The organism is Streptomyces sp. NPDC055400 (assembly GCF_053644375.1).
This window is the reverse complement of the sequence record NZ_JBSHLM010000020.1, coordinates 111745-167990: the sequence shown is the minus strand read 5'-3', so window position 1 is coordinate 167990 and position 56246 is coordinate 111745. Positions and strand designations below refer to the sequence as shown.

The window sequence follows — 56246 nt, the reverse complement described above, 5'->3', positions numbered from 1 at the left end:
CCGACAGCGACGAACAGCTCAACGCCGCCTGCGCCGCGATCGAGACCGCCGCCGTCGCCGCGCTCATCGATCTGCGCCCGCTGACCTGGCAGCAGGCCGAAGCCTTCACCAACGCCGCCCTGCCACTCGCCCGCCCGTAGCGCACCCCAGCACCACCGACCGCGCTCAACCGAAGGGCACCATCATGCCGACCGAGCCCCTGCCCGAACTGGCGGAGGACTTCGTCCCGTTCGCCACCGCAGCGCTCGACTTCCACCAGGCCATCAACATGCCCGTCGCCCCAGTAGCTGCCAGTCGCACCGAACTGGACGCCTTGCACGCCCACCTTGTCGCCCTGTACGGGCTGCTCGACGCGCACACCGTACGCACCGCCGCGGTGGCCGATGCCGAGGGCGATCACCTCAGGGCCTGTCGGATCCGGCTGTGGCAAGCAGCCGAACACCTCCACGCAGCGTTCCACGCGGCGCCGCATCCAGGCGCCGGCCGCCTCCGCACCCGCGAGGCGTGCCGGGCCCGGCTGCCCGAGGGTGCGCCCGAACTCACCGTGTGCCAGCGCCATCTGGCGGCCTCCGCCCGAGTTCGCCGCGACCACACCCCGGCCGACCTGCGGGACCCCTTCACCGGCCTCACCCGGCACTGACCACCAGGAGCACCACGCCATGCACCCCCGTACTCGCGCCTACGCCAGCCAGCTGTTCGTTCCCCGCAAGAGCGACCGCCGTATGGCCCGCGCCGCCCGTAAACAGTTCGCCGCCGCCAGCGACCAGGCCCGCAATGCCGCCCGGCCCGAGGGTCGCAAAGCTCAGGCCGGCACCGACCCCGACCTGCGTGCCGCCTATCCGCCCGCTGGGCGCCCTGGTCCCGCCTCCGCCCGAGGTGGCCGACTCAAGCTTCCCGCCCATCGAATGACCACCGCGACCGCCTCGGGCGCCTACCCCTTCCTCGCCGAGGGCGGCCTCGGCGCCCAGGGCATCTACGTCGGACGCGACGTGCACGCGGAAGCTGCCTTCACATACGACCCGTTCGCCCTGTACGGACGGCTAGACGGCTTCACCAACCCCAACATCCTGCTCGCCGGGGTCATCGGCATGGGCAAGTCCGCGCTGGCCAAATCTCTTGCCGTACGAGCCGTGGCCTTCGGCTACCGCATCTACGTACCCTGCGATCCAAAGGGTGAATGGACCGTCGTCGCCCAGGAATTGGGCGGGCAGACCATCGCATTGGGACCCGGGCTCCATGGCCGGCTGAACCCGCTTGACGCGCCCGTAAGGCCTCCCGGCGTCAGCGAGACGGACTGGGCCAGCGAGGTCCGCAAACGGCGCCTTCTCCTGCTCGGCTCCCTCGCGAAAACCGTCCTGCGGCGCGACCTGCACCCGATGGAGCACACCGCACTCGATGTCGCGCTCGACCAGGCAGTTACGCACGCCGACGCCACGGGCACCACACCGCTGCTCGGCGAAGTGGCATACGTACTCGGCTCTCCCGAGCGCCTCGACGGTGCGCTCGGGGAGCTGTCAGGGCGTCTCGGGCAAGCCGCCGAGGACCTGGCCCATGCCCTACGGCGCTTGGTTCATGGTGACTTGGCCGGGATGTTCGACGCGCCGTCGACCGTGGACTTCGACCCGGCCGCTCCGATGCTCTCCATCGACTTGTCCCGCCTCGGCGGCGCCGGCGATGACACCGCGCTCGTCCTGGCGATGACTTGCGCCTCGGCCTGGATGGAGTCCGCGCTCGCCGATCCCACGGGAGGGCGACGCTGGGTGGTCTACGACGAAGCATGGCGGGTAATGCGGCACGTAGCCCTGCTGGAGCGCATGCAGTCCCAGTGGAAACTCAGCCGAGGGCTCGGCCTCGCCAACATGATGGTCATCCACCGCCTGTCCGACCTGCTCACCGCGGGCGACGCTGGCTCCCGGGGCCGAGCACTGGCCGAAGGCCTGCTCACCGACTGTTCCACACGGATCATCTACCGCCAGGAAGCCGACCAACTGGGTTCCGCCGCCTCACTACTGGGCCTGACCGGGGTCGAGACACAGGCGGTCTCCGCGCTGACCAAGGGGCGAGGCCTGTGGAAGGTCGCGGGCCGATCCTTCATCACTCAACACCTGCTCCACCCACGGGAACGCGAGCTGTTCGACACAGACGCCCGGATGCACGCCAAGGACCGTGTGAGTTCACAAATGCCGACACTTCGAATATCCCGGCCAAGTCACCATGAACACAAGGACCTCGGGCCGATGACGTCGCTCACTCAAGGGCTGATGCGGCCGCGTCAAGGCGCGATATGAGCCACACGCCCGTGGCCCCGTCCTTCGTCAAGAACAGCGTCATCAGAGAGCCGAAGGCTCCGTTCCTGTTCCGCCCTCTCGTCGGTGGCGTCATAGTGCCGCACTAGCTTCCACCAGCGGTCGCGATCGAACCCATCGCAGTGGTTGAAGAGATGGGCTGTGCTGCGCAGCCGCTGCCACTCACGCACGATCACGGCCCGCTGCCACGGGACGGGCCGCTCCAGCCGGAGGAGAGCATGCAGGAACCCAGCCGAGTCGCTGACCAGGACCAAGGTCACCCAGGCCGACACTGCCTCCGCCGCCCTCGCCACGGTCTTCAAGCTCGTCGAATCCGCCCAGGCCCGCTGGCGAGCGGTCAACGCACCTCGCCTCGTCGCCCTCGTCAGGGCCGGAGCCCGCTTCGAACGCGGCCACCTCATCGAACGCCCCGAAGCCTGCGCGGCATGAACGAGCGAATTCGATGCCAACCATCGGACATGGCCCCAGATCACGGGCATGGGAAGCGGGCGCGCATCTCGGTGATGTATGTGTCCCGGGACGTGGGCCCGCCGAACCGGAGACGGTCGTAGGCGGCGAACCGGGGTTCCAGCGCGTCGAGTTCGTTGATCAAGGCGTGCAGCCGCTGCGCTGAACCGGCATCCGGCTCGTTTGCTGCGGCAATGATCGCAGTCGTCAGGTAATCCTTGCGCTGAATGGCGGCCGGGGTCACGGAGTGCAGGCACACGTACTGTCCGCTGAGATACGCATTCCACTCAGCCTTCCCGGTAATCGGGTCGGCCCAGTGCGCGGTGAACCACGCTTCGAGCTGGTCTAGGCCACCCGCGTCGTCGGCGAGAGCGAACAGGTCGGCTGGCACCATCTCAGCACCGTCGGAGCGCACATATCCCGGAAGCGGCAGACGCTGCCCCAGCATCAGACGGCGGACCGCATCGCTATCGCGGCCATGGACTGCGCACAGTTCCTCCAGGGAAACGAACTGCGTGCTGACATACGCATCATCGGCATCGGTCATCGGATGGTGGCCGTTGACCTCGCGGAACCGCTCGGCGAGCTGTTGCTTCAGGGCTGTCTCCGGCATTGGGTGGTCCTCCAGCATCACCAGCGCGGGGATCTCCCGCAGGGGTTCCGCAAGCTACCGGCCGGACGGTTCGGCACTCACCGAACCATCGACTGAATCAGGGCGCCCGAGACACCCCCGCTCTCAGACCGTGCTCACCAGTCCATAACTCTTGACAATTACTCACCGAATTGTCGGCGGGGGCGTTGGCCAGGTCGGCATGCTCGAGGGTGCTGGCGTAGCGAAGTTCGGCGGTGATCGAGAGCCCGAACAGGTCGCAGATTCGGCGGACGTCCCCGCCGATGGCGTCGCCTCACAAAGAAGGCGGTCCTCCCGCAGATCCCGTGACCTTCCTCAATACCCGGCCGCCGCACTCGCGCTGACTAGCTCAGATTCCCGGCCGCACCAAATCCGACTTCCGGACGCACCCTCGTCCTTCGCACGGCCCCGACTTTTGCGAGGTGCATCTACGTGGCGGTAACACATCCGCACGTCACTATCGGCCATCACAACCGCTACGGCGTCGTGGCAGCGACGTCGCACGACAACCACGTCGCCGAGCACATCCTTCGCCTCGTCGGCTTCGAGCGGCTGCCGGGCAGCGACCTCTACGGCCTTTCCGACCCGACCCGCGAACCGTTGCGGCGCGGAGCGCAAGCTGTGCAGTCCCTGCGGGCCGCGCAGTACAGCGTCACAGCCGACGCCGCGTACGACCTCCAGCCCTACAGCCGGATGGACCCGAACGAAGGTCTCAGCAATCGGCAGGAGAAACCCTCCGCCATGCCGGTCTCCGGCGTCGGGGAGGCTCCCTTCGCCTCGGCCCACGCTCTCGACACCTTCTCCTGCGTCCGCGACATCGGGTGGCCCGACCCGACATCAGCCAAGCAACAGCGCCGAGCTCAGGCCGCCGTCGCCGTCTCCCCGGCCCGTACGGGTGTCTCGCCGCCACGGTGGCCCGCCGCTTCCGTGGAGTCCCGTCCCGCTGCCGCTGCCCCGGATCCAAGCCGCACCCGCTAGCCCGTTCGCACCAAGGAGAGCTCACGATGGATCTGCAGCTCGAGCCTGACGTTGCCTTCGGGGTGCACCCCGACCTCGGGGTGGCCGCCGTCGCCGACGAGCGTCCTTTCCTGGACGGGGTCCTGCGCAAGCATCCTTTCCGCTACAGCGAGTACCTCGACGTCTACCTGCTGCCCAGCGGCACCCGGCACAACCAGGCAGTCCACACCATGGCCCGCGCGTCGCGCGAGTTCCAGGATGCCGGCCTCTCCGTCGCCGCCGACCCCAAGATCGTGATTCCGCGGCCGATCCCGGCGCCGGACGGTGTTCCAGCCCGGTCAATCCAGGCGGCTCAGTCCCTGACCGCGCTGACCGGACAGTTGCACGAGTTGCGCCGCACGGCGGATGTCGCCGATGTCCTGAGCGGGGTCCGCGACAAGCGGGCCCACTGACCGCCTCCTTCCTCCTTCGCGCTACAGCCTCTTGGAGCCCCTCGTGATCACCAGAAGAAGCCGCTGGTCCCATCCCATCGCCCACATCTCAGCACGTAACGGGACCGCGACTTGTCTCCTGCACGCACCAGCACACCCTCGACCACCACCGGCACCGACCTCCTCCTCTACCTCCTGCTCGCGGTCGCCGCGCTCGGCATGGGCGGAGGGACTCTCGCCTGGCTGTTCGGCAACCTTGTCAACGAGGCTGTCGGCTCCGATCCGTGGGCCTCCTTCCGACCAACAGAATCGCTGTTGCACCCCGGTCACGTCTGGCCGCATCTCGCCCACCGTGCCGTAATCAGCGGGTGCTACGCCCTCCCTGGCGTCGTCCTCCTGGCCGCTGCCCTGCTCGGGGTGAAGGTGTGGCTCCGGCTGCGCGGAAGTCCCAAGGGGCTGGCCGACCAGCGGGACCTGGCCGACCTAATGCCCAAGAAGATCGCGGCTAAGGCGGTCGATCTCCGTCCGAGCCTCAAGGGAACCAAGCCCAAGGCCGTTGCGCCCGACGGCCGCGGAGTCCTACTCGGCACGCTCGCCCCCGGCGCGCGGGAGGTCCGCTCATCCTGGGAGGACGTCCTCCTCGCAATCATGGCGCCCCGCTCGGGGAAGACCTCCGGATTGGCGATACCGGCGATCCTCCGAGCGCCGGGCCCTGCACTGCTGACCTCCAATAAGGCGGCGCGCGACGCTTACACCGCCACGCTCGCGGCCCGCGCCGAGGCCGGTACGGTGTGGACGCTCGATCCTCAGCAGATCGCCCACGCCCCGCAGATGATGTGGTGGGACATCCTCGCCGACGCCCATGATCTCGCCGGGGCCCGCCGCTTGGCCGGGCACTTCGTGACCGCCTCCGTGGACGAATCGAGCGCGGGCGACTTCTGGTCGACTGCCGCCGCTAACACACTCACCGCGCTGTTCCTCGCCGCCGCCCGCGGCCGAAGGCCGATCACCGACGTCCTGGCCTGGCTCGCCTCCCCCGCCGACCGCTCCCCCATCGACCTGCTCCAGGACGCCGGGCTCGACGCGGTCGCCGCCCAACTCCGCGGCACCGTGGCCGGAGCAGTAGAGACCCGTGACGGAATCTTCGAAACCGCCCGGCAGTACGCCAGTTGCCTACTCAACCCGGCCATCGCCGCCTGGGTCACCCCACCCGGCGGGATGAACAAGATCCTGGAGTTCAAGCCCGAGGCGTTCGCCACCAGCAAGGACACATTGTTCCTGCTGTCGAAGGACGGCGGCGGCTCGGCGGCGGCGATCATCGCCGCCGCTGCCGACGCCGTGATGCGCTCGGCCGTTATCCAGGCAGAGCGCGACGGTGGTCGGCTCGATGCCCCGTTGCTCGCGATCCTCGACGAGGCCGCCAACGTATGCAAGATCGCGGACCTGCCGGACCTGTACTCCCACCTCGGCAGCCGAGGTGTCATCCCGATCACGATTCTGCAGTCCTACCGCCAGGGCGTCCGAGTGTGGGGCGAGGCCGGCATGGACGCGCTCTGGTCGGCTGCGACGATCAAGCTCGTCGGCTCCGGTATCGACGACGCCGACTTCGCGGACAAGCTCTCCCGCCTGGTGGGCGACCACGACGTCCGTACCGTCTCGGTGTCCACCAGCGAGACGGGCAAGTCCACTTCAGTTTCAGTTTCCATGCGCCAGGAACGCGTGCTGCCCGCCGATGCGATCCGCGCCCTGCCCAAGGGCTCCGCGCTCCTGCTCGCCACAGGCATCCGCCCCGCCCTCCTCAGCCTCAAGCCCTGGTACCGCGAGCCCAACGCCGATCGGCTCGGCGCCGCGTCCGCCAGGGAAACCGCAGCCATCACCGAGCGCGCGCTGGCCAAGACCCTGTGCCGCGACGACTTCGGTCCGGCCAGGTGACCCCGCCGAAAACGAACCCCCCGCAGGGCGAGACGCGACGGCGCACTTCCCCGAACGCCAGTACATCCCGGAGCCTTCGCCCCTTCCTCGTGAGGTACCCACTCCCATGTCCCACCCCACTCCCATGTCCCACCCCACACCGTCCTGGGCCTCCGTTCGCCGCTCCGAACGTCTCGCCGGCACCCCCGTCGTGAAGCGCGGCGCCCATTGGTGGCTCGTGTCCCCGAGCGGCTTCCTGCTCGCATCGGACCCGACGTTCACCGGCGAACTGCACCGATTGACCACCGCCTTGGCCGCCGCTGACCGTGCCGTTGCTGAGATTCGCGCCCAGAACCAGGCCGCATGCAACGCGCAGCGGTGACCCCGCTAGTTCACGCCGAGCAAGCCGTCTTGGGCGCACTATTCCTGGATCCCGACCAGCTCGACCGGCTTGATACCTGGCTCCGCCCGGAGCACTTCTCTCGTCCCGCGCACTCCGCGCTCTACGCCGCGATGCTCAAGCTCCAGGCCGCCGAACACCCAGCGACGACCGCGCCGGTGGGTGGACCCGTAACCCTGGCCTGGATCACCGACACCTTGCAGGAGGCGAGCACTCACGCCCGCGGGCTCACCCCGTCGTACCCGCACCTTCTGATCTCCGCGTGCCCGCGCCCCGACCACGCCCCGGCGTACGGACGGATGGTCCTGGAGGGCGCCATCCACCGCAGCGTCGCCCAGCACGCCACCCGCCTGCACCAGGCCGCGCTCGCCGACGACCGGAACGGGACGGTGGAGGAGACGCTCCACCACACCCAGGTGCTCTCCGATGTGCTGACCGACCTTGCCCGTGCTTGGGGAACCGAGGCCCGGCCCGCGCAGCCGCCCGCCGCGTACGCGCAACAAGTCGCCCCTCCCCAACCCGTCAGCGAACAGGGACTCACTGACGAGGAGTTCCTCCTCGGCTGCCTCGCGTCCCGACCCGAGCAGCTTCTCAACCTGGTGCGCTGGCTCCACCCCGACGACTTCGCCGACCCCGGTCATCAGCAGATCTACCGCGCACTCAGTACACTGCACCATCGCGGCGAACCGATCGACCAGTTGACAGTGCTGTGGGAGACCCAGCGGCGCGGTGCGCTGGCCGACGGGGTTCTCGATTCCGAGCGCGTACGGCGGATCTGTGACCCACTGCTCGGTGGAGCAGCCGAACACTTCGGCGAGCAAGTCGTCCAAGCCTCTCTTGTCCGCACCGCAACTCTGACGGCCTGGCAGATCGGAGCCCTAGCCGACCGCGACGCGCTCGCCCCTGGGCAGCTCATCAGCTACGCCCTGCACGCGCTCGGTCCATTGGACGACCTCCGCCGTCGCCTTCGCGCAGCGCGCGGAGCTGAGCGGGAACCGCATCCATCGCTCGGCCCGCCCGGCGCCCCATCGCCGAGCGCCCGCACGGATGCCGCACGTGCCCGCAGCCGGCTCACGGACACCAAGCTGTCGGCAGCGTCCACCGCAGTCCCCCGGCCCGCCAGCACCGGCCGTCGCACCCATCGGCGTCCGTCATAAACGATCAGGCCAGCCAGGACGGCGTGGACAAGGACGGATGTACGCCATGGCCCACGAGTTCGAGAATCTCCGTACTGAGATCGCTCACTCGTACACCCCGGGCTCCCTGCTCGCGCCCCGTCCCGCCGACGACGCTCGCCCCCTGAACCCGCGGTTCGTGGAGTGGATGTAGGAACCTCGACGAAGGATGAGTAACCGGCACCCGAGGCAGGGCAGGCCTGCCCAACCGACCGCGCTCGGCAACGGCGTCGTTCCCCAACAGGCACCCGCCTTGAGTTACTTGCTCCTCCGAAAAACTGGTGCCTTCGTCGGATCGCGCGGTGAGCGGGGTCTTTTACACGAGACCTCCGGCGGGGCCAAACCGCTGAATCTCCGGACTATCGACGCCCCATGAACTCTTCGGAGGTGTCGAGATGTCCGAGCCCGCACGGGACGACGCCGAGCCGGTACGCATACCGGACCACGACCTGGACGACCTTGTCTCCACCGTTACGCAACTGGTCACGGCGACCCGCAAGCAGAACGAAACGCTCGCCCGCCTCACCGACGAGGAGCCGTCCACCAACGACGGCACCGAGGGCGAGGCCGAGTCCGATGACAGCCAGACGCCGGCCTCCGCTACAGCGGAGGCCGCGCCAGCCGCCTCGGAGAAGGCGCCGACCACCATCTTCATCCTGGCACTCGACGGCACGGCGTACACCGAGGAACTCGCCGCGCTGACCAACTGGCTGGACGACCTGCTGCTGCCGGTGTACGGGCGGGAGGTCACCACCAGCCGCCCGTGGTGCCAACAGTGGCAGGATCACCCCGAAGCGGTGGCACGGTTGCACGCCCTGTGGCTGGCCTGGCAGCAGCTCACCGACGTCGAGGCCGGCCTCACCGGCCCATCGACTTGGCACCGCGATCATCTCGATCCCACGCTGCTTCAACTCCGCGCGCCTGACGGCCCGTTCGGGGCGTGCACCACCAGCGCAACCCGCCCCAACCACCGACTGCTGGACTTCCCCCAGCCTCCGGGAGCCTGACATGGCCAACACGTACGTCTCCCCGGAGCCGGATTACCAGATCGACGGCTCCTCACAGACGAGAACCGCCAACTACGCGAGCGCATCGCGGAACTCGGAGGCCAACCGACGTCAGTGGACGCCACGCACAGCCGCTCCTCGTCCGCCGTTGGCGCTCCCTCATTCTCGCCGCGGCGCTGCTCGTCCTCTCCGGCGCGATCGTGCTGGTGTGGCTTCGTATCGACGCCGAGGCCCGCCGCACAGACGAGCTCGGAGCGGAGGCCGGGCGGCGGGGCGACGCGGTCACGACTCTTGCGGAGGACGTGCGGATTCTGCGGAAACAGGTCAAGGCGGAAGGCGCGACTCCGGCGGCGCCGGATCCGTCCCGGGCGGTCGACGATCTACCGGACCGCGTAGGGGATCCCGTGCTCGTACCGGGTCCGCGCGGGCCGCGAGGCGCGTCGGGGAAACCGGCGCCCACGCTGACGCCGTCGCCGGGGCCACAGGGTGCGCCGGGGCGGACTCGACAGTACCGGGCCCGTCGGGCGCGGACTCGACGGTGCCTGGCCCGTCGGGACCTCCGGGGCCAGCGGGAGGGAACGGTAAGAACGGTCAGACGACGTGCCCGGACGGCTACACGTTCCAGGCACCCGCCGACGATCCCGATGCGCTGTTTTGCCGCCGTACTGGGGCTGCTCCGCCGGAGCAGCCGGACCCGGCGGGCAGCTCTCAGCCGATTGCGGCTGGTCTGGATCCACAGCGACGCCAGTACGCATGACTTGGCCCCCCACCGCCTTCGGGCGGTGGGGGCCGTTTCATCGCGTCTCATCCGGCACGCGTCGACGACACCCACCTCTGGAATGTGGCACGGCCTGCACCGCGGCAACTTTCCTCTCGCCCCGCCCCCAGGGCGTCGAGGCGTGCGCGCGCTGCCGCCCGATGATGCCGAGTAGTCGTTCCTCGGCCGAGGCGCATAGGTCTCCGGTGCTTGCGGCGAGGTCGTCGACCACGGCTGAGTGTTCGGGCACCGAACCCCTCCCGTACCTGGAGCTCGTACGGCAAACTACGGATGTGGACAAGGAATGGATTCCGGTTTTAGCTTCCAGCCTCCCGGCTACGACCGCATTGATTGCTGGGTCCTTAGCCTTCCTGGCCGCTATGCGAAATATTCGACGAGCTGCCGTAGTACAAAAGAGAGCAGGAATTCTGGAAAACGCGCCGTGAAACTTATGTCGCAGTCATGCACTCCTTCAGCAAATTCGATCGAACAACTTCAAAATGCCTGGCGGAGTTTCGAAAAAGGAACTTCTCGGGCGACCATCTGAGTAAGGTCATGGATGCCGCGTACGCCTTCGAGGAGGCGCGCTACTCCATGTCTCTCGATGCCCCGCACGATCCGATCATTGCGGCTGCCCTCAAAGACGTGAACCGAAATCTCCAGGCCCTGTCGGGTGTGTTTGTTATCTGGAATAAAGCATCGGAGGGGAAGGATCGCAAGGCACTAGATCGCGAACACTGGATTCAGGAGCACGACTCCGCAAAGGCACAGTTCGCTAAAGCACGCGAGTTCATTTTTCAGGCAATGCGCGATGACTTGCATCGCGAAGTGGGGGAGGATTTCGCGCACGGCCCCGTTCGATATTCATTTAAAGTCAAGAGGGCAAAGCGGAAGATGCAGCGAGCGCCTTCTCCTTTGTCAGTAAGCGACGACCAAGCCTAAAGCGAAGACGCTCCCACGGGGTCCGGCGCTCCGGCGCCGGTCTCCGCGAGGATTGCGGACTCCTCCGCCTGCGCGGCGATGCCGTCCCTCTCCAGGTGCAGGACCTTGACCTTCATTGCGTTGAGAAGGTCAAGGTGGTCGCGGTCGCCTGATCCGCCTACAGGTGCGAGAGAGAGACCCCCTCGTCAGGGCTGATTGCGCGCAATCACAACGTGCCCTCCCTGATCTGCAATCCGCCGCAATGCCGCCATCCTGGCGTCCTTCTCGGCGCATGCTGTTCCTCCAACACCCTCTGACGGAGGACGACATGACCCTGCGGTTCATCGGCACCACCAGCGATGACGGAGACTGCCCCACCCTGTACGAGATCCCTGAGACCGATGAGTACCTCGTGCAAGGCGACCGCGAGACCGACCCTCAGCACCTCGTCTCCCTCCGCGACGTGAAGCCAAGCGAGACGTTCGTCCGCGTACCCCGCTCGCTCCTCACTCGCTACGCCCCTCGCACCCCTGCGCCCGAACTGGTGCCGTTCGGCGAGATCTCCCACCTCTTCCGCGAGTTCCGCCACACCGCCTGGCGTCTGGAGACCCGCCGCTGCTACGCCTCCGACCGCAACAGTCCCAAGTGGGCGCGGTTCATCGCGGGCGAGGACATCACCCAGGACCCCGACAACTCGTGGCGCGAGAACGTCCGGGCCCAGACCGCGCAGGGCAAGCGCTTCGAGCGCGTCCGTCTCCTCGACGAGCCCGCCACACAGGGCCAGGAGTTCCTCCTCACCAGCGGACTCGGGAACGTCGCCGCGGGCGAGGACATCCGCCACCTCACTCGCACGCAGGCGCAGGACCTGCGGTTGCCGGACTACGACTTCTGGCTCTTCGACTCCCGCGTCGTCGCTCGCTTCGCGTTCGACGAGGACGACACCACCCTTGGTGTGTACGTGACCGAGGATCCTGCCGAAGCCCTCGGCGCCTGCCAGGCCCGCGATGCCGCATGGCACCACGCCGCCCGTACCGAAGACGTCGTCAGGCAGGTACGTTCCACCGTGTGAGCACGGACTTTCAAACGGCACGAGAGGCCCTCGGCGCGCGGCTGCGTGAGCTGCGCGCCGATGCCTGTCTGGAGGGCAAGGACCTCGCCGCGCAACTGGGGTGGCAGCCTTCGAAGGTCTCCCGTCTACAGGGCGGGAAGCAGACCCCCAGCGCCGAGGACCTCACGGCGTGGGCCGAGGGAGTCGGCAGGCCGGATGTCGCCCACGAACTGCACGGCCTGCTCGCCGGGTTGGAGATGAAACACCGCTCGCTGCGGCGTACTCTCTCGGCCGGCCAGCATGCTCGGCAGGAACTCGCGATCGCCGAGACGTCAGCCACGCGGGAGATCCGGGCGTTCGAAGTCGCCCGCATACCCGGTCTGTTGCAGACCCCGGAGTACGCCCGCTCCGTGTTCGAGGCGAACGCCGAGTTCCGGCAGATCCCCCGGTCGATCGATGAGGCGGTCGCATCCCGCATCCGGCGGCAAGAGGCGCTGTACGAGCCAGGGAAGTCGTTCACGTTTCTCGTCTCCGAGGGCGCGCTCTTCATACGGCTGTGCTCGCTGGAGGTGATGGCGGCCCAGCTCGACCGGCTGTACAACGTGGTCGGGATGGCGTCTGTCCAGCTCGGTGTGATTCCTCTGGGAGCGCAGCTCCGGCGCACCCCGGCGCACGGCTTCTGGATCTATGACCGGCGCCTTGTCATTGTCGAGACGATCAGCGAGGAACTGTGGCTCGACGGCGACGCGGACATCGGTCTCTACGAGCGGGCGTGGGACTGGCTCACCGAGGCTGCGGCATACGGCCGCGATGCGCGCCGCCTCATCGGGCGGGCTCGGGCCTCGCTGGAATCTCCGTAAGCAATCCGCTGCAATCGCGGATCGGGCGCACGCAATCACGCGCAATCGATCAACCCGGTCACGAGGTGCTCTCCTACGGTCCTGGTCATGGCCGCAACGACGCGCACCACCACACCCGCGCGCGAGGCAGGTGACACCTGGCTCGCCGACTGTGCTCGCCATCCGGAACTCGCCCACCAAGTGTGGGACATGGACGGCCTCGCGCCGATCCACTGCACCCACTGGCTTGCCGCGGAGGCACAGCTCAGCGTCGCCCTCCAGGTACTCAGACGCATCCCACAACGACACCGCGGGCCGCTCCTCCTCGACCCCGACCTCGACACCGCATGGTGGCTGGTCGCGCCCGACGCCGCCGAGGAGCTGGCCGACGTCCGCCTCCTCACCGTGCACCCGGCCGGTTGGCCCCTGCACTGCCCACCCACGAGGCGCCCCGCTGCCGGCCGGTTCTGGCTCCACGCACCCGACGGCCGCGGTCGGCTAATCGACCCCGTGCATCTCGCCTCCGCGCTCGGTCCCGGCGGGCCCCGCATACTTGCGGAGGCGTTCGGATGACGGTTCTCAGAGGCACTGCGTTGCCGGCGCCCACGGCAGGCGAGGTGATCAGGGCGGCGCTGTCCGCGCCGCGCGACTACCCCGGCCCTGATCGGCTGCGGTACCTGTACGCGGCGGCCCGGCAGATGATCCAGGTACGGCTACCGGTCGTGGCCACTCAGGTCGAGGACGCGCCCGGCGGGCCGGAGCGCGCCTCACGGGAGCGCGCGGTGGACGAGGCGGAAGCGATCCTGTGCGACGGCTTGAGCCCGAGTTGCCTCGCGGCGTCCCTCACGGTGAGCGCACTGGGGCGCGCGCTGCTCGGCCTCGAGCGGTTCGCGGGAGACGACCGATGAACGTGAAGCGCACGGCGCCCCTCGATCACGTCGAGATCCCCGGCATCTGCTTCATCCGCCAACCCGAAAGCACGCGGCGCTGCACGCTCCAGGCCGGGCACTACGGCGAACACCAGAACTTCTACTCCGGCCCGCTGCGCAACGGCTTCCGCGTCGGCACGAGCTGGCCGCGCCGGCCCGGCGAGACGCAGGCCGACTAGAGACTCCCGCCGCCGGGGTGCTTGGAGGTGACCGGCGACGGGACAGGGCGGGCCGCCCGATGGCGAGCAGTGGGGGCGGCCCGCCCAACATGAACCGCCTACCCCATAGTCCCCGCCCCGTCCGGCGGACCTCCTCCCCATCCCGTCCACCCGGCACCGTCCCTCCGCGGAAGGAACGCTCGTGCACCGACTGATCGCCAGCCCGTTCCTCAGTGACTACCTCCTCCTGCACCCCGGTCAGCCCTCCGGCGTCCGCATCCCTGAGGCCCGCTACAACGAGCTCCGCGCCCTCACCGGGCCGGACGCCGCCCCGGTCTGGCTGCACGACGCCGCCCGCCAGGCATGGGGGCTGACCCTGGACCGCCCCCTGACTGCGGACCTCCTCGTCCGCGAGCGCTCCCGGTACGGGTACGGGTACGCGAAAGCATCCTGGGAGATCAACCTCGGCTGCGACTACGACTGCGAGTTCTGCTATCTCGGAGAGAAGCGGTTCGAGGGCCTCGGCTGGCAGGGCAAACAACAACTCCTCCGCACGATGCGCGACGCCGGCGTCCTGTGGCTACAGATCACGGGCGGCGAGGCCCTCATCGACCGAGAGTTCGGCGCGGCCTACGAGTACGCCCACCAGCTGGGCATGATGGTGCAGGTCTCCTCGAACGGCTCGTCCCTACGGAAAGCTCCGATCCGTGAGCTGTTCGCCCGGCACCGCCCGTACCGGCTCACCCTCAGCGTGTACGGGGCGACCGCAGAAACCTACGACAAGGTCACCCGGAACCGCGGTGCGTTCGGCCGGTTCATCAAGGGCCTGGGCGCCGCCCACGAAGACGCACTTCCTGTCCGCCTGAACGTCATCGTCTCGGACGACAACGCCCACGAGGTCGACGACATGATCGCCCTGTGTAAGCGGTACGGATTCCCGCATCAGGTCTTCACGAACATGTCGCCGACGATCGACGGCGAGGCCAACCCCCTCGCCACACAGACCGAGAGCCACATCACTCCGCGCAGCGTCTTCACCGGCTGCAACGCGGGCCACACCTTCTTCCACGTCAACCCGCACGGCATCGCGTCGATCTGCAAGGCCGGCCGCGACCCGAGCGTGAACCTGATCACCGAGGGTCTGGATGCCCTCCCTCGGCTCGGCCAGATCGCCGTGTCCCTACAGCTCCGCACCGGTGGCTGCTCCGGCTGCACAAAGGTCGGCACGTGCCGAACGTGCCGGCCGCTGGCCAAGCTCTACCAGGAGGCGGGGGATCGACGAGAGCTCTACTGCCAACACGGAGGTTACGGATCATGACACCGCCCACCGCCACCATCGCCCCGCCGCGCGAGCCCGTGATGCTCACCATCAGCACCCGGCCGCCCGCACACGCGACCGCTACCCCGCCGCTCCCGCTGACCGCGACGCCGATCCGCGCGGATGAGTTCCAGATCATCGCCGATCTCGACGTGGCCGCCGAGGGCGCCAAGTGCTCCTGCTCGGCCGGCGACGACCAGCCCTACTAGAACCGGGCCCTGCACCACCGTGCCGCCCCGGCCCGTACTCTGGCCGGGGCGGCATCATCCCCCCATTCTCCGAGGATCAGCGCGTGCCCATCCCCCGCATCGCCTTCGAGCAGCTCCCCGTCGACACCCGCCGGGCTGTCGCCGACAAGACCGGCGCCGTGCATCACACCGTGACGGTGTCCGGCGGCATGAACTCCGCCATCGCCTCCGTCCTCGACACGGACTCCGGTCCGGTGTTCGTCAAGGGCATCCCCGTCGACCACCAACAGGTCGACGCGCAGCGCCGCGAGGCCGCCGTCGCCCCGCACCTGCCCGCCTCCTGCCCCCGCCTGTTCTGGCATCTGGAGGCCGCGGGGTGGAGCCTGCTCGGATATGAGGTCGTCGACGGGCGGCAGGCCGACTACGCGCCCGGATCCCTGGACCTCCCACTCGTCCAGGCCGCGCTCGCCGAACTCCAGGCCGTGCGCGCGCCAGCCAACGTCGACATCAAGGACGCCGCGGACCGGTGGAAGAACTATGCGCCGCCCGGAACACTGCACTACTTCGCCGGCGGGGCGCTGCTCCACACCGACTTCGCCCCTGACAACATCCTGATCACCGCCGGCCGGGCCCGCCTCGTCGACTGGGCGTGGCCGACGCGTGGCGCAGCCTGGATCGATCCCGGGGCCCTGGCGCTGCGGCTCATGGACGCCGGCCACTCGATTGAGGATGCGCTCAGGTTCATCGACCGGTTCCCGTCGTGGCACAACGCCGAGCCCAGAGCGCTCGCAGCATTCGGGATGGCCACGGCCGCACTGTGGCGCGAGATCTCCGAGCAGTCGCCAATCGAGTGGAAGCAGAGGATGGCTCGCCACGCTGCCCTGCTCGCTGACCATCTGGCCGAGGGACGGTAGGTCAGACGAGGTCGCGGAGCGGGACGCCGAGCGCGTCGGCAATGCGGATCAGGTTGTCGAGGATCGGGCTCGCGTGGCCCTGTCGGAGGCCTCGGACGAGTAACCGTCAGATGCCTTGCTCACATGGGGATGTGGACGCCATGTGGATTCCGGGAACGACATCGGCCCCCTGGAGAGATCTCCAGAGGGCCGATGCAGGTCACGTGACCTGGGACTTAGTCCCGGTGGGCGCGGACGGTTTCGAACCGCCGACATCTGCCTTGTAAGGGCGGACGTGATCCGAAGCGAATGCGCCCAGGTCACTCTGGCTATAGCGGCAGCCCAGGTGAACGGCGCGTCTCGACTGCGCCGAGCCGTCATTGACCGTGGTTGACCGCACGATGTGGCACGGCTGTGGCACGCGACCTTCTGATCCGCGCGCTGCGGGCGAACGCCCTTTTATTCGCAGCTCGGCGGTTCGTCCTTGGTCGGTACGAATTGCATCGTGGGCATCCCGGCGGCGTCGAAGTTGGCAGCGTCCGGGCCGATCAAGGTCATGTAGCCGGCGAGCATCTGGCTGTTCTGTGAGGGCGGCTCCCCCTTGACTTGCTCGACACCGACGAACACGGAGTCGAGGACCCACCAACGGCCGCCGAATTTAACCCACTTGATCCCGCAGTGCGTATAAATGTCGTATGGATACGGCTTGTGCTGCTTGGGCTCTGTTGGCCCTTCCTGCCACTTGTCCATCGTGGCGGTGCGGGCGGGCAGGGTGGGGCCGGTGTACCCCTCGTCGCCCGGGTTGTCAGACGAGGACGAGCAGCCGGAGAGCAACAGCCCGGCGCTCAAGAGCAGGACGGCGGCTTGGCGCGATACATTCACGCACCTTCGACGCTGCAGACATGTGTTTCGTTGCTGCGGATATGTGTTTCGTTCGATCTGCGGTCAGGGGATGTTCTGCTGCTCGTGCCCCGGAGGTGGCTGTCGTTCCCCGTCCTATCGAGCATGCGATTCACTCGCAGTCGATGGCGTGAACGGTTCCCAGGGTCTCCAGTGGCGCCTTGGGAATCCAGTCGCTTGGCCGCACCGTAAAGCCCCTCACGCACGGCCGAGCCTGATCGATGCGGAGAGCTGCCCATGAACCTCGCTTGCGGGACCCGCTGGGGAGTACTAGCTCGAAATCGCCTTCGAGCGTCACTAGGTAGCACGACATCGACAGTGAGGACACTCCAGGATTCAGGTAACCAGCAGCCGTCGCTTGCGTCGTTGACACAACACGGACGTTAACCGGACGAGCCACTCCCCACGAGCGGGCCCACTCCAGTACAAGCTCACGGATGCACGCCAACTCGTCCGCAGCTATTTCACCACCCATCCGGGCAAGGTATGGCCTCTCGCAAGTGCGACATAAGACGGAAACCAGCCCGGCCCAGCTACCGAAATGTGCACTACGGTGCCCAGCGAGCCGCACTTAGCGGAGCGCCCACCGACACATCGCGGCAGTAGCTGCTCCCCCTCAGCCCATTCCTCAGCGATGGTCCGCTCACGCGCCCGCATCCGCGACGGCGTCGGTACGGCGATCCGCCCCGCCGGCCGTTTCTGCCCGGCTTCGGCGCCCGGCCCCGACGCCACCCCGTCCGCCGCCAGCCTGATTCGACAGCACTACGACTATGGCCGCAGACGGCCGCGCTCCGGCCACGTAAACCGCCCAGCGATGCCGCTCATGACCTGCCGGACCTGGCCGGGCCTTCCTGCCCTCCGCCCGCATGCACGCAGCGCGCCGCCGGGCGCGGCCAGCCGGGGCGCAGACAGGAGGCAGGCCGCGCCGCAGAGGCGGCGCGCGCCCGCGCCGTGCGCGGGCCTTGATGCGGTAGAGAAATTTCTGGTGAGTCACCTACCGAATCCCGGTAAACGCCCCCTCGCCTGTTTCACCTGCCGGGGTGGCGGGATTTGAACCCACGGCTCCTTCGTCCCGAAGAAAGTACGGGCGAGCTTCTGACGCGTAAATACGAACCGGTGTGGGCAAAACCGCAGGTAGCTGACCTCGCCTCCTGCGTTGCCACCCCGCGGCGCGGTGTTGATCAAGGGCTACGGGGCGTTCGTTGTGCCCATTTACCCGTCCCACGGCGGGCGGCGAAGCCGCCCTGGGTCGCTGATCTGCAGTTTTCTGATTCTTGCAGGTCAGGCTGTTGGTTGGCGTTGGTCTGAGGCTGCTAGGGAAAGGCTCACTACTGAGATCCACTCCCCGCTTACTCCCCGATGTAGAGCGCTGGGGCGAACGGCAACGGCGGCTCACCCCGCTCGCGCAGGGACCACGTTCCGTTCGGCACGCAGGCGCGGCTCATCGCTCAGCCGACTCACCCCCGCTCGCGCAGGGACCACACACCGTTGGGCGTGGGCGAGACGCCGTTCCCCGGCTCACCCCCGCTCGCGCAGGGACCACGCCTGCTTCGGCTTCTTGACCAGGTCGATGAGCGGCTCACCCCCGCTCGCGCAGGGACCACGAGGGCGGCGGCGATGCCGTCCGGCCAGGTCACGGCTCACCCCCGCTCGCGCAGGGACCACACTTCTTGACCAGCACGTTTGCTCGACGTTATCGTTTTGTGATGCGCGCCCAGCTGGCCTTGCAGCTCCTGCGTCGCGAACTTCGTCCGCCGATTGTCAGTGCCATGTGCTGAGATGCGCGTGGTCTATTCGCCTTGCATGGTGGGGGGTTGAGCGACGGTGTCGTCAGGTGGTGACGAGCGCACTTTAGCGCTCGTGGATTCCCTCTTATGGGGCAAAGAGCAAGGGTTGGTGCGGCCCTATCCGCTGATCTGCCATCTACTGGACACGGCTGCGATGGCGGGTGCCCTGTGGGATCGCCTGTTGAGCGGGGCGGCCGCTGAGCGGCTGAGTGCTGCCTCGGATATGCAGCCGAATCAGCTGAGGCAGCTCGTGCCCTTCTGGGCCGGACTTCACGATCTCGGCAAGATCAGCCCGGGGTTCCAGCGGAAGTGTGTGGAGCTGTACACGCGGTTGCTGGCCGCCGACTCCTCGTACGCGCCGACTCCGGAAGCGGTTCGGGACGATATCCAGCACGATGAAGCGACCCACTGGGCGCTTGTCGGAATCTTTGAAGAGTTCGGATATCCGGCGCCGCCTCGACGGGCGCACCGCGGAGTCGGCCATCAGGTGGCCCAGCTCCTGGGTGGGCATCATGGCTGGTTCTGGAAGGCTTTGGCGCCGCGGCAGGTGCAGCAGCCACGACTGACGCATCCCGGACTGGGGTCCGGGCAGTGGGAAGCCCAGTGCCGGGCCCATGCCGCTGCCGTGCGACGAGTCACGGGTGCTGAAACACCAGCTGCGGCTCCGTTGCCCACCGCGGTGGCGGTCGTGGTCGCGGGCATCGTGGTCATTGCCGACTGGCTCGCGAGTCAGGAGTCCTTCATCGCCGAGAGGGTTCCCGCTGATGGCTGGGGTGCGGATGACCAGGCGCTGCGTGCGCACTGGATCCGCTCGACCCACGATGCTCCGGCGGTAGTTCGCGAGGCGGGTTTGGGGCGGGCGGATGTTCGTCAGGCGTCCTTTGAAGAGATGTTCGGGTTCTCGCCTAACCCGCTGCAGCAGTCCCTGGTCGATGAGCTTCGCAAGCTGGTGCAAGGCCCCGGGCTGTTGTTGGTGACGGCGCCGCCCGGAGACGGGAAGACGGAAGCGGCGTTGTTCGCGGCCAGCATCCTGATGAGGGCCTCGGGCGCTGTCGGCATCGGTTTTTCCTTGCCGACGATGGCGACAGCCGATGCCATGTACGACCGGATCCGCGCCTTCGCCGAACGAGCTCTGGAGGCTGATGCGGCGCTGACGCGAGTGCACAGCATGGCCTGGCTGAGTTCTCGATCTGCGCGGGACGCTGCCGGGGACGCCGCCGTAGCCGATTCGGTGGTCTCCTCGGCGGGAGCATCCGTAGAGGCGGCGCAGTGGTTGTACGCGCGACGGCGCGGCATGCTCGCCCCGCTGAGTGTGTTCACCATCGACCAGGCTCTGACCGGCGTCCTGCCGGTTCGCTACAACGTTCTGCGGCTGCTTGCTCTGTCCGGCAAGGTCCTGGTGGTCGACGAGGCGCACTCCTACGGCCCCTGGATGCACGCGCTGTTGGTGCGCCTTCTGGAATGGCTTGGGGCCATGGGCGCGCCGGTTGTCGTGCTGTCCGCGACGTTGACCGGGCGGACCGCCGGCGCCCTCGTCGAGGCTTACCTGCGGGGAGGCGGTAACTATGAGCCGCTCTCTGCGAAGCAGACGCAGCCTCACTATCCCGGGTGGATCTACGTCGATGGCGCGAGCGGCGAGGTGAGCGCTCCGTATGCGGTGGCGAGTCTGCGCGAGCGGCGCCTCGGCTTCGAACTCCACCCGGTTTGCCGGGACGTTCCGGTGGGCGACAAGAGGAATCGGCTCGCTGTGGTGAAGGACCTTCTGTCGCCACTGGTCGATGGCTGCAGGGGCACAGCACTCGTGTGCTGCACCACTGTTGCTGAGGCCCAGGAGACCGCCACGTTCATCCAGGCATGGCTGAACGGCAGAGAACGCTCCGGTATGGACACACCGGATCTGCACCTGCTGCATTCCCGCTATCGCGCGGGGGACCGGCGGGCCATCACCGAAGTCTGTGAGACCGCATTCGGCAAACGGGGCCCGCGCCCGAAGGCCGCGATCCTCGTCGCTACGCAGATCGTGGAGCAGTCACTCGATCTGGACTTCGACCTGTTGGTCACCGATCTTGCTCCGATGGCCCTGCTGATTCAGCGCTCCGGCCGTTGTCAGCGGCACAAGAGCCCCCAGGGAGACCCGCATCAGGCCCAGCGGCCCGCCTGGGCGACGGGTGACCCCCGCATCGCAGTTCTGGACCCGGTCAACTCTGCTGGCGCGTTCGAAGTGCCGCCGAAGTGGGGCGACGTCTATGACAAGGCGCTGTTGTGGCGAACACAGGCTCAGCTGGCGGAGCGTCACGGTCGCCCCATGAACGTTCCCGGTGATGTCCAGCAACTCGTCGATGCGGTCTACGCCGAGGAGTTCGCGCGTGCGCTGAGTGAAGATGATCAGGCCCAGCTGTGGGCGGCAGATGCCAGCCGGCAGGCCAAAGAGGCAGCCGAACTCCAGCTCGCCGACATCGTCCGGGTTCCGGCTCCCCGTGATGTGGGCACCAATCTCCATCTACTCAGTGCGACGGCGGTGCCGGTGAGCGAGAACCTCATCGCCACCAGGCTGGGGGCTGATGCGGAACGAGTGGTGTGTGTCTATGAACAGCAGCCAGGCGTCTGGACGTTGGACGAGGACGGTCACGAACCCGCCCCTGGTCTAGCCGGGGAGTCGAGGATCGACAGGAACCAAGCTCGCCTCGTCGCCGACCACATGATTCCCGTTCCGGGGCGGTGGCTGAGGGCGCCTGCCGACCTTCTCGAAGCCCCCGACGCCTGGCACAAGAATGCCGTCCTGCGTGCCTGGAAGCTCCTGCCCCAGCGACGGGAGCCGGATGGGCGGTGGGCAGGAATGCTGCAGCCGGGGAAGGTCCGATACGACCGCTTCGGCCTCTTCTGCGATTAACACTTCTCCACTTCCCGATCCGGTATAGCGTCGGATTTCCGGAACGCCAACACCCCCGCCTGCGCAGGGACTTGAGACCAGGGGTCGGAGCCTGAGGCTCACACTCCTCCATGGTTCACCCCCGCCGTCGCAGGGATGCGTGCCCAGTGACCTTATCCAGCTGTACGAGCCGCCTGTCTGTGAGGAGTGATCACATCCGATGGATCAGTCGATGCGGTATGACCTGAAATCGGAGCCGTGGGTCGGGATTCTGCGTCTCACGGACCTGGACGGAGGGACGTACCAGCAGGGCGCGGTGGGTCTTCAGCGGCTGCTGGCCGAGGCTGACCAGATCAAGACACTGTCGTTCGGCCCCCCACCGGCGCTTTCCGCCCTGTACCGCATCCTCTATGTCCTCACCGCTCGTGTGACGGGACTGGATGAGGCCCCGCACGGACCGGACGAGTGGATGGACCGGCGGCTGGACATCCTGGAGAGCGGACCGGACGCGGAGGCCGTGGACACGTACTTCGCGAAATACCGCGACCGATTCGATCTCTTCGGATCCCGGCCGTTCCTTCAGGATCCCCGGCTGCCGGACGAGTGCCCGAAGTCGGCAGGGGTGAACAAGCTGGTCCTGGGGCGGCCGGCCGGAAACAACACCGTGTGGTGGGAGCACCACTTCGACGGGGATCCGCTGCCGCTTCCGACCGCCGAAGCCGTGGGCCACCTGCTGATGTGGAACTACTACGGGCCGTCAGGACGCTGTGCCACGCGCACTGTCGGCAAGACAAGCGAGGCCAACTCCAGTGCTGGTCCGCTGCGTTCGAGTCTGTCGTACCACCCGGAAGGCGACACTCTCTGGATGTCGCTCCTGGCAGGTCTGACACCGCCGGAGAGCCACGTGCGCCGCGGAGATGATCTGTGTCCGTGGGAGGAGGACGACCTTCCTGACCCGACGGTCCTTGTCGGCTCCTACGCCGGGCCGTCCTCCCGGCTGACCGGAGGCTGGCAGCACGCCCTGCTTCTGGTGCCCGACGCCAGCCACCGGTTCGTCATCGATGCGTACATCACCTGGGGGCGCCGCGGGAAGATGCCTTCGACGCGCGATCCGTACGTGATTTGGCAGATCAGCCAGGAGGGCAACCCGTATCCACGGCCGGCCGACTCCGGGCGCGCTCTGTGGAGAGACGTTGACGCGCTGCTGCTGAAGGACCCGAGCGGCTCCACCCGTATCGAACCACCGGCAGTCTTCTCGACGGCCGCGGACCTGGAAGGCGTCGACCAGCTCCGAGTCAGGGCCCTGGGCTTCGAGCAGGACGGCAAGACCAAGGACGTCCAGTTCGTCGAGGCGTCGACTCCGCCGCTGCTCGGCCTCATGGAGCACAGGCGTCCCGAGGTGGCGCGCAGCATCGGCGACCTCCGCACGGCTGGTGTGACCTACGGGCAGCGGCTCGCGACGGCGGTCAAGAGGGCTTGGGCAACGATCAACGACTCCAAAATGGCGGACTGCGCCTGGAGCGAACACGCCGCTGCCAGCTACTGGCCTTCTGCAGAGGAGGTCTTTTGGCGCCGGCTGCGTGCGGAGGACTTCGACGAGGCCTGGACGGAGTTCCGGCGTCTGGCCGAGCGCACCTTCGATCAGGTGACGGCCGGCTACACCACAACGTCCCGGGGGGCGCGTGCCGTTGAGCACGCACGCCTCGACCTGTATGGCGGGCGGCGACAGAAGAAAGGCGCCACGGCCCCGGGAGGACGCCGCCCGGCCGCGACGCCGTCCGGCGACTGAGCCGCCGCCTGTTCCAGCGAACACAGCACCCGTCGCAACGCGCCCTCAAGGACCTACAGCCAGACCACACGACACAGGAGAGAGCGACATGAGTACTCCCGATCCCGCTCCGCCGCCGACGGCCACAGCTCAACCCGATTCCGGCCGTTATGCCGACGAATATCGCTTCGTTGCGCAGGTTCGGCACATCTGCCGTGAGTCACCTGGCGCGCGGGCAGCACTGCGCAGTGGGCTGGGCAAGCCCGTCGATCGCTGCGAGCGGATGCACTGGGTCGTCGCCGGTCTTGTCCCGGAGAAGGACCGCGGCTACGAGAGTGAACGTCCCTATTACGCGATCGCATCCATGATCGCTGCGGCACCTGCCTCGCAGTCTGACGACAAGAACCCCACAGACCCCGCGGTTCCGGCGCAGCGCAGCAGGACGAGCCCGCGCACGCTCGGCGAATGCCTCGCCGATGCTGTGGACAAGGGGAGCATCAGGGAGAGCGGAGCCGAGGCGAAGCTGCAGCTCCTGACCCGACAGAGCACAGGCGGCCTGCACCGCCATCTGCCGCCCGTGATGCGACTGCTGGACAGTCGACTCGACATCGGCGACTGGGTCCGCCTCCTGGCGGATCTTCGAGCGTGGGAGACCAACCGGCAGCGCGTAGCACGCCGTTGGCTCCAGTCCTTCTACCGCCGTCGCTTGCGAACCGAGCAGTTCACCGCCGAGCAGGCAGATACCGCCGAACACGCGCAGGCTCCCGCGGCCCCGTAGCCGAATCCCGCCGAACCCATTCCGAACGGTTAGGAGCCCCCAATGTCCCAGCACCAGGGCCATTTCATTGAACTGCACATCGTGCAGAGCATCCCGTACGCCAACCTCAACCGCGACGACACCAACTCCGTTAAAACGGTCCAGTTCGGAGGCGTGAACCGGACCCGAGTCAGCAGCCAGAGCTGGAAGCGGGCCATGCGCCTGCGGCTGCAGACGAGGATCGGCACGGAGAGTGTGCGTACCCGACGGCTTTCCGAGCGCATCGAGCGGCACCTGGTGGAGGAGCGTGGATGGCCCGCTGAGCTCGCACGCCGAGCCGCGACCCACACCGTGGTGGCCAGCAGTGTCGGTGCCGAACCCCCGAAGAAGGGTGACGAGGGCGGCCCCTGGTCCTCCGCTGCCATGGTCTACGTACCTGACACCGCTGTTGGGGAGCTGGCGGACCTGTGCGAGGAACACCGGGCCGTTCTGGAATCTGCCAAGGTCACCAAGACCCTCAAGCAGAAGGACGCCGTTCTCCCCACTGACCGTGTCGACGCCGTGCTCCGCACCCGGAACGGAATCATCAATCTCTTCGGGCGCATGCTCGCCGAGGTCTCCGAGGCGAAGGTCGACGGTGCCGTCCAGGTCGCCCACGCCTTCTCCACGCATGAGACCGACACCGAGATCGACTACTTCAGTGCCGTCGACGACGTCACGGCCAACTGGGGGGACACCACCGGAAGCGCCCACATGGGGCACGCCGAACACAGTGCGGGCGTGCTCTACCGCTACATCGTGGTGGACGTACGCGACCTGCTGACCAACCTCAACGACGACGCCGAAGCTGCTCGTGAGCTGGTCACCAGCTTCCTGGACGCGGCACTGCTCTCGTTGCCGCAGGCCAAGAAGGGTTCCACCGCGCCGCACAGCATCCCTGCCCTCGCGCACGTCGCCGTCCGCGAGGACCGGCCGGTCTCCTACGCCTCGGCATTCGAACGTCCCGTACGGGCCCCGCGGGATGGCGGACACACCGAGCCGTCGGTGGCCGCGCTCGACGCCTATGCCCTCGCGGTCGAAAGGCTCCTGGGCAGCAACGGACCGTTGCACGCTGCCCACGCGTCCCTCGACTTCAAGGACCTGGCAGGGCTCGGCAATCGTGTGGAGTCCTTCGAAACGCTCATCCTCGGCGCTGTCGACGCAGCCCTTCCGTCCGGGGCCGCCGCGTGAGTACGGGCGCCGGACCTTCCACGAGCCCGGTGAACCGCGGACTGCTTCTGCAGTTGACAGCTCCGCTGCAGTCCTGGGGACACCGGTCGCGGTTCAATGAACGGGACACCGCGACCGCACCCACCCGCTCCGGCCTCATCGGGTTGATGGCGTCCGCGCTCGGACGAGGGCGAGAGATACCGCTGGATGACCTCCAGGCCCTCCGCTTCACGGTACGTATCGACCGGGCCGGCTCCAGACTCCGGGACTTCCACACGGTTGGTGGGGGTATGCCCCACCGTCTCACCCTGCCCACCGCCGAGGGGAAGCGCCGTAGCCCCGGGAGCGCCACTTTGATCTCCGACCGCTACTACTTGCAGGACGCCGCGTTCACCGTCGCGGTCACCTCCGGCGACGCCCCCTTGTTGCGAACCTGCGCACAGGCACTGAAGAACCCTCGATGGCCCCTCTACCTCGGCCGTCGGTCCTGCCCACCCAGCGGACCTGTCGTACTCGCCGACGACGTCGCCTCACCTATGCGCCACCTGCTCCGCCTCCCGCTGTCCCGCATTCCGCCGCGTCGAACCGAAGCCGTCGTCGTGGAGTTCACCGCGGACCAGCCCCTGACCGAGCTGATCCGCGCAGCCCAGACGGAATTCCCCGACATGCCGATGCCCGACGTCCTCGTACAGGAAGCACCGGACGATCCGCTCAGCTTCGCCCCCCGCGACCGGCGCTATCGCTCTCGCACACAGCACCGGATCACCCTGCGTCTGCCCGTGACGCAGTGCCAGGGAGTCGGAACCGCCAACCTTCACGCCCTCGCCGCGTACCTGGATCACGAACAGGAGGCACTGCGATGACTCTGGACCTATGGCTCACTCGCATCATTCCCGACCCTCGCCATCGGGAGGCGAGGCGTGACATCCGCAGCGCTGTAGGGCTGCACCACCGCATCATGATGCTGTTCCCCGACGGACTGGGAAGCGAAGCCCGCCAACAGACAGGCGCGCTGTTCCGCTTGGACGAGACCCCCCACGGTCACGCCGTACTCGTCCAGAGCACGATTGCGCCCGATGCCACACGGCTCGACCCTGCTTACGGGCAGGTCCAGAGCAAGTCCCTCGGGCCACTCCTGCACAAGATGGAACAGGGCATGCGGGTGCAGTACCGCCTTACCGCCAACGCGACACGCAAGCTGGGACACAACACGACCGTCGGCCGCCCCCGCCAGGTCGTACCGCTGCACGGAGCCGACGCGGAGGACTGGTGGGAGCGCCAGGCCGCCACCTCGGGACTGACGCTGAGCAGCGTGAGCAGCGCCCGTCTCGACGACGCCCGCGGTGAACGGGCAAGCGACAAACGCTCCATCACCCACGCGCGAACTCGGTTCGACGGCACCGCCCTAATCACCGACCCCGACGCGCTCATCACGCGCCTCGCCACGGGAATCGGACGCGGCAAGGCCTATGGATGCGGGCTTCTCAGCATTGCTCCCGCCCGATGAGCTCACCGGCCCGCGCCAGACGACGCCTAGCCGCCCCCACCGCGGCGATGCTCCCACGTGTCGGCGACTCCCTGTCATTCCTCTATCTCGACGCGGCGCGCGTGGTTCAGGACGACACAGGTGTCGACGCCGTCATCAAGACCGAGCAGGGCGCCCAGCGCGTCGCCATCCCCACCGCGGCCCTGAGCTGTCTGCTCCTGGGGCCGGGCACCTCCATCACGGCGAGGGCCCTCGGGACGCTGGCACGCCACGGCACCACGGTCATCTGCACCGGCTCCGGCGGCGTGCGCTGCTACGCGGCCTCAGCCACCGACGGAATGCCCAACCGCTGGCTCGAAGCGCAGGTCAGGGCCTGGGCCGACGACGAAACGCGTGCCGCAGTCGCCCGCGGGATGTACATCCACCGCTTCGGCGATACGGCACCGGCCGACGCCACGGTCGCCCAGCTCCGAGGGCTGGAAGGCCAGCGGATGAAAGCGTTGTACCGACTCCTTGCTCAGCAGCACCGGCTACGTCCGTTCAAACGGTCCTACGACCCTGCGGACTGGGACAGCCAAGACCCCGTCAACCGTGCCCTCTCAGCGGCGAACACCTGCCTGTACGGCATCGTTCACGCGGCGATCAATGCGCTCGGCTGCAGCCCGTCTCTCGGCTTCGTCCACACCGGCACCTCCCACTCCTTCGTCTACGACATCGCCGATCTGTACAAGGCGGAACTGACGCTTCCCCTGGCGTTTTCGCTGAGCGACGCACCAGACGCGGAAGGCGCCGCACGCCGTTCCTTCCGGGAAGAACTCCGCCTGTTCCGCCTGCTCCCGCGCATCGTCGCGGACATCCAGGACCTACTCGACCCGGGCGACGCCGCTCGGCAGGAGGATGCGGAAGACGCAGCGGAAGAACTCGTCCATCTCTGGGATCCCGTCAGCGGCACGCTGGATGGTGGCATCAACTACGACACGGAGTGAATGTCCTTGGCGAACTTGACCGTCATCGCCACAACCGCGATCCCCGACCACGTACGCGGAGCCCTCAGCCGCTGGCTCACAGAACCGATGCCTGGCCTCTACGTGGGAACACTGTCCGCCAAGGTCCGAGACGAACTCTGGAAGACGGTCTCGGTATCTGTGGGCGACGGCGCCGCTGTGCTGGCATTCCCTGACAACAACGAACAGCGCTTCACGCTCCGCACAGCTGGCCAACGCAGGCGCGAACCCGTCGACTTCGATGGCCTGACCCTGATTGCGTTCAACCCAATGGAGGTGGATAACAAAACGATAACGTCCTGAGAATGGCCTGGTCAGTAGGTGTGGTCCCTGCGCGAGCGGGGGTGAGCCGCAAGCTCCGTCCGCTCAGCGAGACGAGATTGCGTGGTCCCTGCGCGAGCGGGGGTGAGCCGAGCGACGAGATCGCCCTCCAGCAGCAGCGCCTGTGGTCCCTGCGCGAGCGGGGGTGAGCCGCGATGCGCCGGCACGGGGTCGCTCAACTCGCAGTGGTCCCTGCGCGAGCGGGGGTGAGCCGACCGGCGCCGACGCCCTGTACGACTCGGGGAAGTGGTCCCTGCGCGAGCGGGGGTGAGCCGCTGCGGCCATGGCCGCGCAGTACGGGTCGCGCGTGGTCCCTGCGCGAGCGGGGGTGAGCCGCACGGCCGCCAGAGTAGCCGTCACGAGGCCGCGTGGTCCCTGCGCGAGCGGGGGTGAGCCGCGCGGGGTGCGCCTGCAGACCTTGTACCGGGAGTGGTCCCTGCGCGAGCGGGGGTGAGCCGCCGACCTCCTGACCCCAGTAGCCGGCACTGTTGTGGTCCCTGCGCGAGCAGGGGTGAGCCGTCGAGACCGTCCGTGGCGTAGCTCTCCGGATTGTGGTCCCTGCGCGAGTGGGGGTGAGCCGCTCAAGCAGTTGGCTCGCGAGTATGTGGGCCTGTGGTCCCTGCGCGAGCGGGGGTGAGCCGTACGTGAGCAGCAGTGAGGCCCTGGGTGGCTCGTGGTCCCTGCGCGAGCGGGGGTGAGCCGCGATGCGCCGGCACGGGGTCGCTCAACTCGCAGTGGTCCCTGCGCGAGCGGGGGTGAGCCGTCCACCGACACCGGTGACGGGGCGAGCATCACGTGGTCCCTGCGCGAGCGGGGGTGAGCCGGCCGCCGCGTCCCTCGCTGTCGGCCTCAACTCGTGGTCCCTGCGCGAGCGGGGGTGAGCCGGGCAGGGTCTCAAGGGCACTGGTGCCCGAGGAGTAGTCCCTGCGCGAGCGGGGGTGAGCCGCCGATGGCGGTGATCTGCCACAACACGCACCGGTGGTCCCTGCGCGAGCGGGGGTGAGCCGGATCGCGAGCAGATGCTCGCGCAGCGTAAGGCGTGTGGTCCCTGCGCGAGCGGGGGTGAGCCGAAGCAGCTGTCCGCCGCCTCGTTCGGACCGTCGGGACCCACGGCGCATCGGCGATTCACCGAGTGGTCGAAAGCCCGGGTGTGGGCGAAGCTCCATCGACTGGTCCTCGACGAACTCGGCTCCTGGGGTGAACTGGACTGGTCTCGCTGCGCGATCGACTCGGTGAACATGCGAGTCCTGAAAAAGTGCCCCTATGAAGCTTCTATATCCCGTCAACCCCAATCGGCGCAGCGGCGTTGTTGAGGTGGCGATAGAGGCGTCGGGCGAGGTATCGCTTGAGGCAGCGGCGGATCTCGCGGTCTGTCTTGCCCTCGGTGCGCCGTCGGTCGGCGTAGGCGCGGGTTTGGGGGTGATGCACCATGCGGACCATGGCGATGACGTTCAGGGCGCGGTTGAGACGCCTGTCGCCACCGCGGTTGAGCCGGTGGCGGGTGGTGTTGCCCGAGGAGGCGGGAATCGGGCTCACTCCGGCGAGGGCGGCGAACGCGGCCTCGTTGCGGATCCGACCTGGATGAGACCAAGCGACCAGGACGGTGGCGGCGGTGACGGGACCGATTCCGGTTTCCTCAACCAGCTCGGCGGCAGGGCTGGCGTCGACCAACTCGCCTATCCGGTTCGTGTTGTCCGTGATCTCTGCATCGAGGACGAGGATCCTCTTGGCGAGACGGACTGCCTCGGTGCGGGCCGTCGCGGTGGCGAGGTCTTCCTCGCGGGGACGCCAACGAGCCATCTCGCCAACCTTCTTGGCACCGAGGGAACGCCGGGCATCGATGCCGAGGTCAGCGGTGCGCACCAGGGCGGTCAGGGCGTTCACAGCCCTGGTTCGCTCGCTGGTGAGTTCGTCCCGCGCGGTGAGGAGGATCTGGGCTGCCGCGCGGATCCCTTCGTCCATCCGCGGGTTTCGCAGCTGTTCTTCGGGGAGCGGAAGCACGGCTGCCGCTATGCGCCGGGCATCGATTGGGTCGGACTTGCCGATTCCGCGGCGCCCGCCGCGGCCCATGCGGGCGGCCTCGGCCACCCGGTAGCCGGCAAGGGCGCTCTGGCGGGCAATCTGGGCCCCGTAGCTGCCGATGCCTTCGATAACCCACAGGGCGCCAAGGTCCCCGCCGGTGCGGCGTCCGACCCAGTTGATCGCGCGAGCCCTGCCGGCGTGGGTGTTGGGGAATGTCTCCGTGTCCAGGTGCTCGCCGTTCGCGGCGAGGACAGCGTAGGTGTGGGTCCTGGCGTGGGTATCGACGCCGATGACGAACGAACGTGTGTGGGCGACAATGGTGTTCACGCGATCGGAATTCCTCTCCGTGAGACGGTAATCGCGGTCGCTGCGGACCGGCGCCGTGCCCGGGAGAGGTCACTTCGAGGCAGAACTGTGATGGGCCACGGCCCCTTCAGGGTCGGGCAGGCTTCTTATCAGGCCACCGAGGTGGGCCGGGTCGACGCCGGCCGCCCGCCGCAGTCGGACAGTTCATAGGCAGGGCACCCTTTGGGGCCACTTTCGTCACGAGTCACGACAGCGACGGGGCGACCGACGTCAACCTTGCCAGCCGGTCCCGGACCAGCCAGGTAAAGACTCACAGTCAACCTTGCCAGCCGGTCCCGGACCAGCCAGGTAAAGACTCACAGTTTTGGTCAAGCAGCGGCGGTGGGTGCGGGGTCGTAGAACGTGCCGTCTCGGAGCATCGCGAAGAGCACGTCGATGCGGCGCCGGGCCAGGCAGACGATGGCTGCGACGTGGTGTTTGCCTTCCCGGCGTTTCTTGTCGTAGTAGGCGCGTGAGTCCGGCTGTGACAGCGACGCGAAGGCGGCGAGGTAGAAGGCTCTCTTGAGCTGTCTGTTGCCTCGTCGGGAGGGATGCTCACCGCGGATGGACGAGCCGGATCTGCGGGTGGCGGGAGCAAGACCTGCGTAGGCGGCCAAGTGTCCGGCGGTCTGGAAGTTGCTGCCGTCGCCGACGTCGATGAGGATCCGGGCTGCGGTCCTGATCCCGATGCCGGGCATGGAGATCAGGACCTGGGAAAGAGGGTGGGCCTCCAGCAGTTCCTCGATCTTGGTAGCGAGGATTTTCCGCTGGTCAAGCACGGACCGGAGGGAGCCGGTGAGGCTGGGGACGATCAGTGCGGCAGCGTCGGTGCCCGGGACGACCACGGTCTGTTCGTCCAGTGCGGCGAAGATGTCTTCGACGAGACGTTCGGCCATGCGCGGAGCCTTGGGTCGCAGCAGGGATACCAGCCGTCGTCGGCCGGCTTTCCTCAACTGAGCTGGTGAGCCATAGCGTTCGAGGAGAACCAGGACGGCCGGATGGTCGAGCCGCGAGCCCAGGACCCGCTCGAGTGAGGGGTGAACCTGGGTGAGGAGCCCGCGCAGGCGGTTCTTGGTGCGTGTCACCTCGCCGGCCAGGTCGTCGTCGAAGCCCACGATCATCCCCAGCTCTGCGATCGTCTCGTCGTTCGGTGCGAGATCGCGCAGGGTGTGCGGCATGGTGCGGGCGGCGTCCGCGATGATCGCCGCGTCGCGTGCGTCGGTCTTGGCCTCGCCCGGATAGAGATCAGCTATCCGTCGCATCGTCAGACCCGGCAGATAGGCGACGCGGCAGCCCGCATCGCGAGCCGCGGCCAGTGGCAGCGCGCCGATCGAGGCCGGCTGATCCACGACCACAAGTACCGTGCCGTGTTTGGCCTGCAGCTTCGTGAACAGCTCGCGCAGTCGCGGCTCGTTGTTGGGCAGCGGTCTGTCGAAGACCTTCTTGCCCGTCGGAGTGAGGGCGGTGCCGTGATGCTCGCCCTTCCCGACCTCCAGACCGAGGTAGACATCGATCTCGCTCGTGCCGTTCACTTACCCTCCCCAGCGACGCGTTCCCGGCCTCACCTGTGGCATCAGCGTGCCGGCATCCACGTTACGAAGCCCTGCTTCACCCCGGTACGGAATGAGCGGTCATGCCCCTGATCAGCGGTCTGCCAATGCCTCCGAGGCCCGGTGACACCACTTTTTCGACCATGATCGACAAGGGGACCAAGTCATGCCGGGCTCGGAGGCCGGGAGTCCCGTTGCGGGACCACGAAAACGGTAACTCGGGGGGCCTGACAGGTCCGAATCCGGTGGATCGGGGCAAGTACGTCTCAAAGATCCACTTGATCACCGAGCGGACCGGACTGCCCCTGTCCGTAGGGATATCCGGTGCCAACCTGCACGACAGTCAGGCCCTCGAACCGCTCGTGCGCGGCATCCCGCCCATCCGCTCCCGTCGCGGTCCGCGCCGACGGCGGCCGGCCAAACTCCACGCCGACAAAGGCTACGACTACGACCACCTGCGCCGATGGTTACGCCAGCGAGGCATCCGGCACCGCATCGCCTGCAAAGGCATCGAGTCTTCCCAGCGGCTGGGACGGCACCGCTGGACCATCGAACGCACCATGGCCTGGCTCGCCGGATGCCGCCGCTATGAACGCAAAGCCGAACACTTCCTGGCCTTCACCAGCATCGCCTGCACGGGGGGTCTGCCGCACGATCGGGTGACATCCTGTCACCCAACCCTGCAGCAGACCCCACTCTCATGAGCACCGGCCAGGAATCAGCTGACTCGTGAATCCTGCTGCCAGGAGTGGCTCGAATGCCTCTACAACTGCAGTGGAATCGGATAGCCGACTACGAACCCCGAGGCTTTGAGCGCTACGGCGTATGTTGCCATCCAATGCAATATCGCCCGTTATGCGAGGTAGGTGCCGGCCAGCGTGCCGTCGTAGCCCATGGCTTGGGCGGCGGCCTCCAGGCTCGAGTGGTCCACGCCGCCGACGTCGATCATCGCCTGGTAGTCGGCGCGAGTCAGCTCGGGCTCGACCCATTCGTGCGCGCAGCGGCATCGGCTGCTGATCGTGCTGCGGTCACAGATGACCATCCAGTCCCGCCGGGCCCCACACTTCGAGCACATCACGGGAATGCCCGTGATCCGGATCTCTTCGGGGTGGGTAGTGGTGCGGAGGCGGATGATGTCATCGCCGAGCTGGGTTTCCTGCTGGAGCCGCAGCAGGGGGTCGACGTCCCCAGCCGATGCCAGCTGAGTGGCTCTCGGGGGCCGGCGGTCTTCAATGAGCATCAGCATGGTCTCCTCGTCCTCTCCTTCACCAGCCCTAAGAGTCGGCGGCTGTGGGTGTCCAGCCCGTTGCGGTGCTGGTCAGCGCCGTGGGCCTGTCCTGCGCGAGCTGCTCGTGTCCCTGCGGGCCGGAGACTCGGTTGTCGTTGGCTTCGGGGCCTGGGGCTGTGGCGGGTGCAACCGGGGGTTCGTTCGTACGCGGGCTGAGATGGAAGCTGCTGGCAGCTCTCCGATGCGACGCAATCGCCAGACGAGTACGTCGGTGACGTTGTCAGCGGTGTCCAACTCGCTTGATTCGATGGCTTTTTGAAGGAGCGCCTCAGGATCGAGTCCTGCGTGTTCGGCTTGGGCGAGGGTGGCGGCAAGGGCGTTCCAGCCGGGTTCGCAGAGGAGGCGGTCGGCCTGTGCGGGGAGGGCGCCTTCGAGGGTGTGGGCGTAGCGGTCGCGGACGGGGGCGGGGAGGTGGCGGCCCTGCGCGGTCATCGTGTTCATGGGGGTGGCGGCAGCAGTTCGGTACGCGGCGCGCAGGTGTTGGGCGGCTTGCCGGGCGGCAGCGGCCTGTTGGGCGTGTCCGCGGGCGGAGTGCCAGCGGATGGCGGCGATGGCGACGAGGACCATGGTGGACAGGAGCATCGCCGTGGCGCCGCCGTCCTCGCCCTTGCCCAGGGCGTTGCCAGCACGGACGATGCCGCGCGCAGCAGAACGTAGAGCGTGATGGTCGGCGTGCTCGGCACGGATGTGGGAGCGAGTGGCGCGCTCGAAGGTGCGGGCTGCTTCCGAGAGTTCCTTGCGGGCAGAGGCCGAGGCCGTCTGAGCGGCCGCGTCGAGGAGTTCGCCGAAGCCGACGAGCTGCGCGGCTATGTCTCCGTCGTGGTCTCCGGCGAGTGTCGTGAGAGCCTGCTCGGCGATGTGGGTGGCGCCGCGTCGTGCGCGGGCCGGTCGGGAGGACTGGGGGACGGGGCCCGCGAGGGCTGGCTCGTTGTCGACTGTTCCGGCTTCAAGGCGTTCCCGGATCTTGGGGAGGGAGAGGTCGGGGGCGAGCTTGGAGCCGGGGAACCAGATGGGCTGGCCGTCGCGATTGCGGTCGCCGGGCAAGGCGACCTTGTATCCGATGGTGTCGCCGGAGGGGGCGATGCGCTTTTCGAGACGCAGGCCGGCCTCGGTGAGGCGGCGGAAGAACTCTTCCTCGTCGGTGGCTCCGGCCAGGGCCTGGCGGACCTGCTCGCGTAGCGTTTCGCGGGGCGGTTCGACCCGGCCCGTGCGTTCGGCCTTGGAGCGTTCGGCACTGGTCGGGCGTCGAGCAGCCGTGCCGTCACCCTGGTTGAGGACCTGCAGACCCCATTCCCTTTCGATCTTGCGGCATTCGGCCTGGGCACGGATGCCATCTTCGTGGCGGCGAGGGCTGCGTCCGTCTTCGCGCTTGAGCGTGGCGACGATGTGGATGTGGTCGTCGGCGTGGCGTACGGCGATCCACCGGCATGCCTTGTCGTCTCCATCCTCGGCGATGCCTGTGGCGTGGACGATGCGGCGGGCGACCTCGCCCCACTCGGCATCGGTGAGGTGCCGGTCGCCGGGCGCGGTGCGTACGGGGCAGTGCCACACGTGCCGGGTCGGGCGTCGGTCCTTCGGCAGGGCGAGGACGGGGAGGTCGAGTCGGTCGGTGAGCTGCTTAAGGGTAGCGGCCGGGTCGCGGCCGGGATCGGGGGCGAGTTCCGGACTCCAGGCGGCGACGATGTGCGGGTCGGTGTGTTCGTCCCGGCGACCGGGGCCATAGAGATAGGCGAGGAGTCCGTACGTACGGCTGCCAGTAGAGATGTCGGGGACCAAGGTTCACCGCCTGGCCAGTTTGATGGCCGCAGCCTCAATCCGGGCCGCGGCTCGCAGGACGCGGGCGACCGCCTCCTCTGCGTAGTCGACGTGGCCTCCGGAATTGAGGATGCGGGCGACCTGGTTGAGGTTGTTGCCGGCGCGGGCGAGCTGGGTGCTCGCGGCCATCATTTCCTCGACCCGGCCGCGCTGGTCCAACAGCCAGGTTTTCGGACCGCCTTGGGCCTGGGCGACGGCGACCGCGGCGTCTGCGAGGAATCCCGCGGTCTTCAGGCCGACGGATTCGGCGGCGCGGTGGACGAGGTCGAGTTCGTCACGGGTCAGGCGGACGCTGCGGATTTGGTCACGGGGCACGCTCTGGCGCAGTCGGGGACGCGCACGCGTCGCGGCGGTCGGGTCTGCTTCTCCCCCAGGCTGCGATCCGCCCTCGGTCGCAGTCTCAGAGCCCGGCATCCCCTGGTGCCGGGCCTCCTCCTCCCCTTCAGGGGTGGGGGCATGCGCTTCCGTAACTCCTCCGCAGCCCGTGGCAGCGGAGGAGTTACGGAAGCTACAGCTTGCTCGGCCTCGGTACGGGCAATGGACCTCTCCCGATTCCAGGCGGGTCTGGGTCGAGTCGTGAAGGGTCATCGTCGAAGGCCGGAGGCGTCGCGGTGTACGTCGCGCAGGATCTCGGCGACGAAGTCCAGGGTCACGACGGGGTGGTGAAGGGTCTGGGGCGTGCTCGCGGGTGTGCGCTTCACGGTCCAGGTCTCGTCGGGTCCGGGTTCTGCGCTGTGCAGGTGCCCGTACCGGATGAGGACGCCGATCCTCGTGTCGGCTTCGAGGCGGGTGGCTGGTGTGGTGTGCATTCGTGGTGCGTCCCGTTTCGTGTGCAGGGGCGGGTGCCCGGCTCGGTGGCGGTTCTGGGCACCCGCCGGAGAGAAGGTGTCCGGTCAGTTGACCGGGTCGCTGACCTGTTGCTGGGCCTTGTCACGTTCTTCGCGCAGGAGGCGCATGAGGTCGGTGAGCCGGTCGTTGCCGAGACCGTGGTTTCGGCTTCGGATGGCGTCGCCGACGACCTTCCGGGTCACGCGTCCTGAGTCGGTGACCGCGGTGCGGGCGATGGCGAGAAGTTCGTCGTCGGTGACCGCCGTTGGCTTCTGGTCACGGTTGTCCGACCGGCGGACTCGGATGGTGTCCGCGAAGGTCTCTAGCGCTTTCGCCTGGGGCGGGACGGTGACCGGCCGAGGTCTGGTGACCGACTGTCCGTCCAGGCCAGCGGCGCGGTCATGGCGTTCAGGTTCCGGGCCGACCGGCGAGTGTCCGAAGGCTTCGGCCGGCGCGGTGACCGTGTTGGTCTCCACGGACACTTCTGTGGCCGATGTCCGGACGGTCGGCCGACAGACGCTGTCGGCGGGCACGTGCCCGGTGGCTATCGGGACGGTGTCCGGGTCGGCATCGCCGTCCCGCCCGCTCCGGGCACTCTGGTTGTCCATTGTCCCGGTCACTGCTGCTTCGGTAATTCGGCGGGCGATGAGGATGTATAGGTGGACGGCTCCGGCCAGGGCGAGTGGGGCCAGGGTGGACAGCACCCCGACGGTGACGTCGCCGAGGCGGAGGCCGGCGTGCTGGGGCTGTTGTTCGTTGAGGCGTACTGCGTGCAGTGCGTTGGCCCAGATGCTGGCGGCAGTCGCTGTGGCGAAGAGCAGCCAGACATAGCAGCGGGCGGCGAGGGGTGCGGTGCGCAGGACGAGGAGTGCGCGTACTCCGTAGGCGATGAAGCCGTCGATGACCAGGGGAAAGACGAAGGTCAGGAAGCCTCGGATGTGGATGGCGGTGGCCATCTGTTGGAGGGCGTCGTAGGAGAGGGCGCATCCGGCGCCGCCGAGGGCGACGATGGCGGCTCGGTCCCATGAGTTGATGTGGGCCGGAGTCGGCGTCGAGTGGCTCATGCGGCGCTCTTGCGTGTGCCGTGTGCGGAGGCTTTGCGCTGCGGGTTATGCGACGTCTTGCGGGTGTTGCCGAGGGGGATCACTGCCGCGTTGGCCTCCGTCGCCTGTTGCTGTTCTGCGGCACGATTGCGGATTTCGCGCCGGGTGCGGCGGTAGAGCTTCTTGGCGTGCTCATCGCTGATCTTGAGCATGGTGGCGAGCCGCTCCGCGGGGATGTCGGCCTGGTAGGCGGCACGCGCGACGGCGCGGCGTTCGGCTCGGGAGAGGAAGATGTCGCGGCCGGCCAATGCGTCGTTGACTCGGCTGTAGTCGAGTCGGAACTCCGTCTTCTTATGCAGCGGCTCCCGTTCCTCTTCGGTCATGCCGCCCCGGATGCCCACGGTGTCGCCGTTGTCGAGCGCGGCGTCAAGGCAGCCTTGGCGAACGGGGCACTGGGCGCAGAGGGTCTTGGCCTGGTGGATGCGGTCCAGTTCGTCGGGTTCGGGGAAGAAGAGGTCGGGGTCGATCTGGTGGTGGGGTGTCGAGCGGCAGGCCGCGTGGTCGCGCCATGCGTGGTTGCCAAGTGCGCGGTGCTGCGAGGTGTTGCTGGTGGTGTGGTGCATGGGTGTCTCCGTCTCCCCTGGGCGCCTTTGGGCAGGGGTGGCCAGGGGGTGGTGCAGGGTGCGGGCGTGACGTGGATCCGCGTGGTCAGGCGCGGGCTGCCGCTGAGGCGTGGCGCTCGGCGGCGAGGGCACGTCTACGGTCGGGGCCGTCGAGGATGACGCGGTCGGTCATCTCGGTCAGGCGGGAGGCGACGCGGTCGCCGATGTGTGTGCGCAGATCGGCCATGCCGAGGTTGGTGGTGATCAGGGTCGGGAGCATCGCGTTGTAGCGGCGGTTGATGAGCCGCATCGTGATCTCCTCGGTCCATTCGCTGTACTTGGCAGCGCCGAGGTCGTCGATGATCAGCAGGGGGCAGCGGGCCAGGTCCATCAGTTCCCGTTCGCCGTCGTGTCCCGGCCTGGGGCGCAGTTCGGCGTAGAGGTCGGCGGCGGTGATTGCTTTCCAGCGCAGTCGAACGCCGGCGATCAGGAGCGAGCGCACCGCTCCGTAGGCCTGATGGGTCTTGCCGGTGCCGGTGGTGCCGACGATCAGGAGTGAGCGGCCTTCGGCGAGTCCGGGGGCGCCTTGGGGGCCGGGGCGTCCGCCGTCGGCGACCTCGCGCACCCAGGCGGCGACGGCGGGGTGATCAGCGACGGCCCTCTGGTAGCGGGCGGGGATGCGGGCCTCGCCCAGTTCGAGGGCGGGTAGCCGCTCTGGTTCGTAGGAGGGTTGTGCGGTGGGGTCCTGGCCGCGAGCCGCGAGGATGCCCGCGAGGCGTCGGGCGAGGCCGCCGACGGGTTGGGCGTCGTGGTCGCGCATCACAGCTCCTCGGCGTAGGCGGCGGCAGGGTCGGCGGGGTTGGCCCAGGCCCGATGGACGGGCAGGTTAGGTCGGGAGCCCGGCCGGTCCGAGTTGGTCCGGGAGGCATTCATCGCTTCGTGGACGAGGCTCGGCAGGGTGCTGGGGTGGAGGCCCTTGGCCCGGTGCAGGCTCAGCCCCGAACGGATGTGGGCGGGGGCGATGCCTTCGGAGAGGAGTCTGGCCGTCTCCCGGCCCAGGTGTCCCAGGACTCCGCTGGGTGGGCGGTGTGTGCAGGCAGCGGTGTATTCGGCAATGAGCTGTTGGGCGGACAGTTGCTGGGGGGCGGGAGCGCTTGCGCTCCCCGAAGGGGAAGTAGTTCCTAGATCCAGGTTCCTAGGTCCTAGATCCGGAGTGTGAGGATTCACCGAGGGCTCAGTGAGCTGTGCGTGAGGTTGTGCGGAGCCGCCCGCTACAACTGTCTGACCTGCTATTTCGAGGCGTTCGGGCGCGTCCGCAGGGTGGGGTGACAGTCGCTTGTCAGCGTCGTGAGCCGTCAGTGAGTCCTCAGTGAGCACTCGTCGCGCGTTCGCATCCTCGGCCTGGTCGGCGGGCTTCTGGTCGTGGTGTGGGCAAGGTGGGGTGCGCACGCCGCTCGGCCGGTTGATCCGCTGGTGCTGGGACCAGGTGACGACGTGGAGGTAGGCCTTGCCGTCGTCACCTGTGTAGCGGCAGATGAGGTCTTCGGCAGCGAGTTGGATGAGGTCGTCCTCGACCCCCATGGGCCCATGGCCCGGTCGCAGGGACCACAGCAGGCCGGCGATGACGGCAGGTTGGTCGCGGAAGCGGCCGCGGTCGTCGGCTTGGGTGAGGAGGCCGTAGAAGGTCCGTTCGGCGGTCAGGGAGACCGCAGCGAGAGATTCGGACGCGAAGGCTTCGGGCTTGATGGTGCGGATGCGAGCCATGGTCAGCGTGCTCCGTCCATCGAGTACGCAGTGGCTGGGGCGTTGGTGATCGATCCGCTTGCCACGTCGAGTACGTGCTCGTGGCGCCACTCGGCCTCGGGGCAGGCACGGATGATCCAGCGGGCTGCCGTTCGGGCTTGGGCCTGGTTGAGCGTGAGCCGTCGCCCTGCTGCGTCGTAGGCGGTTGCGTAGGGGCTTGGCCAGGTCCGTGCCGGTGCGTGGAGCGTGACCCGGATCGTGCGGGCGCCTGGGATGACCTCTGCGAGGCAGCGCGTCAGCCGGATGCGGCGATTGCCGGCGGCTGGGCTGCCGACGGAAGCACGAGGGCCTGCCGGCCTTTCGCGGCTGTGCTGGGACATGCGAGAATTCCTCACTCGTAGATGAAGTGGGACGGCCGTTCTCGTCGAAAAGGCCAGCCGACCCGCTCCAGTTATGAAGCCGCCCCCTCGGGGTGCGGTCTCGGCGTCCGGAAGCTGCGAACTTCTGGGCGCCGGTTTCATTTCCCCCGGTGGGGACGCCATCTCTGGCGTGTGGTAACTCCCAAACAGCTCCTTCGAGTTGCTCTCCAGGTCGGCGCTGCCGCCGAGGGATCAGCAACATATGCACGCAGCCTTCGGCGATCCAGCGGACCGCGTCCACGGCCTCACTGCGACGCCGACTCCTCATCGCCGACGCACGGCGAGCAGTCGACCTGCGCGTCCTGACGCCCGCGGGACACGCAGGTCGACATGAGCCCAGGGGTGCAGGAGGTGTACGTTGGACACCTCGAATCGCCAAACTGAATCTATCCCGGTTTGAGCATCGAATCAACAAGCTGAAGTTTTCGGGATTTGGGAAACCAGGATCGGGAGAGCCGCCAGATGGCCCCTCGTCGCTTCGACCGCGACCGAGTTCGCGCCCTGCGCCGCGCACGCGACATCACGCAGAGCGATCTCGGGGACGCGATCGGTGTGGGTGACTCGACCGTGGCCAGCTGGGAGCTGGGCTCCTCGACACCCGACGGTGAGAAGCTGCCCCTCCTGGCCAGATTCTTCGGCCTCCCGCTGGACGACCTGTTCCCCCGCCCCTCAGGCGAGCAGCCCGACCTGGCCGATCTGCGCTGCGATGCCGGCTACAGCCAGTACCAGACGCGAGAGCTCATCGGCACCAAGAGCTCGGGCCCGGTCGCCAATGCCGAGCGCGGCAAGCGTCGTCTGAGTCCGAAGTTCCAGGAACCACTGGCGAAGGCCTACGGCGTGCCCGTCGAGGAACTCCTGGCGGCGCAGGAGCGCTCTTTCGGCATCGAGGTGCCGGTGGCATCCGGTGGATCGTCTGTGCCCCGATCGGTGGCCGAGAAGATCACCTACCTGTTGGAGCATTCATATCCCGGCGCTCAGACTCCCCCGTCGGACGCCGAGATCGCCCGCGCGGTCAATGGGCACGCCGGTGGCCAGGTCATCACGGAGACCGGTGTGCGCGAGCTGAGAACGGGCGTCGACGCCGAACTGCCGCCGCTCGTCGCGTCCGGCCTGGCCGAAGTCTTCGATGTCTCCCCTCTGTTCTTCCAGCCGGACGACACCGTGGCCCGGCAGGTGGTGGAGGGGCTGCGGCTGCTCGCTGCAGTCAGGACCGGCGCGGTGGGGCGCGTAGCGGCGCGAGGGCTCGGGCCGGAGGGGATGTCGGACGAGCTTCTGTCGTTCCTGAACCAGGTCGTTCAGGAGATGGCCGACAGGGAAAAGCCCGGAGCCGACGGCCCCGGGCACTGAACAACTTCCTTTGTACGCTTACTCGTTGGTGTCCAGGTGGTGGTGTCGTCCCGCCGCGATCACCGCGTTGACCGACTTCAGGGAGTCGAGGTCGGTGAGCGGGTCGCCCTCCACCACCAGGAGATCGGCGCTGAACCCGAGGGTCAGCTGCCCCGTGGTGTCGCCGAGCCCCAGCGCGCCAGCTGCTTCCGTGGTGGCCATCGCGAGGATGCGCTCGTTGGGCAGCCCCAGGTGCTCGTAGAAGCGGAGGCTTGAGGGCAGTCCGTCGAAGCCGGCGCGCTGCACCCCGGCGTCCGTACCCGCGATCAGCCGGGCTCCGGCCTGAGCCATGCGCCGTACGGCGTCGAACATGGCCTCGGCGCGTTCGGGGCCGAAGAACTTCGGCAGCATCGGCCAGTGCGGGCTGACCGCCGGGCAGACGTAGATGCCCTTGTCGATGATCTGGGTGAGCACGTCCTCAAGGACCTCGAACCCGTCGGCGGTCATCCAGGTGCAGTGCTCGATCGTGTCGACGCCTGCCTCGACCGCGGCGGTGATGCCATCGACGCCGTGGGCGTGCGCGGCGACCGGCAGTCCGGCGCGGTGAGCCTCGTCGACGAGCGCGTCCAGCTCGGCCCGGGAGAACTGGGTCTCCCAGCTCTTGGCGCCCCCCTTGGTGAGCCCGCCGCCGGTCTCCATGACCTTGATGACCTTGGCACCGGCAGCCACGTTGCACTGCACGAGACGGCGTACTTCGTCAACACCGGACACCTCACCTCCGAGGAACCAGCAGTGGCCCCCCGGAGGCGTCACGGGCGTGGTGGCCGAGACGACGCGGGGGCCGACGCTGAGGCCGTCAGCGACGGACTGCGCCAGGCGCACGGCCAGGCCATTGCGGTCACCGAGGTCGCGCGCGGTGGTGATGCCCGTGCGCAGCAGCTGCTCGGCTCGGGCCTGCATCGACGTGAACAGGGCCTCGTCGTCCTCCTCCTCAAGGGTGGCGACGGGTTCGGGGCCCGCGTCGAAGCAAAGGTGCACATGAGCGTCGATCAGCCCGGGCATCACCGTGCCGGCCGGGAAAGCAAGACGCGGCTCATCGGGGTGAGCGTGGCGCTGGACCTCTTCGCGTGGTCCGATACCGGCGATCGCGCCATCTCGTACGAGGACGGCACCATCGGCGATCGGCTGCCGGTCAGGTCCGGCGAGAACGTGGGCGGCGGTGATCAGCATGTGGCGCGGTTCTCCTTGTGTTGCAAGTCAGTTGTGGAGCGCAGGGCATCGGACAGGGCGAGGAGCTCTTGCATGTCGGCTTCCCGGCTGCGTGGGCCCGGCAGAGTAGGCATCGTGGGCGTGGCTGCGTTCGTCGGTACCCCGCTCCTGCGGGAGTACACGGCTGCGCGGAGTTGCTCAGCCACCCGGTCAACGTTCGTCTCGTCCGACACCGCATCGCTGCGCGGATTCGATTCCAGGTACGGGCTGATCTCGACCAGGCCGTCGCGGCACTCGACGAACCGGCGGTGATGCCTACGGTGGACGCCCCGCGCTCGCCACTGGTCCCAGCGCGAACGTGAGTCGGACTTGAGCACCACATGCGGCGCGGCCTCGGTCATCAACAGCCAGAGCGGTTCGAGGCGAGCATGTTCGCGCCGATGTCGCAGCCACAACCGACACAGCGACAGACGCGTGCGTAGGCCGGGATAGGTGATACCGAGGACAAACAGCAGGCTCGAGCAGACGAGGATCAGCGCTACGCAGAGCAAGACCGAGTCGGAGACCGCCGCTCCGCGCCATCGCGCTGCGACGATGACGGCACGCATCGCGCAAGCGGTCGCCATGCCGACCATGCCCGCTCCGGCGGCCCACAGGCCCGTCGAGTGCGGCCTCATGGACAGTCGTGCATACCGGCGGGTCCACAGGCCGGCAACTGTCAACGCGTACATCAGATACACGCCGGCCACTGCGTAGAAGAAGGCAACTTGCCACACTGTCATGTCGGTTGTGGCGAAGCTGCCTGCCAGCTCCCGGTGCGGGACGCTTGCTGCGGCGGCCGTGATGGCGACGCCGACCACGAGCACGAGGGCGGCCTCGGCCCGTACCCGGCGGCGGCCACGGCGCTCGTCCGCGGCCGCGTACAGGTAGAAGCACATCAGAAAGTACACCGTGGCGAGCAGCAACAGATTCTGAGCGACCTTTGCAGCGCCATCGCCGGCGACCGTATCCAGGCCTGTCGCTCCCCCGGGCATGGCGACCGGGTACGACGCGGCCGCACACGTCAGGCAGAGGGTGACGGACCGAAGGGGTCGATCACTCGGCGCCTTCGACAGCTGGTACCACTTCCAGGCCACGGCCACGCCGAGGCAGAAGAGGAAGACGAACGCCACTACAGCCACCCTGCATGATCGCCCAAAGCCGACTGCACCCGGCGGACTGACAGGTCATCACTTTGCACCGTCGGCGTGACGTGATCCAAGATCGCCGCCCACTCCCCCACGATCGTGGCGACGAGCTCGGCTTCCTGCTCCTCCTTGGTCCCGTACGAGCAGCGAAGGAGCGCACGTCGTATCGCGTCCGCGCCGAGCCCGGGAAGCAGGGCCTCCCATACGGCACCGCCCGGCGGTCCAGGATGGTCGGCGAGGATGTGTCCCAGCTCGTGCAGGACGATGTGGTCCTGGTGGTGCGCTGTCGTCTCCCGCTGGAAGACGATCACGTCTGCCTGCGGCGTCTCGAGCCATGCCCCGAGCGGGCCATCGGCCCGCAGCGGAAAGGCCCGCAGTTCGATGTGCCGGCCTCTGTGCCGCGCAAGCGCCGTACACAGATCCGGCACGCTCAGCGGCGGCTGAACATCGAGCGAACGCAGCAAGCGCCGAATACGCTTCTCCAGCTCACGGCTGGTCCACACCTGCACGCCACGTCCGCTAGACCGCTCACGTGGGACCGGCCGCGCCCGTTTCTCGGAAGCCTGCCCCGATCCGAGGCTCGGTACCGATTCAGACCTGCCGGAACGCCACCGCAACACCACGGCTGCCCAGCTCCTTCACTCACACACTATTTGCATGAGTAATCCTGCACAGCCACTTCCGCCACCAGGAGTGGCGCTACTCGACCTGTCGCACCCTCGACACTCCGCACACATCCAAAATGTCGCTCTCCATGCACATCAACCAGCAAAAATAATCGGACATAACCTCAAATTCTTCCTACGTGGGGAGCGGTGCATTCGGCACATGAGTGACACAGCCCATACGCCGCCCAAGCACGCGGTTTCTCCGGAGTTGGGCCCCCTGCTCAAGCGGTGGCGCAAACGGATCGACCACAGGCGGATCACCGGCATCGATTCCACGCGCAGACGACTGAAGCCCGGGCTGACTCAGGACGAGGTCGCCTCTCTCACCGGCGTCGCAAGCTCCTGGTATCGCCAGCTGGAGGGCGGCAACCCGCGCCCCGTCTCAGAACAGTTCGTCCAGCGCTTGGCCATGACTCTCCGGCTGGCGGAAGCCGAGCGCGTCATCCTCTTCCAGCTCGCGCTCGGCCACGCGCCTCCACCGCCCCGGACAGCGCCAGACCCCGCGTCCTATGCGAATCTGCAGTCAGTGCTCGACGCACTCCTGCCTCATCCCGCCTATGTCTCGAACCTCTGGTGGGACATCGTCGCCCATAACAAGCCCCAGGAGGACTGGTTCCCCTGGCTGCCCTACGAGCCCAACCTGATGCGCTTCGCCTTCTTGTATCCAGAGGCCCGGGAACAGCTCGTCAACTGGCGCAGCGACTGGGCCATCCCCTTCCTCGCACAGATCCGCTTCGCGATCGCCACGCATCCCGACGTTCCAGAGCTCCTACAACTCCGCGACGACATCCTGGACGGCAACCACGAAGCTCGTGAACTCTGGGCCGAACGTCTGGCACAGGCGCATCCAGACGGGGATGTCCGTAGCTTCTCGCTGCCATTTCACGACGGCCAGGAGATCCAAGTACGCATCATGGCCTTCGCCCCTTTGAGCCATCCAGAGCTACGCATGATCGCGCTGGTCCGACAATGAGCGGAGTCTTCGATCTCACCGTCATCAACATCATCTGCCGCTCCATCGAGGCATCACGACGGAAAACCCGAGGGCCCCTCATGCACAACCGTGAGGTCTGGGGATCACTCAACTCAGGGGGCTGGTTGGCTCGGTTCGCGGGTCGGATGCTTGTGGTCTGTCCGCGATGCGGGGGCCGTGCTCTCGTGATCCCCCGGCCTGGCCTTTCTGATCCCAGATACTTCAGCGAGCTCCTGTTCCAGCCGCGTCGTCTGGCTTGTGGAGGGTGCGGTGCAGTCGCCGACTGGAAACCTGAGTTGCAGGGGGCTGGGCTGGTCGGCGCGGTACTGGGCGGCAGTGAGGATCCGTTCTTCCAGCGGCCTCTGTGGCTGCAGACCCGTTGCGCCGGTCACATCTTGTGGGCCTACAACGAGGAGCACGTCGACGAACTGTCCGCCTACGCCGGGGCGCGATTGCGAGAGCGTGGCGGCGTGCAGTCGACGATGTCGATGCTCGCTCGGCTGCCGGCGTGGATGAAGGTGTCGGACAATCGCGCGGAGGTGCTGGCCGGCCTGGAGACGCTGCGGGCGCTGGCCGAACGGATGGCACCTGCCGACCGCTCCGATGCCGCGCACGGGCGCGGTGACCGTCCCCGAGCGCGCAGGAGTATGTACTTCCGGGGCGGCCCTATGAGTCGTGAAGGACCTGGTCACAGCCACTCGTCGATGGTTGCGATGAGGACGGTTGCCTCGTAGCGGACAGCGAGCTTGTCGTATCGCGTAGCGACCGCCCGGTGTCTCTTGAGGCGGTTGATCCCGCACTCGACCGCGTGGCGCTCGCGGTAGTCGGCCGGGTCGAAGTACGGAGGCTGGCCGCCGCGGGAGCCGAGCTTCTGGCGGTTGCGGGCCTGGTCGGTCTTTTCCGGGATGGTGCATCGGATCCCGCGTCGGCGCAGGTAGGCGCGGTTTCTGCGGGAGGCGTACGCTTTGTCGGCCCGGACTCGATTCGGTCGGACGCGGGGTCTGCCTGGTCCGATGCGGGGCACGCGGATCTTCTCCAGCACGGGTTCGAACTGCGGTGAGTCCCCGCGCTGCCCAGCCGTGATCACGATCGTCATGGGTTTCTGACCTTGTTCGACGGCCAGGTGCAGTTTGGTGGTGAACCCGCCGCGCGACCGTCCCAGCCCATGATCACGGGGCTCGGTGAAGATGCCGCCCGGTGGTTCTTTCTGCAGGCCACCCTGCTTGCGGGCCCCGGCCGCGTGCTGATGGGCGCGGCAGACCGTGGAATCGACGCTCAGGTTCCAGACGATCGCGCCCTTCGCGTCGGCGAGGGACTGGAGCTGGGTGAGGATCCGCTGCCAGGTGCCGTTCCGCTGCCATCGGCGAAACAGGTCGTAGACCCGGCTCCATGGTCCGTATTCGACGGGGATGTCCCGCCACGGAACTCCGGTCCGGACCCGGAACCGTATGCCGTCGATCAGTTGCCGCCGAGGCCAGACGGGTGGCCGACCCGACCTGGCGCCCTTCGGCAACAGCGGCTCCAGCACCGCCCACTGCTCGTCCGTGAGATCTCCCCGCCCCATGAACCGTGATCATTCACAGTTCAAGATCCACTTTCGATACACGGCCTAGGCGACGCGATCCATACGATCTGCGACCACTTCGTCGCCTGGAGGCAGGCAGCAACACCGGACCATGGTGGTCCGAAAACCCCACGTTCGCCTGGCTCAAGGCGGGTTGGCTACGCCAGCGCCCTCCCGGACAGCCGAACTCGTGCTACGGCACGCCCGACTCATGGATGCCACGATGAGGGAACGCCACTTCGACCTACGTCAAAAGTGGGCAGGGCATTCCGATTGATAGGATCGCGGCATGAACTCCCCCGCCCAGCCGCTGCGCAGCGACGCCGAGCGCAACCGAGGACGGATCATCGCCGCCGCGCGAACCGTGTTCGGGCGTGATGGTCTGGGTGCTTCCATGGCCTCCGTGGCTCGTGAGACAGGCGTGGGGGTCGCCACTCTCTTTCGTCATTTCCGCAGTAAGGAAGACCTGGTCGCCGCAGTTTTCATCGACCGCATGGACGGGTACGTCGCCGCCGTCAACGAAGCCCTCGACGTTCCCGACCCATGGGAAGCGTTCACCGGGTTCATCGAATCCATCTGCGCCATGCAGGCTGCCGACCGCGGCTTCGCCGACGTGCTGACCATGGCCTTCCCCGCCGCCAGAGCCATGGAGGAACGCCGCACCGAGGCATACCACGGCTTCTTGGAGCTCATCGGCCGCGCCAAGGAGAGTGGGCACCTACGCGAGGACTTCACGAACCAAGACCTCGTCATCCTGCTCATCGCCAACGCCGGCGTCGTCAACTTCACCGGCGACGCCGCGCCCGACGCCTGGCGCCGCCTCGTCGCCCTACTGATCCAGTCCTTCCAGGCCCCGGCCCGCGCCCCCTTGCCCGCCCCGCCCCGGGACAACGCCCTCTACAAGGCCATGCTCCGCGCCAGCCCGACGGGCATTACCTCGCCCGAGCAGCAGGAGAAGAACTGACCGCTGTGAGTTCACGTCTGCTCGATGCGACAGCTCACAGCCGAGTCGGTGGACGCTGGTCGTTGGTCGCGCTGGTCGGCCACGAACCGAGCTGGGTGCGGCTCCTGCGTCCAACCGAGCTTGCGCCGTGTCAGTTCATGACGACCCCCTCCTGCGAGGGGTGCAGGTAGCCCAAACACGGCGGACAGCTCATTTCCTGCACACACTCACCCGCGAAGCCGCGATGGCCTGGCGGCAGGTAAGCCGCTTCAAGGAGGAACGGGGCTCTGCCGCGGACAGCGGCGCCTCTCCGGGGAACGGGGTGCAAGGAGCGTCGTCACGGGAGCGGTCTCGGCCGCCCCCGCGACGACAGCTCGGGAGCGATCAGCTGGCAGCCGGGGCGAGAATCATGTCAACGGAACGTTGCGCGATCTTCCAGCGGCCATCCTCGGCCCGGTAATGGTCGGTCAGCTCGACGATGTGTCCGGCCTGAGTGTCCGGATAGAGGGCAGGGCCTCCATCGGTCGACGTCGGTCCCGCGTAGGCGATCAAGGTGATCGTTCCTTGGGCAGTGGTGTCGTCAATGGCGTGGAAGTGCTGGCTGGTCACCAGGTGACGAACGGTGAGCTCGGGTCCGGAGCGGGCATTGAGCAGCTCCAGGATCTCGGCGTGACCGTTTAGCCTGCGCCCGCGTACGTCGTACTGGGCGTCGGGGGCGAACAGGTCGAGCACACCGTCGTACTCTCGGCGGTCGTAGTGGTGGAAGAAGGCATCATTCAGCCGGGCCAGCGACCAGGCCGCGGCGTCCTCGGGAGTCATGCGATCGCCCCCTTGGCGACAGCCGTGTCGGGGCTGCTGTGCGTCTTGAGGATGAAGTCGAACTCGGCGGTGTTGTAGGGACCCTGGAACCCCTGCTCGGCTATGTCCTTCGGGTCGTCGTTCAGCACGCTGTCGGCCTGCAGGGCCGGCTGGGCGATCTTCGGGCCTACGAAGTCGACGGGGATGACAGGGTCGCCCGTGAAGTAGATCTCGCCGAACCACGGGGCGATGAGGTCGGGGTGGTGGATCTCGTAGTGGATGTGAGCCGGCCGGTAGAGGCTGCGGCCGATGGCCGCAGTGGCCTCGGCGATCCCGTCGACCGGCGTGACGTGCTCGTCGGCATACGGGGCCGGGGTGATGGTGGTGAAGGTGTAGCGGCCGTCGTCATCGGTGAACAGGTGACCGCGCAGGTTGTACTTCGGCACTCCGTCGTCGTACCGGCCGGAGTAGTTGCCGTTGTCGGCCGCATGGTAGATCTCCATCTTGGCGCCGGCCAACGGCTTGCCGTTGCCGTCCAGGATGCGGCCGGAGGCGATCAACGGGGTGCCGGGCTCGTCGGGACGCATGGGCAGAGTGCCGCCATTGCCGATGTGCGGAGTGTCGGGGATGACGGTCGGGCTCTCGACATCGTCGGCAGGGGTGTAGCCGTCCTGGCCGCCCTGGAAGAGCTCGCTGTACAGCGGCATCGCGACCAGCGCCAGGGGGGCGCCGGTGGCGTGCTGGACCTTCTGCAGGAGGTTCGTGACCGCGTTGAGGTCCTCGAAGGTCAGGCCTTCCTCGTCGCGCAGACGGATGAGGGCGGCCTTGAACGCCTCGACGAGGCGCACCGCGCGGAGATTGATCCGCGCCGGGTCGACGTACGACGGGTCGATAGCTGAGGTCATGTCGCTCTGTTCCTCGAAATGTTGGGGATCGTTACTGGAAGGCGTCCGTCGGCTGATGTCGTCAGCGAAGCGGCGGATCGCGGATGGAAGGGCTGGGAGCGTTGGTCATGTTGCGTCGAGTCCGGCTGTCGGCGGTCCAGTGGCGTGAAGCACGCCCCGCCCGGCACGCACGCTCGCCGCACCGAGAGCAACGCTGAAACGCAGCCCGCTCCCCAGAAGCGCTTCAGGCCGAAGCCTGCGTGAGCTTCGTCAGCTCCTGGTCGGTCAGCCGCAGGCCGGCCATTCCCAGGAGCGCCGGAAGCTGCTCCGGCGTGCGGGCGGAGGCGATGGGGGCCACCACGGTGGGCTGGGCGGCGAGCCACGCCAGGGCGATCGTCGCGACTGCAACGCCGTGCGCCTGGGCAACCTCGTCGACCGCGGTGAGAACCCTCTGCCCGCGCTCGGTTGCCAGGTAATGTGCGGCATACCCAGTCCGCGCGCTGTCGACCGTGGTGCCGGGGCGGTACTTGCCGGTGAGGAAGCCGGAAGCCAGCGCGAAATACGGGGCCGCGGCGAGCCCGGCCTCCTCTGCGAGGTCTTGGAGTTCGCCCTCATAGGTCTCACGCGAGACCAGGTTGTAGTGCGGCTGCAGCGCCACATACCGGGCCAGGCCCTCGCGGTCGGAGAAGTCGAGCGACTCCTTCAGGCGTACGGCGGAGATGTTGGAGGCGGCGATGTGACGCACCTTGCCCGCCTTCACCAGCTCGTCGAGCGCGCCGATGATCTCTTCGACCGGCACCTCCGGCCGGTCGGCGTGGGTGTAGTAAAGGTCGATGTAGTCGGTACCGAGACGCCGAAGGGACGCCTCGGCCGCCGCCTTGATGGTGTCGGCGCGCAGTCCCTCGTACTCGGGGTGCAACCCGACCTTGGTCGCGACGATCACATCGGCCCGATTGCCGCGCTGCTGCAGCCACTTGCCGATGACGTTCTCCGACTCACCGCCCTCGTTGCCTTCGATCATCGCGGTGTAGGCGTCGGCTGTGTCGATGAAGTTGCCGCCGGCGGCAGTGTAGGCGTCGAGGATCTCGAAGGACTGCTTCTCGTCGGCGGTCCAGCCGAAGACGTTGCCACCGAGAGTAAGCGGGAAGACGTTCAGGTCGGACGAGCCGAGCTGGCGCAATGTGGTCATGCTGAATCACAACTCCGGTTTACCGAGGGATTGTTGTCGTTCGGGAGTGGTTACGTACGCACTGCTTCGCCCTGCGGACGGCGAGTCCTGATCACTGTCCGCCGTCCGTCGCACTCCATCCGGGCCCGGGAACGGATTCCGAACGACGTGGCTGCAGAATGCAAACCGCTGCTCTGCGCTTCGCACGTCGCGGGGCTCGGCGCACGCATTCGACTGGGCCGCGTCGTGGCGCGTCAGAGGTGGAAGACACGCTCCGCCTCGCTGCGGTGCGTGTCGTGCAGTTCCCAGTAGACGGGGGAAATCTGCTCGGGCTGCGCGGTGGGGAGCCCGGAAATGACGGGGGCGCCGATCGCTACGTCGATGGCGACGTGGGCGGCCTGGATCCCGGTGCCCGCATCGGCCAGTTCGTTGTGCAGGTTCAAGACCCAGTTGCGCAGCGCCGCTGCAGCGGCGTTGACGTTGGCAACCCGCGGGTCGGGCGAGATCGAGCCACCACCGGTGGTGTAGAGCAGGGTGCCCGCACCAGCCTCGCGCATCGCGGGCAGCACCGCCTTGGTGGCCGCGATGGCCCCGTAGAGCTGGAACTGCATCTCGTAGTCCACATGGGACGGCTCCGTCTCAGCCGGCGCAGTCAGCGCCGCCACGCCGAAGGCGCCCACGGGCGAGTACTCCAGGACATCGATTCCGCCGAACCGTGTCGCGGCGTCCTTGAGAGCCCAGGTAAGCGCGGCACGGTCCAGCACGTCCGCGGGGAAGGCCTCCGCGGTGACGCCTTCCTGGCCGAGCTGCTCGACGAGACCATCCAGCTTCTCGCGGTTCCGGGCGATCAGGGCGATGTCAAAACCCTGGGAGCCGAAGGTGCGGGCGATGGCCAGGCCCAGCTGCGGGCCGGCCCCAACGATGGCGATGGTGGTCATGGTGATTCCTAATTCGTGTTCGTGATTCGTGTTCACGGGGGCGTCTTGGGCGGGCTCACGCAGTGTCCGTGCGGTGGTACCGACGCACCCCCGATCTGGAGCGCCCTTTCCGATTCAATACGGAAAGACCTTTCCGCTTCTATGAAACTCACCGTAACACGAGAACCGGAAAGCTCGCTCCGGTTGCGGGTGACCCCGCACACCCGGGAGGACCACGCCATACCGCCGACCACACACCGGCACCGCGCCGCCCACGCCGCAGCCCCCGGACCGAACCGCTCGCCCGGGTACCCCAAGGTCATCCGTCACCCGGCATGCGACTCCCGGAGCCTTTAGGAGCGCGCAAGACGGACCATGGCGCGGTACAGCGCCGTAGGCGTGGGCGCTTCGGGCAGCGGCGGGATGTTGGTGCCGGGGGTGGCGAACGAGCGGAGCATGTGGCCGACGAGGCGGCGCCAGGCACCGGGGGCGGCGTCGCCGGTGGCGGCGACGACGCCGGCGTTGGCCATGAGGAGAATGGCGAGGTCCTCCGAGGCGAAGTCCTCGCGCAACGCGCCTGCGCCCTGGGCGCGGGCGGCGAGGGCCATGAACCCCTCGAACGCCTCGGCGCGCCGGGCCTCCAGCGCCTTGGCGGCGGGAAAGGTCATGGTCAGGACGTCGGCGAAGCCGCGGTCGGCGGCCTGCATGGCGCAGACGGCATGAACGTAACCGGCAAAGCCGTGCCAGGGGTCGGGGTCGGCGAGCGCCTCGGCGACGGCGGCGGCGTAGGCGTCCATGCGGTCGGCGAAGACCTCGGTGATGAGCTCTTCACGGGTGGCGAACCGGCGACTGAGCGTGGCCTTGCCGACGCCCGCCTCGCGCGCGACGGAAGCCATGGAGACCCCGAGCCCTTCGGTGGCGTACAGGCGGCGAGCGGCGGCCAGGATGCGCTCGCGATTGCGTTCGGCGTCGGCACGCAGCCCGGAATCGGGCTGCCGGTCCGAGGTCGCGCCAGGGGGTGCGGAATGAGTCATGACCTCAGCCTACCGAAGTGGAACACCATACCCAGTTCGGTTGTTATGCTGAATCAGAAGCGGGACACCCGTTCCAGTTATGTGAAGGTGATCGTAATGCGCGCTGTAATCCTGAGCTCCGTACCTGCCGCCCCGATCGTTACCGAGGTCGACACTCCGCGCCCGGAGACGGGTGAGGTGTTGGTGAAGGTTGCGGCGTCGTCGGTGAACGGCTTCGACGCCGCCACGGCGGCAGGCTTCCTGCAGGGAATGATGGAGCACCGGTTTCCGCTGGTGCTCGGTAAAGACTTCGCAGGAACCGTCGAGGCCGTCGGCGACGATGTCGAGGGCTTCGCGGTCGGAGACGCAGTCTTCGGCGTCACGATGAAGCCGTTCTTGGGCACCGGTTCGCTGGCGCAGTACGTCACCGTGCCCGCCGCCATCGGCGTCGCGCACCTTCCCACCGGCCTGGAGACGCGGGACGCGGGCGCCCTCGGTCTGGCCGGGACCGCCGCCCTGGACAGCCTGAACGCTGTAGGCCTGTCCGAAGGCGAGACGGTGCTGATCTCAGGTGCCACCGGCGGGGTGGGCGCACTGGCCGTGCAGCTCGCCGCAGCCCGCGGCGCGAACGTGATCGCGACCGCCCGCCCCAGCGCTGAGACCCGCTTCGTCACCGGCCTGAGCAGCGCCGAGGTCCACGTGGTCGATTTCACCGGTGACCTGGAGGCGCAGGTCCACGCACTCGCCCCGGGCGGCGTCGACGCGGTCCTGCACCTGGCAGGCGACGGCGTGGCCTTGGCGGGCCTGCTGCGCGCCGGCGGGCAGATCGCCTCCACCGTCGGCCTCACCCAAGATGCCGTCGGCGACCGGGACGTCACCGTCCACTCGGTCATGGCCGTCCCGAACGCCGAGACCCTCGCCACGCTGGCGGAGCAGGCCGCCTCGGGCGCGCTGCGGGTGCCGGTCACCGCCACCTACTCGCTGGACAAGGCGCCGCAGGCGTTCGCCGATTTCAGCTCCGGCGCGCTCGGCAAGCTCGCCATCACCTGCTCCTGACATCAACCCACCGCGTACGAAAGAGATCCTCAACGTGCCCACTATCGCCATCATCGGTGCCGGCCCCGGAATGGGCCTGGCCATAGCCCGCACCTTCGGCAGCCGCGGCTTCGACGTCGCGCTCATCGCCCGTACCAAGGACAAGTTGCAGACGCTGGTCGACCAGCTCGGCCAGGAAGGCATCACCGCGGAGGCGTTCCCCGCCGACATCCTCGACCGGCCTTCCCTCACCGCCGCCCTGGACAGCGCGAAGGCCCGCTTCGGCACCATCGACGTGCTGGAGTACTCCCCCGCCCCGCACTCGCCCGTGCCCGGCTTCACCATGGCCGCCCCCTCCGAGGTGACCGTGGAGAACCTGCAGCCGCAGATCGAGTACTCCTTCTACGGCGCCGTCACCGCCGCCCGCGCGGTGCTGCCCGCAATGCGTGAGGCGGGCGCGGGAACGCTGCTGTTCACCACTGGCGGCGGCTCGGTGGACCCCGTCCCCATGATGGGCAACGTCAATGCGGGCCAGGCAGCGCTGCGCAACTGGGTGCTCAACCTGGACAAGGAGCTGGCAGGCAGTGGTGTCCACGCCGCCCACGTGGCCATCAACGTATGGATCGGCGAGGGTGGCCCCGAAGGCTTCCCCACCGCCACGTCCGACGAGATCGCTCCCTTGTACTGGGACCTGCACGAAGACCGCGATCGCTCCGAGGCCGTCTTCAACGCCTGACAAGGCCCACGTTCGGGGAGGGGCGCCCCCACGCCCCTCACTCGGCCCATCCGCTCTCCTCGTCCCTGTACAGAAGGCCCTTACCGTGAACGTCTTCCTGTGGATCCTGCAGGCCGTACTCGCCGCCATGTTCGCCATGTCCGGTGTCATGAAGTCCACCCAGCCCAAGGACAAGCTCGTCGACAAGCTGCCCTGGGTGGCCGACTTCTCCCCAGGCACCGTCCGTTTCATCGGCATCGTGGAGTTCGCCGCCGCCCTCGGGCTCATCCTGCCCGCGGCCACCGGCATCGCCCCGGTACTGACCCCGCTGGCCGCGACCGGCCTGGCCGTGGTCATGGTGCTGGCCGCGATCACCCACGCCCGCCGCAAGGAGCCCTCGGCGATCGCCTTCAACACGGTCCTACTGATCCTGGCGGTCGTCGTGGCCTGGGGACGCTTCGGCCCCTACAGCTTCTGATCCCAAGCCTTTACCCAACCCCCACTGCAAGGAGCCACCCCTGATGAACGTCACCGTCTTCGGCGCGACCGGTGGCATCGGCCGCATCGTCGTCCAGCAACTCCTGGACGACGGCCACCACGTCACCGCCCTGGCCCGCACCCCGGCCAAGCTCGCCCTTACCCACCCGAACCTCACCATCATCACCGGTCCGCTGTCCGACCGCGATGCCGTCACACGGACCATCACCGACGCGAACGTGGTCATCAGTGCGCTCGGCCCGTCCCTCAAGCGCTCGGCCAAGGGCACCCCGCTCACCCAGGGCACGCGCACCATCGTTGACGTCATGCGCGAGCAGAAGGTGACCCGGTTCATCGGCCTGGCCACCCCCTCCCTCGCCGACCCGCAGGACAAGCCGCACTGGAAGCACAAGGTGCTGCCCGTGATGGCCCGTCTGTTCTTCCCGAACGCGCTGATCGAGTTGAAGGGCATGACCGAGGCCGTCACGTTCTCCGACCTCGACTACTCCATCGCCCGCATCACCAACCCCACCGACAAGCCCGCCACCGGCCGTATCCAGTCCGGCTTCCTCGGCCACGACAAGGTCGGCTCCACCATGACCCGCGCCGACATCGCCGCATTCCTCGTCTCCCAGCTCACCGACACCCGCTACCAGCGGGCCATGCCCGCCATCAGCAACTAGAACCAGGACCATCTGTCATGACCTTCGAACTCGGCGTCTACTCCTTCGGCAACACCCCACGCCTCGCAGACGGCAGCCGCGGTCCCACTGCCCAGGCCGTCCGCGATGTCTTGGAGGCCATCAAGCTCGCCGACGAGGTCGGTCTTGACTACTTCGGGGTGGGTGAGCACCACATGCGGACGATGCCGCTGGCTTCCCCCACCTCGGTCATCAACGCCGCAGCGGCCTGCACCCGACAGATCAAGCTCGGCACGGCCGTCACCGTCCTGTCGACCGACGACCCCATCCGGGTGTTCCAGCAGCTCGCGATAGCCGCGTCCATCGCCCCCGGACGGATCGAGGCCGTCGCCGGACGCGGATCGTCAACGATCACGTTCCCCTTGTTCGACTACGACGAGCGCGACTACGACATGCTGTACGCGTCCAAGCTCGACCTGCTGATGGCGATCAACGCGGGCGAGAGCGTGACGTGGAACGGCCCGCACCGCACCCGGCCCCTCCAGGACGTCACCGTTTTCCCCCGCCCCGAGCAGCCCCTGAAGCTGTGGCTGGGAACGGGCGGCAGCCCCGAATCGGTCTACCGTGCCGTCGAGCTCGGGCTGCCGATGTTCCTC

General features: G+C 67.9%; 57 protein-coding genes, 1 pseudogene and 1 CRISPR repeat array (2 of these 59 only partly in view). Of the genes and pseudogenes, 37 read left to right on the top strand and 21 right to left on the bottom strand.

Annotated features, from left to right (window positions below; translation table 11 throughout):
- The 4 genes and pseudogenes from ACWIGU_RS39940 to ACWIGU_RS39925 all read left to right on the top strand — a co-directional run.
- A protein-coding gene (locus tag ACWIGU_RS39940; protein WP_454406727.1) for an SCO6880 family protein crosses the window boundary here: on the top strand, positions 1-140 show its final stretch. 1330 nt of this gene lie to the left of the window's left edge; 140 of the gene's 1470 nt are visible here — the last part of the coding sequence; its start codon lies beyond the left edge, outside the window; it ends in the stop codon at positions 138-140.
- A gap of 44 nt (positions 141-184) precedes the next feature.
- Positions 185-640 (top strand): DUF6238 family protein, encoded by a 456-nt coding sequence (locus ACWIGU_RS39935; RefSeq protein WP_454406726.1) that lies wholly within the window; start codon positions 185-187, stop codon positions 638-640.
- A 19-nt stretch (positions 641-659) separates the two neighbouring features.
- Positions 660-2288 carry an ATP-binding protein gene (locus ACWIGU_RS39930; protein WP_454406725.1) on the top strand — a complete coding sequence of 543 codons (1629 nt, stop codon included), beginning with the start codon at positions 660-662 and terminating at the stop codon, positions 2286-2288.
- A gap of 243 nt (positions 2289-2531) precedes the next feature.
- A pseudogene (locus ACWIGU_RS39925) lies at positions 2532-2735 on the top strand (IS256 family transposase); the annotation flags it as partial.
- Positions 2736-2775: 40 nt separating this feature from the next.
- On the opposite strand, the gene ACWIGU_RS39920 reads toward ACWIGU_RS39925, so the two are convergent.
- Positions 2776-3366, bottom strand: coding sequence for a DUF6058 family natural product biosynthesis protein (locus tag ACWIGU_RS39920; protein WP_454406723.1), 591 nt, complete (start codon positions 3364-3366; stop codon positions 2776-2778).
- Positions 3367-3816: 450 nt separating this feature from the next.
- Here ACWIGU_RS39920 and ACWIGU_RS39915 point away from each other — a divergent pair, with 450 nt between their 5' ends.
- The 16 genes from ACWIGU_RS39915 to ACWIGU_RS39840 all read left to right on the top strand — a co-directional run bounded on the left by ACWIGU_RS39915 (position 3817) and on the right by ACWIGU_RS39840 (position 16337).
- On the top strand, positions 3817-4362 hold the full coding sequence (locus ACWIGU_RS39915; protein WP_454406722.1) for a hypothetical protein: 546 nt from the start codon (positions 3817-3819) through the stop codon (positions 4360-4362).
- 26 nt (positions 4363-4388) lie between these two features.
- The gene (locus tag ACWIGU_RS39910; RefSeq protein ID WP_454406721.1) at positions 4389-4793 is read left to right on the top strand and encodes a hypothetical protein; all 405 of its coding nucleotides are present in this window, start codon (positions 4389-4391) and stop codon (positions 4791-4793) included.
- A 111-nt stretch (positions 4794-4904) separates the two neighbouring features.
- On the top strand, positions 4905-6704 hold the full coding sequence (locus ACWIGU_RS39905) for a type IV secretory system conjugative DNA transfer family protein (RefSeq protein WP_454406720.1): 1800 nt from the start codon (positions 4905-4907) through the stop codon (positions 6702-6704).
- 124 nt (positions 6705-6828) lie between these two features.
- Positions 6829-7065, top strand: a complete 237-nt coding sequence (locus ACWIGU_RS39900; protein ID WP_454406719.1) for a hypothetical protein — start codon at positions 6829-6831, stop codon at positions 7063-7065.
- Positions 7066-7094: 29 nt separating this feature from the next.
- A complete protein-coding gene (locus ACWIGU_RS39895) occupies positions 7095-8240 on the top strand; it encodes a DnaB-like helicase N-terminal domain-containing protein (RefSeq protein ID WP_454406718.1) in 1146 nt (381 codons plus the stop codon).
- A gap of 46 nt (positions 8241-8286) precedes the next feature.
- Positions 8287-8412: a hypothetical protein gene (locus ACWIGU_RS39890; RefSeq protein WP_266667519.1), complete on the top strand. Its 126-nt coding sequence runs from the start codon at positions 8287-8289 to the stop codon at positions 8410-8412.
- Positions 8413-8653: 241 nt separating this feature from the next.
- Complete coding sequence (locus ACWIGU_RS39885; protein WP_454406717.1) at positions 8654-9265, top strand: DUF4913 domain-containing protein; 612 nt, start codon at positions 8654-8656, stop codon at positions 9263-9265.
- Between the two features lie 1219 nt (positions 9266-10484).
- Positions 10485-10964: a hypothetical protein gene (locus tag ACWIGU_RS39880; protein WP_454406716.1), complete on the top strand. Its 480-nt coding sequence runs from the start codon at positions 10485-10487 to the stop codon at positions 10962-10964.
- Positions 10965-11271: 307 nt separating this feature from the next.
- Complete coding sequence (locus ACWIGU_RS39875) at positions 11272-12012, top strand: DUF6879 family protein (RefSeq protein ID WP_454406715.1); 741 nt, start codon at positions 11272-11274, stop codon at positions 12010-12012.
- Positions 12009-12851 (top strand): helix-turn-helix domain-containing protein, encoded by an 843-nt coding sequence (locus ACWIGU_RS39870; RefSeq protein ID WP_399682580.1) that lies wholly within the window; start codon positions 12009-12011, stop codon positions 12849-12851. The genes ACWIGU_RS39875 and ACWIGU_RS39870 overlap by 4 nt, the downstream gene beginning before the upstream one ends.
- An 87-nt stretch (positions 12852-12938) precedes the next feature.
- A complete protein-coding gene (locus ACWIGU_RS39865; protein WP_454406714.1) occupies positions 12939-13403 on the top strand; it encodes a hypothetical protein in 465 nt (154 codons plus the stop codon).
- Complete coding sequence (locus ACWIGU_RS39860; protein WP_454406713.1) at positions 13400-13738, top strand: DUF6415 family natural product biosynthesis protein; 339 nt, start codon at positions 13400-13402, stop codon at positions 13736-13738. The genes ACWIGU_RS39865 and ACWIGU_RS39860 overlap by 4 nt, the downstream gene beginning before the upstream one ends.
- Positions 13735-13938 (top strand): hypothetical protein, encoded by a 204-nt coding sequence (locus ACWIGU_RS39855; protein WP_454406712.1) that lies wholly within the window; start codon positions 13735-13737, stop codon positions 13936-13938. Before ACWIGU_RS39860 ends, ACWIGU_RS39855 begins: the two co-directional genes overlap by 4 nt.
- 181 nt (positions 13939-14119) lie before the next feature.
- Complete coding sequence (locus ACWIGU_RS39850; RefSeq protein WP_454406711.1) at positions 14120-15235, top strand: radical SAM protein; 1116 nt, start codon at positions 14120-14122, stop codon at positions 15233-15235.
- Positions 15232-15444: a hypothetical protein gene (locus tag ACWIGU_RS39845; RefSeq protein ID WP_266667547.1), complete on the top strand. Its 213-nt coding sequence runs from the start codon at positions 15232-15234 to the stop codon at positions 15442-15444. Before ACWIGU_RS39850 ends, ACWIGU_RS39845 begins: the two co-directional genes overlap by 4 nt.
- A gap of 83 nt (positions 15445-15527) precedes the next feature.
- Positions 15528-16337: an aminoglycoside phosphotransferase gene (locus ACWIGU_RS39840; RefSeq protein ID WP_454406710.1), complete on the top strand. Its 810-nt coding sequence runs from the start codon at positions 15528-15530 to the stop codon at positions 16335-16337.
- Positions 16338-16775: 438 nt separating this feature from the next.
- On the opposite strand, the gene ACWIGU_RS39835 is transcribed toward ACWIGU_RS39840, so the two are convergent.
- Positions 16776-17198, bottom strand: coding sequence for a hypothetical protein (locus ACWIGU_RS39835; RefSeq protein ID WP_454406708.1), 423 nt, complete (start codon positions 17196-17198; stop codon positions 16776-16778).
- Positions 17199-19076: 1878 nt separating this feature from the next.
- Here ACWIGU_RS39835 and cas3 point away from each other — a divergent pair.
- The 8 genes from cas3 to cas2e all read left to right on the top strand — a co-directional run bounded on the left by cas3 (position 19077) and on the right by cas2e (position 28399).
- Positions 19077-21893: a CRISPR-associated helicase Cas3' gene (cas3, locus tag ACWIGU_RS39830; protein ID WP_454406707.1), complete on the top strand. Its 2817-nt coding sequence runs from the start codon at positions 19077-19079 to the stop codon at positions 21891-21893.
- A gap of 199 nt (positions 21894-22092) precedes the next feature.
- Positions 22093-23661, top strand: coding sequence for a type I-E CRISPR-associated protein Cse1/CasA (gene casA, locus ACWIGU_RS39825; RefSeq protein WP_454406706.1), 1569 nt, complete (start codon positions 22093-22095; stop codon positions 23659-23661).
- Positions 23662-23749: 88 nt separating this feature from the next.
- Positions 23750-24418, top strand: coding sequence for a type I-E CRISPR-associated protein Cse2/CasB (gene casB / locus ACWIGU_RS39820; protein WP_454406705.1), 669 nt, complete (start codon positions 23750-23752; stop codon positions 24416-24418).
- A 42-nt stretch (positions 24419-24460) separates the two neighbouring features.
- A complete protein-coding gene (gene cas7e, locus ACWIGU_RS39815; protein ID WP_454406704.1) occupies positions 24461-25627 on the top strand; it encodes a type I-E CRISPR-associated protein Cas7/Cse4/CasC in 1167 nt (388 codons plus the stop codon).
- Complete coding sequence (gene cas5e, locus ACWIGU_RS39810) at positions 25624-26469, top strand: type I-E CRISPR-associated protein Cas5/CasD (protein WP_454406703.1); 846 nt, start codon at positions 25624-25626, stop codon at positions 26467-26469. The genes cas7e and cas5e overlap by 4 nt, the downstream gene beginning before the upstream one ends.
- Positions 26466-27113 (top strand): type I-E CRISPR-associated protein Cas6/Cse3/CasE, encoded by a 648-nt coding sequence (cas6e, locus tag ACWIGU_RS39805; protein WP_454406702.1) that lies wholly within the window; start codon positions 26466-26468, stop codon positions 27111-27113. Before cas5e ends, cas6e begins: the two co-directional genes overlap by 4 nt.
- On the top strand, positions 27110-28078 hold the full coding sequence (cas1e, locus tag ACWIGU_RS39800) for a type I-E CRISPR-associated endonuclease Cas1e (protein ID WP_454406701.1): 969 nt from the start codon (positions 27110-27112) through the stop codon (positions 28076-28078). The genes cas6e and cas1e overlap by 4 nt, the downstream gene beginning before the upstream one ends.
- Positions 28079-28084: 6 nt before the next feature.
- Entirely contained in the window at positions 28085-28399 is a 315-nt protein-coding gene (gene cas2e, locus ACWIGU_RS39795) for a type I-E CRISPR-associated endoribonuclease Cas2e (RefSeq protein ID WP_454406700.1), read from the top strand.
- Between the two features lie 20 nt (positions 28400-28419).
- Positions 28420-29487: direct repeats of the CRISPR family, unit length 29 nt; unit sequence GTGGTCCCTGCGCGAGCGGGGGTGAGCCG.
- 202 nt (positions 29488-29689) lie between these two features.
- Here cas2e and ACWIGU_RS39790 read toward each other — a convergent pair.
- A complete protein-coding gene (locus ACWIGU_RS39790; protein WP_432167887.1) occupies positions 29690-30766 on the bottom strand; it encodes an IS110 family RNA-guided transposase in 1077 nt (358 codons plus the stop codon).
- A 347-nt stretch (positions 30767-31113) separates the two neighbouring features.
- Positions 31114-32316, bottom strand: coding sequence for an IS110 family transposase (locus tag ACWIGU_RS39785; protein ID WP_454406699.1), 1203 nt, complete (start codon positions 32314-32316; stop codon positions 31114-31116).
- Between the two features lie 101 nt (positions 32317-32417).
- On the opposite strand from ACWIGU_RS39785, the gene ACWIGU_RS39780 reads away from it, so the two are divergent.
- The gene (locus ACWIGU_RS39780) at positions 32418-33038 is read left to right on the top strand and encodes an IS5 family transposase (protein WP_454406698.1); all 621 of its coding nucleotides are present in this window, start codon (positions 32418-32420) and stop codon (positions 33036-33038) included.
- Positions 33039-33187: 149 nt separating this feature from the next.
- On the opposite strand, the gene ACWIGU_RS39775 is transcribed toward ACWIGU_RS39780, so the two are convergent.
- The 8 genes from ACWIGU_RS39775 to ACWIGU_RS39740 all read right to left on the bottom strand — a co-directional run bounded on the left by ACWIGU_RS39775 (position 33188) and on the right by ACWIGU_RS39740 (position 39674).
- Positions 33188-33580, bottom strand: a complete 393-nt coding sequence (locus tag ACWIGU_RS39775; RefSeq protein ID WP_454406697.1) for a hypothetical protein — start codon at positions 33578-33580, stop codon at positions 33188-33190.
- A 72-nt stretch (positions 33581-33652) separates the two neighbouring features.
- Entirely contained in the window at positions 33653-35398 is a 1746-nt protein-coding gene (locus ACWIGU_RS39770) for a relaxase/mobilization nuclease domain-containing protein (RefSeq protein WP_454406696.1), read from the bottom strand.
- Between the two features lie 3 nt (positions 35399-35401).
- Positions 35402-35752: a plasmid mobilization protein gene (locus ACWIGU_RS39765; RefSeq protein ID WP_454406695.1), complete on the bottom strand. Its 351-nt coding sequence runs from the start codon at positions 35750-35752 to the stop codon at positions 35402-35404.
- Between the two features lie 269 nt (positions 35753-36021).
- A complete protein-coding gene (locus ACWIGU_RS39760; protein WP_454406694.1) occupies positions 36022-36246 on the bottom strand; it encodes a hypothetical protein in 225 nt (74 codons plus the stop codon).
- 84 nt (positions 36247-36330) lie between these two features.
- Positions 36331-37329 (bottom strand): DUF2637 domain-containing protein, encoded by a 999-nt coding sequence (locus ACWIGU_RS39755; protein ID WP_454406693.1) that lies wholly within the window; start codon positions 37327-37329, stop codon positions 36331-36333.
- Complete coding sequence (locus ACWIGU_RS39750; protein ID WP_454406691.1) at positions 37326-37931, bottom strand: WhiB family transcriptional regulator; 606 nt, start codon at positions 37929-37931, stop codon at positions 37326-37328. Before ACWIGU_RS39750 ends, ACWIGU_RS39755 begins: the two co-directional genes overlap by 4 nt.
- 85 nt (positions 37932-38016) lie before the next feature.
- Positions 38017-38730 (bottom strand): ATP-binding protein, encoded by a 714-nt coding sequence (locus ACWIGU_RS39745; protein WP_356008595.1) that lies wholly within the window; start codon positions 38728-38730, stop codon positions 38017-38019.
- Positions 38730-39674, bottom strand: a complete 945-nt coding sequence (locus ACWIGU_RS39740; RefSeq protein ID WP_454406690.1) for a hypothetical protein — start codon at positions 39672-39674, stop codon at positions 38730-38732. The genes ACWIGU_RS39745 and ACWIGU_RS39740 overlap by 1 nt, the downstream gene beginning before the upstream one ends.
- Positions 39675-40534: 860 nt before the next feature.
- Between ACWIGU_RS39740 and ACWIGU_RS39735 the strand changes: the two genes are divergently transcribed.
- Positions 40535-41419, top strand: coding sequence for a helix-turn-helix domain-containing protein (locus tag ACWIGU_RS39735; protein WP_454406689.1), 885 nt, complete (start codon positions 40535-40537; stop codon positions 41417-41419).
- An 18-nt stretch (positions 41420-41437) separates the two neighbouring features.
- Here ACWIGU_RS39735 and ACWIGU_RS39730 read toward each other — a convergent pair whose 3' ends face one another.
- From ACWIGU_RS39730 to ACWIGU_RS39720, 3 genes are read right to left on the bottom strand one after another with little or no spacing between them, the layout of a single operon-like run.
- On the bottom strand, positions 41438-42628 hold the full coding sequence (locus ACWIGU_RS39730) for an amidohydrolase family protein (protein WP_454406687.1): 1191 nt from the start codon (positions 42626-42628) through the stop codon (positions 41438-41440).
- A complete protein-coding gene (locus tag ACWIGU_RS39725; RefSeq protein ID WP_454406686.1) occupies positions 42622-43779 on the bottom strand; it encodes an MAB_1171c family putative transporter in 1158 nt (385 codons plus the stop codon). The genes ACWIGU_RS39730 and ACWIGU_RS39725 overlap by 7 nt, the downstream gene beginning before the upstream one ends.
- Positions 43779-44303, bottom strand: a complete 525-nt coding sequence (locus ACWIGU_RS39720) for a hypothetical protein (protein ID WP_329576639.1) — start codon at positions 44301-44303, stop codon at positions 43779-43781. The genes ACWIGU_RS39725 and ACWIGU_RS39720 overlap by 1 nt, the downstream gene beginning before the upstream one ends.
- A gap of 319 nt (positions 44304-44622) precedes the next feature.
- Between ACWIGU_RS39720 and ACWIGU_RS39715 the strand changes: the two genes are divergently transcribed.
- Positions 44623-45435: a helix-turn-helix transcriptional regulator gene (locus tag ACWIGU_RS39715; RefSeq protein ID WP_454406685.1), complete on the top strand. Its 813-nt coding sequence runs from the start codon at positions 44623-44625 to the stop codon at positions 45433-45435.
- A 688-nt stretch (positions 45436-46123) separates the two neighbouring features.
- On the opposite strand, the gene ACWIGU_RS39710 is transcribed toward ACWIGU_RS39715, so the two are convergent.
- Positions 46124-46999 carry an IS5 family transposase gene (locus tag ACWIGU_RS39710; RefSeq protein WP_454406683.1) on the bottom strand — a complete coding sequence of 292 codons (876 nt, stop codon included), beginning with the start codon at positions 46997-46999 and terminating at the stop codon, positions 46124-46126.
- Positions 47000-47288: 289 nt separating this feature from the next.
- Here ACWIGU_RS39710 and ACWIGU_RS39705 point away from each other — a divergent pair, with 289 nt between their 5' ends.
- The gene (locus ACWIGU_RS39705) at positions 47289-47963 is read left to right on the top strand and encodes a TetR/AcrR family transcriptional regulator (RefSeq protein ID WP_454406681.1); all 675 of its coding nucleotides are present in this window, start codon (positions 47289-47291) and stop codon (positions 47961-47963) included.
- 363 nt (positions 47964-48326) lie between these two features.
- On the opposite strand, the gene ACWIGU_RS39700 is transcribed toward ACWIGU_RS39705, so the two are convergent.
- The 5 genes from ACWIGU_RS39700 to ACWIGU_RS39680 form a co-directional block, all read right to left on the bottom strand.
- Positions 48327-48761 (bottom strand): nuclear transport factor 2 family protein, encoded by a 435-nt coding sequence (locus ACWIGU_RS39700; protein WP_454406680.1) that lies wholly within the window; start codon positions 48759-48761, stop codon positions 48327-48329.
- Entirely contained in the window at positions 48758-49645 is an 888-nt protein-coding gene (locus ACWIGU_RS39695; RefSeq protein ID WP_454406679.1) for a dioxygenase family protein, read from the bottom strand. Before ACWIGU_RS39695 ends, ACWIGU_RS39700 begins: the two co-directional genes overlap by 4 nt.
- A 223-nt stretch (positions 49646-49868) precedes the next feature.
- The gene (locus ACWIGU_RS39690) at positions 49869-50813 is read right to left on the bottom strand and encodes an aldo/keto reductase (RefSeq protein ID WP_454406677.1); all 945 of its coding nucleotides are present in this window, start codon (positions 50811-50813) and stop codon (positions 49869-49871) included.
- A 233-nt stretch (positions 50814-51046) separates the two neighbouring features.
- A complete protein-coding gene (locus ACWIGU_RS39685; protein WP_454406676.1) occupies positions 51047-51730 on the bottom strand; it encodes an SDR family NAD(P)-dependent oxidoreductase in 684 nt (227 codons plus the stop codon).
- A 332-nt stretch (positions 51731-52062) separates the two neighbouring features.
- The gene (locus ACWIGU_RS39680; protein WP_454406675.1) at positions 52063-52743 is read right to left on the bottom strand and encodes a TetR/AcrR family transcriptional regulator; all 681 of its coding nucleotides are present in this window, start codon (positions 52741-52743) and stop codon (positions 52063-52065) included.
- On the opposite strand from ACWIGU_RS39680, the gene ACWIGU_RS39675 reads away from it, so the two are divergent.
- The 5 genes from ACWIGU_RS39675 to ACWIGU_RS39655 form a co-directional block, all read left to right on the top strand.
- Positions 52735-53778 carry an NADP-dependent oxidoreductase gene (locus ACWIGU_RS39675; RefSeq protein WP_454406674.1) on the top strand — a complete coding sequence of 348 codons (1044 nt, stop codon included), beginning with the start codon at positions 52735-52737 and terminating at the stop codon, positions 53776-53778. The two genes, ACWIGU_RS39680 and ACWIGU_RS39675, sit on opposite strands and share 9 nt — an antisense overlap.
- 34 nt (positions 53779-53812) lie before the next feature.
- Positions 53813-54493 carry an SDR family NAD(P)-dependent oxidoreductase gene (locus ACWIGU_RS39670; RefSeq protein WP_454406673.1) on the top strand — a complete coding sequence of 227 codons (681 nt, stop codon included), beginning with the start codon at positions 53813-53815 and terminating at the stop codon, positions 54491-54493.
- A gap of 85 nt (positions 54494-54578) precedes the next feature.
- Complete coding sequence (locus tag ACWIGU_RS39665) at positions 54579-54950, top strand: DoxX family protein (protein WP_454406672.1); 372 nt, start codon at positions 54579-54581, stop codon at positions 54948-54950.
- Positions 54951-54993: 43 nt separating this feature from the next.
- Entirely contained in the window at positions 54994-55632 is a 639-nt protein-coding gene (locus ACWIGU_RS39660; RefSeq protein WP_454406671.1) for an NAD(P)-dependent oxidoreductase, read from the top strand.
- 17 nt (positions 55633-55649) lie between these two features.
- Positions 55650-56246 carry the 5' portion of an LLM class flavin-dependent oxidoreductase gene (locus ACWIGU_RS39655; protein ID WP_454406670.1) on the top strand. 447 nt of this gene lie beyond the right edge of the window, so only the first 597 of its 1044 coding nucleotides appear in the window; its start codon is at positions 55650-55652; the stop codon falls past the right edge of the window.

What these genes read in the sequence shown, in the direction of transcription:
- cas6e (WP_454406702.1), top strand. Translation starts at nt 26,466, where the DNA reads ATGACTCTGGACCTATGGCTCACTCGCATCATTCCCGACCCTCGCCAT.
- ACWIGU_RS39750 (WP_454406691.1), bottom strand. Translation starts at nt 37,931, where the DNA reads ATGCACCACACCACCAGCAACACCTCGCAGCACCGCGCACTTGGCAAC.
- ACWIGU_RS39775 (WP_454406697.1), bottom strand. Translation starts at nt 33,580, where the DNA reads ATGCTGATGCTCATTGAAGACCGCCGGCCCCCGAGAGCCACTCAGCTG.
- ACWIGU_RS39735 (WP_454406689.1), top strand. Translation starts at nt 40,535, where the DNA reads ATGGCCCCTCGTCGCTTCGACCGCGACCGAGTTCGCGCCCTGCGCCGC.
- ACWIGU_RS39900 (WP_454406719.1), top strand. Translation starts at nt 6,829, where the DNA reads ATGTCCCACCCCACACCGTCCTGGGCCTCCGTTCGCCGCTCCGAACGT.
- ACWIGU_RS39675 (WP_454406674.1), top strand. Translation starts at nt 52,735, where the DNA reads ATGAGTCATGACCTCAGCCTACCGAAGTGGAACACCATACCCAGTTCG.
- casA (WP_454406706.1), top strand. Translation starts at nt 22,093, where the DNA reads ATGGATCAGTCGATGCGGTATGACCTGAAATCGGAGCCGTGGGTCGGG.
- ACWIGU_RS39730 (WP_454406687.1), bottom strand. Translation starts at nt 42,628, where the DNA reads ATGCTGATCACCGCCGCCCACGTTCTCGCCGGACCTGACCGGCAGCCG.
- ACWIGU_RS39780 (WP_454406698.1), top strand. Translation starts at nt 32,418, where the DNA reads ATGCCCCTGATCAGCGGTCTGCCAATGCCTCCGAGGCCCGGTGACACC.
- ACWIGU_RS39685 (WP_454406676.1), bottom strand. Translation starts at nt 51,730, where the DNA reads ATGACCACCATCGCCATCGTTGGGGCCGGCCCGCAGCTGGGCCTGGCC.
- ACWIGU_RS39710 (WP_454406683.1), bottom strand. Translation starts at nt 46,999, where the DNA reads ATGGGGCGGGGAGATCTCACGGACGAGCAGTGGGCGGTGCTGGAGCCG.
- ACWIGU_RS39680 (WP_454406675.1), bottom strand. Translation starts at nt 52,743, where the DNA reads ATGACTCATTCCGCACCCCCTGGCGCGACCTCGGACCGGCAGCCCGAT.
- ACWIGU_RS39880 (WP_454406716.1), top strand. Translation starts at nt 10,485, where the DNA reads ATGCACTCCTTCAGCAAATTCGATCGAACAACTTCAAAATGCCTGGCG.
- ACWIGU_RS39890 (WP_266667519.1), top strand. Translation starts at nt 8,287, where the DNA reads ATGGCCCACGAGTTCGAGAATCTCCGTACTGAGATCGCTCACTCGTAC.
- ACWIGU_RS39930 (WP_454406725.1), top strand. Translation starts at nt 660, where the DNA reads ATGCACCCCCGTACTCGCGCCTACGCCAGCCAGCTGTTCGTTCCCCGC.
- ACWIGU_RS39705 (WP_454406681.1), top strand. Translation starts at nt 47,289, where the DNA reads ATGAACTCCCCCGCCCAGCCGCTGCGCAGCGACGCCGAGCGCAACCGA.
- ACWIGU_RS39910 (WP_454406721.1), top strand. Translation starts at nt 4,389, where the DNA reads ATGGATCTGCAGCTCGAGCCTGACGTTGCCTTCGGGGTGCACCCCGAC.
- ACWIGU_RS39875 (WP_454406715.1), top strand. Translation starts at nt 11,272, where the DNA reads ATGACCCTGCGGTTCATCGGCACCACCAGCGATGACGGAGACTGCCCC.
- ACWIGU_RS39935 (WP_454406726.1), top strand. Translation starts at nt 185, where the DNA reads ATGCCGACCGAGCCCCTGCCCGAACTGGCGGAGGACTTCGTCCCGTTC.
- ACWIGU_RS39760 (WP_454406694.1), bottom strand. Translation starts at nt 36,246, where the DNA reads ATGCACACCACACCAGCCACCCGCCTCGAAGCCGACACGAGGATCGGC.
- ACWIGU_RS39660 (WP_454406671.1), top strand. Translation starts at nt 54,994, where the DNA reads ATGAACGTCACCGTCTTCGGCGCGACCGGTGGCATCGGCCGCATCGTC.
- ACWIGU_RS39690 (WP_454406677.1), bottom strand. Translation starts at nt 50,813, where the DNA reads ATGACCACATTGCGCCAGCTCGGCTCGTCCGACCTGAACGTCTTCCCG.
- ACWIGU_RS39920 (WP_454406723.1), bottom strand. Translation starts at nt 3,366, where the DNA reads ATGCCGGAGACAGCCCTGAAGCAACAGCTCGCCGAGCGGTTCCGCGAG.
- ACWIGU_RS39855 (WP_454406712.1), top strand. Translation starts at nt 13,735, where the DNA reads ATGAACGTGAAGCGCACGGCGCCCCTCGATCACGTCGAGATCCCCGGC.
- ACWIGU_RS39860 (WP_454406713.1), top strand. Translation starts at nt 13,400, where the DNA reads ATGACGGTTCTCAGAGGCACTGCGTTGCCGGCGCCCACGGCAGGCGAG.
- casB (WP_454406705.1), top strand. Translation starts at nt 23,750, where the DNA reads ATGAGTACTCCCGATCCCGCTCCGCCGCCGACGGCCACAGCTCAACCC.
- ACWIGU_RS39885 (WP_454406717.1), top strand. Translation starts at nt 8,654, where the DNA reads ATGTCCGAGCCCGCACGGGACGACGCCGAGCCGGTACGCATACCGGAC.
- ACWIGU_RS39755 (WP_454406693.1), bottom strand. Translation starts at nt 37,329, where the DNA reads ATGAGCCACTCGACGCCGACTCCGGCCCACATCAACTCATGGGACCGA.
- ACWIGU_RS39695 (WP_454406679.1), bottom strand. Translation starts at nt 49,645, where the DNA reads ATGACCTCAGCTATCGACCCGTCGTACGTCGACCCGGCGCGGATCAAT.
- ACWIGU_RS39745 (WP_356008595.1), bottom strand. Translation starts at nt 38,730, where the DNA reads ATGCGCGACCACGACGCCCAACCCGTCGGCGGCCTCGCCCGACGCCTC.
- ACWIGU_RS39740 (WP_454406690.1), bottom strand. Translation starts at nt 39,674, where the DNA reads ATGGCTCGCATCCGCACCATCAAGCCCGAAGCCTTCGCGTCCGAATCT.
- cas7e (WP_454406704.1), top strand. Translation starts at nt 24,461, where the DNA reads ATGTCCCAGCACCAGGGCCATTTCATTGAACTGCACATCGTGCAGAGC.
- ACWIGU_RS39715 (WP_454406685.1), top strand. Translation starts at nt 44,623, where the DNA reads ATGAGTGACACAGCCCATACGCCGCCCAAGCACGCGGTTTCTCCGGAG.
- ACWIGU_RS39865 (WP_454406714.1), top strand. Translation starts at nt 12,939, where the DNA reads ATGGCCGCAACGACGCGCACCACCACACCCGCGCGCGAGGCAGGTGAC.
- ACWIGU_RS39845 (WP_266667547.1), top strand. Translation starts at nt 15,232, where the DNA reads ATGACACCGCCCACCGCCACCATCGCCCCGCCGCGCGAGCCCGTGATG.
- cas1e (WP_454406701.1), top strand. Translation starts at nt 27,110, where the DNA reads ATGAGCTCACCGGCCCGCGCCAGACGACGCCTAGCCGCCCCCACCGCG.
- ACWIGU_RS39700 (WP_454406680.1), bottom strand. Translation starts at nt 48,761, where the DNA reads ATGACTCCCGAGGACGCCGCGGCCTGGTCGCTGGCCCGGCTGAATGAT.